General features: G+C 57.9%; 49 protein-coding genes, 3 tRNA genes and 1 riboswitch. Of the genes, 32 read left to right on the top strand and 20 right to left on the bottom strand.

Features of this window, described 5'->3' with window-relative positions; translation table 11 throughout:
• Window positions 1-58 precede the first annotated feature (58 nt).
• The 4 genes from HUV26_RS03180 to HUV26_RS03165 form a co-directional block, all read right to left on the bottom strand.
• Window positions 59-985 carry a tyrosine-type recombinase/integrase gene (locus HUV26_RS03180; protein WP_373869049.1) on the bottom strand — a complete coding sequence of 309 codons (927 nt, stop codon included), beginning with the start codon at window positions 983-985 and terminating at the stop codon, window positions 59-61.
• Window positions 986-1,047: 62 nt separating this feature from the next.
• On the bottom strand, window positions 1,048-1,236 hold the full coding sequence (locus HUV26_RS16985; RefSeq protein WP_373869050.1) for an Arm DNA-binding domain-containing protein: 189 nt from the start codon (window positions 1,234-1,236) through the stop codon (window positions 1,048-1,050).
• A gap of 226 nt (window positions 1,237-1,462) precedes the next feature.
• A tRNA-Ser gene (locus HUV26_RS03170) sits at window positions 1,463-1,554 on the bottom strand.
• Between the two features lie 142 nt (window positions 1,555-1,696).
• Window positions 1,697-3,394, bottom strand: coding sequence for an ATP-binding protein (locus tag HUV26_RS03165; protein WP_174408658.1), 1,698 nt, complete (start codon window positions 3,392-3,394; stop codon window positions 1,697-1,699).
• Between the two features lie 258 nt (window positions 3,395-3,652).
• Between HUV26_RS03165 and rfbC the strand changes: the two genes are divergently transcribed.
• From rfbC to HUV26_RS03125, 8 genes are all read left to right on the top strand, one after another.
• Window positions 3,653-4,213 (top strand): dTDP-4-dehydrorhamnose 3,5-epimerase, encoded by a 561-nt coding sequence (gene rfbC, locus HUV26_RS03160; RefSeq protein ID WP_174408657.1) that lies wholly within the window; start codon window positions 3,653-3,655, stop codon window positions 4,211-4,213.
• Window positions 4,214-4,400: 187 nt separating this feature from the next.
• Window positions 4,401-5,030: a menaquinone reductase multiheme cytochrome c subunit QrcA gene (gene qrcA, locus HUV26_RS03155; protein WP_174408656.1), complete on the top strand. Its 630-nt coding sequence runs from the start codon at window positions 4,401-4,403 to the stop codon at window positions 5,028-5,030.
• A 14-nt stretch (window positions 5,031-5,044) separates the two neighbouring features.
• Window positions 5,045-7,114: a menaquinone reductase molybdopterin-binding-like subunit QrcB gene (gene qrcB, locus HUV26_RS03150; RefSeq protein WP_174408655.1), complete on the top strand. Its 2,070-nt coding sequence runs from the start codon at window positions 5,045-5,047 to the stop codon at window positions 7,112-7,114.
• Between the two features lie 12 nt (window positions 7,115-7,126).
• Window positions 7,127-7,891 carry a menaquinone reductase iron-sulfur cluster-binding subunit QrcC gene (gene qrcC / locus HUV26_RS03145; protein ID WP_174408654.1) on the top strand — a complete coding sequence of 255 codons (765 nt, stop codon included), beginning with the start codon at window positions 7,127-7,129 and terminating at the stop codon, window positions 7,889-7,891.
• 6 nt (window positions 7,892-7,897) lie between these two features.
• Window positions 7,898-9,160 (top strand): menaquinone reductase integral membrane subunit QrcD, encoded by a 1,263-nt coding sequence (gene qrcD, locus HUV26_RS03140; RefSeq protein WP_174408653.1) that lies wholly within the window; start codon window positions 7,898-7,900, stop codon window positions 9,158-9,160.
• A 238-nt stretch (window positions 9,161-9,398) separates the two neighbouring features.
• Entirely contained in the window at window positions 9,399-10,358 is a 960-nt protein-coding gene (locus HUV26_RS03135) for a chromate resistance protein ChrB domain-containing protein (protein ID WP_174408652.1), read from the top strand.
• A 3-nt stretch (window positions 10,359-10,361) separates the two neighbouring features.
• The gene (locus HUV26_RS03130; protein ID WP_174408651.1) at window positions 10,362-11,585 is read left to right on the top strand and encodes an MFS transporter; all 1,224 of its coding nucleotides are present in this window, start codon (window positions 10,362-10,364) and stop codon (window positions 11,583-11,585) included.
• A 15-nt stretch (window positions 11,586-11,600) separates the two neighbouring features.
• Complete coding sequence (locus HUV26_RS03125) at window positions 11,601-11,879, top strand: hypothetical protein (RefSeq protein WP_174408650.1); 279 nt, start codon at window positions 11,601-11,603, stop codon at window positions 11,877-11,879.
• An 85-nt stretch (window positions 11,880-11,964) separates the two neighbouring features.
• Here HUV26_RS03125 and HUV26_RS03120 read toward each other — a convergent pair whose 3' ends face one another.
• The 7 genes from HUV26_RS03120 to HUV26_RS03090 form a co-directional block, all read right to left on the bottom strand.
• On the bottom strand, window positions 11,965-12,954 hold the full coding sequence (locus tag HUV26_RS03120; RefSeq protein WP_373869048.1) for a hypothetical protein: 990 nt from the start codon (window positions 12,952-12,954) through the stop codon (window positions 11,965-11,967).
• Window positions 12,955-13,000: 46 nt separating this feature from the next.
• On the bottom strand, window positions 13,001-13,669 hold the full coding sequence (locus HUV26_RS03115) for a flagellar brake protein (RefSeq protein WP_174408649.1): 669 nt from the start codon (window positions 13,667-13,669) through the stop codon (window positions 13,001-13,003).
• A 134-nt stretch (window positions 13,670-13,803) separates the two neighbouring features.
• A complete protein-coding gene (gene rnhA, locus HUV26_RS03110; protein WP_174408648.1) occupies window positions 13,804-14,283 on the bottom strand; it encodes a ribonuclease HI in 480 nt (159 codons plus the stop codon).
• A gap of 93 nt (window positions 14,284-14,376) precedes the next feature.
• A complete protein-coding gene (locus HUV26_RS03105; RefSeq protein ID WP_174408647.1) occupies window positions 14,377-14,871 on the bottom strand; it encodes a TPM domain-containing protein in 495 nt (164 codons plus the stop codon).
• 14 nt (window positions 14,872-14,885) lie between these two features.
• Window positions 14,886-16,643: an aldehyde ferredoxin oxidoreductase N-terminal domain-containing protein gene (locus HUV26_RS03100; RefSeq protein ID WP_174408646.1), complete on the bottom strand. Its 1,758-nt coding sequence runs from the start codon at window positions 16,641-16,643 to the stop codon at window positions 14,886-14,888.
• Window positions 16,633-17,097: a 4Fe-4S binding protein gene (locus HUV26_RS03095; RefSeq protein WP_174408645.1), complete on the bottom strand. Its 465-nt coding sequence runs from the start codon at window positions 17,095-17,097 to the stop codon at window positions 16,633-16,635. Before HUV26_RS03095 ends, HUV26_RS03100 begins: the two co-directional genes overlap by 11 nt.
• A gap of 193 nt (window positions 17,098-17,290) precedes the next feature.
• Entirely contained in the window at window positions 17,291-18,655 is a 1,365-nt protein-coding gene (locus HUV26_RS03090; RefSeq protein WP_174408644.1) for a phosphomannomutase/phosphoglucomutase, read from the bottom strand.
• A 106-nt stretch (window positions 18,656-18,761) separates the two neighbouring features.
• Here HUV26_RS03090 and hflK point away from each other — a divergent pair, with 106 nt between their 5' ends.
• The 4 genes from hflK (at window position 18,762) to metE (ending at window position 24,650) form a co-directional block, all read left to right on the top strand.
• On the top strand, window positions 18,762-19,850 hold the full coding sequence (gene hflK, locus HUV26_RS03085; protein WP_174408643.1) for an FtsH protease activity modulator HflK: 1,089 nt from the start codon (window positions 18,762-18,764) through the stop codon (window positions 19,848-19,850).
• 3 nt (window positions 19,851-19,853) lie between these two features.
• Window positions 19,854-20,702: a protease modulator HflC gene (hflC, locus tag HUV26_RS03080; protein ID WP_174408642.1), complete on the top strand. Its 849-nt coding sequence runs from the start codon at window positions 19,854-19,856 to the stop codon at window positions 20,700-20,702.
• Between the two features lie 538 nt (window positions 20,703-21,240).
• Complete coding sequence (locus HUV26_RS03075) at window positions 21,241-21,936, top strand: LexA family transcriptional regulator (RefSeq protein WP_174408641.1); 696 nt, start codon at window positions 21,241-21,243, stop codon at window positions 21,934-21,936.
• A 92-nt stretch (window positions 21,937-22,028) separates the two neighbouring features.
• Window positions 22,029-22,207: riboswitch (cobalamin riboswitch) on the top strand.
• A 127-nt stretch (window positions 22,208-22,334) separates the two neighbouring features.
• On the top strand, window positions 22,335-24,650 hold the full coding sequence (gene metE / locus HUV26_RS03070; protein ID WP_174408640.1) for a 5-methyltetrahydropteroyltriglutamate--homocysteine S-methyltransferase: 2,316 nt from the start codon (window positions 22,335-22,337) through the stop codon (window positions 24,648-24,650).
• A 76-nt stretch (window positions 24,651-24,726) separates the two neighbouring features.
• Here metE and HUV26_RS03065 read toward each other — a convergent pair whose 3' ends face one another.
• The 3 genes from HUV26_RS03065 to HUV26_RS03055 are packed head-to-tail and all read right to left on the bottom strand — an operon-like array spanning window position 24,727 to window position 29,878.
• Window positions 24,727-27,888 (bottom strand): efflux RND transporter permease subunit, encoded by a 3,162-nt coding sequence (locus HUV26_RS03065; protein ID WP_174408639.1) that lies wholly within the window; start codon window positions 27,886-27,888, stop codon window positions 24,727-24,729.
• The gene (locus HUV26_RS03060; RefSeq protein WP_243451244.1) at window positions 27,885-29,093 is read right to left on the bottom strand and encodes an efflux RND transporter periplasmic adaptor subunit; all 1,209 of its coding nucleotides are present in this window, start codon (window positions 29,091-29,093) and stop codon (window positions 27,885-27,887) included. Before HUV26_RS03060 ends, HUV26_RS03065 begins: the two co-directional genes overlap by 4 nt.
• Window positions 29,078-29,878, bottom strand: coding sequence for a TetR/AcrR family transcriptional regulator (locus HUV26_RS03055; RefSeq protein ID WP_174408638.1), 801 nt, complete (start codon window positions 29,876-29,878; stop codon window positions 29,078-29,080). Before HUV26_RS03055 ends, HUV26_RS03060 begins: the two co-directional genes overlap by 16 nt.
• Window positions 29,879-30,274: 396 nt before the next feature.
• Here HUV26_RS03055 and HUV26_RS03050 point away from each other — a divergent pair, with 396 nt between their 5' ends.
• Both HUV26_RS03050 and HUV26_RS03045 read left to right on the top strand, forming a co-directional pair.
• On the top strand, window positions 30,275-31,942 hold the full coding sequence (locus HUV26_RS03050) for a flagellar assembly protein A (RefSeq protein WP_174408637.1): 1,668 nt from the start codon (window positions 30,275-30,277) through the stop codon (window positions 31,940-31,942).
• A gap of 31 nt (window positions 31,943-31,973) precedes the next feature.
• Window positions 31,974-33,104, top strand: coding sequence for an HD domain-containing phosphohydrolase (locus tag HUV26_RS03045; RefSeq protein ID WP_174408636.1), 1,131 nt, complete (start codon window positions 31,974-31,976; stop codon window positions 33,102-33,104).
• Between the two features lie 36 nt (window positions 33,105-33,140).
• On the opposite strand, the gene HUV26_RS03040 is transcribed toward HUV26_RS03045, so the two are convergent.
• Window positions 33,141-34,121 carry a DUF362 domain-containing protein gene (locus tag HUV26_RS03040; protein ID WP_243451243.1) on the bottom strand — a complete coding sequence of 327 codons (981 nt, stop codon included), beginning with the start codon at window positions 34,119-34,121 and terminating at the stop codon, window positions 33,141-33,143.
• Window positions 34,118-34,996: a rhodanese-like domain-containing protein gene (locus tag HUV26_RS03035; protein ID WP_243451242.1), complete on the bottom strand. Its 879-nt coding sequence runs from the start codon at window positions 34,994-34,996 to the stop codon at window positions 34,118-34,120. Before HUV26_RS03035 ends, HUV26_RS03040 begins: the two co-directional genes overlap by 4 nt.
• A gap of 169 nt (window positions 34,997-35,165) precedes the next feature.
• Between HUV26_RS03035 and HUV26_RS03030 the strand changes: the two genes are divergently transcribed.
• The 3 genes from HUV26_RS03030 to HUV26_RS03020 all read left to right on the top strand — a co-directional run bounded on the left by HUV26_RS03030 (window position 35,166) and on the right by HUV26_RS03020 (window position 36,369).
• Window positions 35,166-35,242, top strand: a tRNA-Pro gene (locus HUV26_RS03030).
• 172 nt (window positions 35,243-35,414) lie between these two features.
• Window positions 35,415-35,490, top strand: a tRNA-Thr gene (locus HUV26_RS03025).
• Between the two features lie 171 nt (window positions 35,491-35,661).
• Window positions 35,662-36,369 carry a DUF8453 domain-containing protein gene (locus tag HUV26_RS03020; protein WP_174408635.1) on the top strand — a complete coding sequence of 236 codons (708 nt, stop codon included), beginning with the start codon at window positions 35,662-35,664 and terminating at the stop codon, window positions 36,367-36,369.
• A gap of 62 nt (window positions 36,370-36,431) precedes the next feature.
• On the opposite strand, the gene HUV26_RS03015 is transcribed toward HUV26_RS03020, so the two are convergent.
• A complete protein-coding gene (locus HUV26_RS03015; RefSeq protein WP_174408634.1) occupies window positions 36,432-37,532 on the bottom strand; it encodes a glycosyltransferase family 92 protein in 1,101 nt (366 codons plus the stop codon).
• A gap of 209 nt (window positions 37,533-37,741) precedes the next feature.
• Between HUV26_RS03015 and HUV26_RS03010 the strand changes: the two genes are divergently transcribed.
• The 10 genes from HUV26_RS03010 to HUV26_RS02965 all read left to right on the top strand — a co-directional run bounded on the left by HUV26_RS03010 (window position 37,742) and on the right by HUV26_RS02965 (window position 46,823).
• The gene (locus HUV26_RS03010; RefSeq protein ID WP_174408633.1) at window positions 37,742-38,257 is read left to right on the top strand and encodes a DUF6933 domain-containing protein; all 516 of its coding nucleotides are present in this window, start codon (window positions 37,742-37,744) and stop codon (window positions 38,255-38,257) included.
• Between the two features lie 85 nt (window positions 38,258-38,342).
• Window positions 38,343-38,765, top strand: a complete 423-nt coding sequence (locus HUV26_RS03005; protein ID WP_174408632.1) for a hypothetical protein — start codon at window positions 38,343-38,345, stop codon at window positions 38,763-38,765.
• 43 nt (window positions 38,766-38,808) lie between these two features.
• The gene (locus tag HUV26_RS03000; RefSeq protein WP_174408631.1) at window positions 38,809-39,240 is read left to right on the top strand and encodes a GNAT family N-acetyltransferase; all 432 of its coding nucleotides are present in this window, start codon (window positions 38,809-38,811) and stop codon (window positions 39,238-39,240) included.
• A gap of 16 nt (window positions 39,241-39,256) precedes the next feature.
• Window positions 39,257-39,676, top strand: coding sequence for a PaaI family thioesterase (locus HUV26_RS02995; protein ID WP_174408630.1), 420 nt, complete (start codon window positions 39,257-39,259; stop codon window positions 39,674-39,676).
• A 184-nt stretch (window positions 39,677-39,860) separates the two neighbouring features.
• Window positions 39,861-40,007 carry a hypothetical protein gene (locus tag HUV26_RS02990; RefSeq protein ID WP_174408629.1) on the top strand — a complete coding sequence of 49 codons (147 nt, stop codon included), beginning with the start codon at window positions 39,861-39,863 and terminating at the stop codon, window positions 40,005-40,007.
• Window positions 40,008-40,124: 117 nt separating this feature from the next.
• On the top strand, window positions 40,125-41,240 hold the full coding sequence (potA, locus tag HUV26_RS02985) for a spermidine/putrescine ABC transporter ATP-binding protein PotA (protein WP_174408628.1): 1,116 nt from the start codon (window positions 40,125-40,127) through the stop codon (window positions 41,238-41,240).
• Entirely contained in the window at window positions 41,224-42,120 is an 897-nt protein-coding gene (gene potB / locus HUV26_RS02980; protein WP_174408627.1) for a spermidine/putrescine ABC transporter permease PotB, read from the top strand. Before potA ends, potB begins: the two co-directional genes overlap by 17 nt.
• A 75-nt stretch (window positions 42,121-42,195) precedes the next feature.
• Complete coding sequence (gene potC / locus HUV26_RS02975; RefSeq protein WP_243451254.1) at window positions 42,196-42,939, top strand: spermidine/putrescine ABC transporter permease PotC; 744 nt, start codon at window positions 42,196-42,198, stop codon at window positions 42,937-42,939.
• Window positions 42,939-43,988 (top strand): polyamine ABC transporter substrate-binding protein, encoded by a 1,050-nt coding sequence (locus HUV26_RS02970; protein ID WP_174408625.1) that lies wholly within the window; start codon window positions 42,939-42,941, stop codon window positions 43,986-43,988. Before potC ends, HUV26_RS02970 begins: the two co-directional genes overlap by 1 nt.
• Before the next feature lie 318 nt (window positions 43,989-44,306).
• Window positions 44,307-46,823, top strand: coding sequence for a response regulator (locus HUV26_RS02965; RefSeq protein WP_174408624.1), 2,517 nt, complete (start codon window positions 44,307-44,309; stop codon window positions 46,821-46,823).
• Window positions 46,824-46,942: 119 nt separating this feature from the next.
• On the opposite strand, the gene HUV26_RS02960 is transcribed toward HUV26_RS02965, so the two are convergent.
• The gene (locus HUV26_RS02960; RefSeq protein ID WP_174408881.1) at window positions 46,943-48,502 is read right to left on the bottom strand and encodes a cobyric acid synthase; all 1,560 of its coding nucleotides are present in this window, start codon (window positions 48,500-48,502) and stop codon (window positions 46,943-46,945) included.
• A 248-nt stretch (window positions 48,503-48,750) separates the two neighbouring features.
• Here HUV26_RS02960 and HUV26_RS02955 point away from each other — a divergent pair, with 248 nt between their 5' ends.
• The 4 genes from HUV26_RS02955 (at window position 48,751) to HUV26_RS02940 (ending at window position 53,685) form a co-directional block, all read left to right on the top strand.
• Window positions 48,751-49,449: a PilZ domain-containing protein gene (locus tag HUV26_RS02955; protein WP_174408623.1), complete on the top strand. Its 699-nt coding sequence runs from the start codon at window positions 48,751-48,753 to the stop codon at window positions 49,447-49,449.
• Window positions 49,450-49,463: 14 nt separating this feature from the next.
• Entirely contained in the window at window positions 49,464-51,599 is a 2,136-nt protein-coding gene (locus tag HUV26_RS02950; RefSeq protein ID WP_174408622.1) for an AsmA family protein, read from the top strand.
• Window positions 51,600-51,833: 234 nt separating this feature from the next.
• Window positions 51,834-53,063, top strand: a complete 1,230-nt coding sequence (hrcA, locus tag HUV26_RS02945) for a heat-inducible transcriptional repressor HrcA (protein WP_243451241.1) — start codon at window positions 51,834-51,836, stop codon at window positions 53,061-53,063.
• 40 nt (window positions 53,064-53,103) lie between these two features.
• Window positions 53,104-53,685, top strand: coding sequence for a nucleotide exchange factor GrpE (locus tag HUV26_RS02940; RefSeq protein WP_174408621.1), 582 nt, complete (start codon window positions 53,104-53,106; stop codon window positions 53,683-53,685).
• A gap of 95 nt (window positions 53,686-53,780) precedes the next feature.
• On the opposite strand, the gene HUV26_RS02935 is transcribed toward HUV26_RS02940, so the two are convergent.
• Complete coding sequence (locus HUV26_RS02935) at window positions 53,781-55,550, bottom strand: HAMP domain-containing methyl-accepting chemotaxis protein (protein ID WP_174408620.1); 1,770 nt, start codon at window positions 55,548-55,550, stop codon at window positions 53,781-53,783.
• 572 nt (window positions 55,551-56,122) lie between these two features.
• On the opposite strand from HUV26_RS02935, the gene HUV26_RS02930 reads away from it, so the two are divergent.
• On the top strand, window positions 56,123-56,740 hold the full coding sequence (locus HUV26_RS02930) for a DVUA0089 family protein (RefSeq protein ID WP_174408619.1): 618 nt from the start codon (window positions 56,123-56,125) through the stop codon (window positions 56,738-56,740).
• A gap of 433 nt (window positions 56,741-57,173) precedes the next feature.
• On the opposite strand, the gene HUV26_RS02925 is transcribed toward HUV26_RS02930, so the two are convergent.
• The gene (locus tag HUV26_RS02925; RefSeq protein ID WP_174408618.1) at window positions 57,174-57,506 is read right to left on the bottom strand and encodes a type II toxin-antitoxin system HicB family antitoxin; all 333 of its coding nucleotides are present in this window, start codon (window positions 57,504-57,506) and stop codon (window positions 57,174-57,176) included.
• Window positions 57,507-57,671 lie beyond the last annotated feature (165 nt).

The following is a 57,671-nucleotide window of genomic DNA, read 5'->3' as shown; positions in this document are numbered from 1 at the left end:
TAAAAATTTCTGCAATCTACTACCTATTTCACATAAGTATCAAGCACACCAAGCCATATCAACTCCCATCGCTAGTAACCTTTACAGGGAAAGGAATCACCTTGCCCCCGTCTCTCAGGTGGTCGAGATAGTCAGCCCAAGCCTGCATCATGCGTATTCTATCCTGAAGGAAGTCCGCCCGGTTGTATGCCGCCCGAACCTTGTTTCTTTCGGTATGGGCAAGCTGCTTCTCTATCCAGTCCGAAGAATAGCCGCGCTCGTTCAACAGGCTTGAGGCCATTGCCCTGAATCCATGCAGGGTCATTTGCTCTTTGCTGAATCCCATGCCACGCAAGGCAACGTTCAGCGTATTTTCTGACAGGGGCTTGGAATCAGTGCGGACGCTTGGAAAGATGAAGTCCGCGTTTTGTGTGAGGGGGTGCAGTTCCCGCAAAACCGAAATTGCCTGATCGGAAAGCGGAACAAGGTGGGGGTTGTTTCGTTTCATCCGCTCGGCGGGGATTCGCCACAAGCGGCTTTCAAAGTCGATCTCAGACCAAGGGGCTTTGCGTATTTCAGACGACCTCAGAAAGGTATAGGCCGCAATCTGTAAGGCGCACTTAACGACAAATGTTCCCTGAAACTCTTCAATAGAACGCATCAGCCGCCCCACTTCTTTGGGGTCAGTCAACGCCGCATGATGTTTCAAGGTCTGACTTTGTGCTGGCAGTACCGCCTTCACATACGCCGCAGGATTCTTCTCGGTCTTGCCCGTCACGATACCGTACTTGTAAATCTGGTTCACAAGGTCACAGCATCGACGGGCGACATCAACCTTTCCCCGCCCTGCAATCCGCTGCACCATATCTCGTACATGCTGCGCGGTGACATCGTCATAGGCCATGCTGCCAAGCGCAGGCAGGATATGCCGTTGTATCCTACCCATTACCGTTTGCTTGTCCTTCTCACTCCGCTTGGAGTTATGGGCAAACCATTCAAGGGCCAACGCCTCAAAGGAATATTTACCCTCCGCAACGGCTTTTTGCTCCTTCCTCTCAGCGGAAGGGTCTATCCCCTTGGCAACCAGCTTACGAAGGTCGTTTCTTTTCTCTCTACCTCCTGCAAACTGATTTCAGGATACGTTCCAAGAGAAAGCATCCCACGCTTGCCAGCAAAAATGTATCGGAACCGCCACCGCTTCTTTCCCTTCGGAGGCACCTCCAGACATAGACCGTCACTGTCCGTTATCCGGTACATCTTGTCTTGTGACTTTGCCGTCTCAATACGCTTTGCAGTTAAGGCCATGGCTGCCCCCTGAATTGTGAGTAACTATTTTGTGAGTAACCTTGTTACTCAAATTGTTACTCACTTCAATGTGAGTATGTCAATGAACCTTATCGGACGACATGGAACAGGATAAAAAGAAAAGTCCCTGTAATTCAGGGACTTTTTGAACCACCTTGAATGGTGTTGGATGGTCATATGGCGGAAGGGGTGAGATTCGAACTCACGGACGCCGTAAAGCGTCGCTGGTTTTCAAGACCAGTGCAATAAACCGGGCTCTGCCACCCTTCCGCTTGAAAGAATCCCCCGCAGCAGTGCCGCAAGGGATTCGTGATATATAGATTTCCCGCCAAAAATGCAAGGAAGAACTCCCCGCACCCGCCGCATCACGGCGGCACGGCGCACAAAAGCCGCCTCCGCCTCGCGTCAGCCGCTACCCCTTGCCCTGCATATGCTTAAAAATCAGGCTGAGCAAATTATCCGAATTGATGGGCTTGCCAATGTAATCGTCCATGCCCGTCGCCAGAAACTGCTCCCTGTCTCCCTTCATCGCATGAGCCGTCATGGCGATGATAGGCACGGAAGAGGGCGTCTTCATCCCCGTTGCCGCCCGCACCGCCCGGGTTGCCGCCAGCCCGTCCATCTCCGGCATGGCTATGTCCATAAGAATAAGATCAAACTGCTCCTCGCGCAGCGCAGGCACAACCTCTGTGCCGTCACCCACCACACGCACGGTAAACCCATGCTTTGTAAGCAGCTTTTCAATAAACATCAGGTTCACGGGGTGATCTTCAGCCACAAGAATACGCCCGCGCGCCGTGCGTTCAGCCTTGGACACCTCGCCCCCCTTTGCCCGCTTGGGAGCCTTCTCTTCAAACTGCGCCAACTCGAACGGCACCTGAAAACTGAACTCCGCCCCCTTGCCGGGCGTACTGCGCAGCGCAATGGCGCCGCCCATCAGCTCCACCAGCCGCTTGCATATGGCAAGCCCAAGCCCCGTGCCCTGATGCCGCCGCGAAAACGAACCATCCGCCTGCGCAAAACTCTCGAATATCCGTTTCTGATGCGCCTCCATAATCCCCGGCCCGGTATCACGCACAGAAAATTCCAGCACCACGCCGCCCGCCGCCTCGCCTCCATGCCGGTCCACAACCTGCACGGCAAGCTCCACGCGCCCCGCATCGGTAAACTTGAGCGCGTTATCCAGCAGATTCACCAGTATCTGCCGCAGCCGCAAGGGGTCGCCCACCAGCCCGTCCGGCACGGAATCAGGCACAGAAAACCGGAAGTCCAGCCCCCGCTCCTCCGCCCGGTGCACAAACATGGTGTGCAGCGCAGAAAGACGCTTGCGCAGCCGGAACGCCTGACTGTCCAGCTCCACCACGCCCGCTTCAATCTTGGAAAAATCAAGAATATCGTTTATCAGCGCCAGCAGCGACTCTGCGGAATTCTGCACCGCTTCCAGATACTCGCGCTGCTCCTCATCCAGCTCGGTGTCCATGGCAAGATCAAGCATTCCCAGCACGCCGTTCATGGGCGTTCGTATCTCGTGGCTCATAGACGCCAGAAATTCGCTTTTGGCCTTGTTGGCAGCGTCCGCAGCCTCTTTTGCCACGCGCAGCTCACGCTCCATCTTACGTGTTGCCGTAATATCCCGCACATACTCCGCCACCATGGTCGAATCATCATCCGTGCGCATAACGGGAAACACCGTGATAGACCGAAACTCCCTCGTCTTGGGATTATACAGCTCAATAATCTTCTGCCTGCGCGTCTCAAACACCTCTTCCACCTGGCACTGGTCGCAGAACTTCTCCCCCCGGAAATAACAGCCGAAACAGGCGGTGCCGTCGCGCTCCCCTCCCTGATTCTCCCAGTAGGTGTCTTCCTCGCTCCAGTTGCTGAAAACCACGTGCTCCTGCCGGTCATGCACGGTCAGCTTGTCAGGAATGGCGTTCAGAATATCCTCCAGCAACTGCCTGTCACCCTGCAGGCGTTCAACCGTCTCCGTAAGAGCGCGGTTTTCCTCCTCCAGTTGCAACAACCGCAGCCGCAGCGCGCACGCATCATCTCCAAAGCCGGATGCAGCTTCCGTGCGCACGTTTTCCTCAGATGGTGAATGTCCGCTCATTTCGCCCCGAAACCCTGTTGAAAACCGTTTACAGCCGCCATCCCCCGCACCGGCAAAAACCCCGCCCGGCTCATTCCGGCTATCCTTATACCCATGCACCCACCACTTGGGAAGCGAAATGCGCATTTTTTTGGCCGCGTCTGCCTATACTGCCTCTTTCAAAGCGTGGCCGGATGGGATAATGTCCGCCAACTACCTGTCAGAGAAGGATTCCCGGCGCAGAAGAAGCAGCCGGATACACCAAGGGAGGAACACGGTTTGAAGATTGTGCAAACAGGCATTGCCGGCCTCGTGGTCCTGGAACCCGTGGTCCACGGCGACCACAGAGGCTTTTTTCTGGAAACCTTCCGCCGCGACACGCTGGAACAGGCGGGCCTGCCCTGCAACTTCGTGCAGGATAACCACGCCCGGTCAGCAGAGGCGGGCGTGCTGCGCGGCCTGCATTTCCAGCTCCCTCCGGCCACACAGGCAAAGCTGGTGTGGGTCACGCGCGGCTCGGTCTACGATGTGGCGGTAGACCTTCGTGCAGACTCCCCCACCTACGGCAAGTGGTTCGCAGAAACCCTTTCCGCCTCCAATTTCAAACGCCTGCTTGTCCCGCGCGGCTTTGCCCACGGCTACATGACCCTGGAACCGGATACAGAATTCCAGTACAAGGTAGACGCCTACTACGCCCCCCATCTGGACGCGGGCATCGCCTACAACGACCCCACCCTCGCCATCCCGTGGCCCACACCGGCAGGCACATCCCCCATCCTGTCCGAAAAAGACAGGCACCTCCCCCTCCTTGCAGATTTCCGCACCCCCTTCACCCTGTAACCCACCCTGCCCCTGCGTGCAGGAAAACCGTTCCGTCACCTTCAATATAATCTGATGGATACCGCCATTGGTGCCGAGTTCGTGAATTATTTCACCTTGACACCTTCGCAAGCTTCCTATTAGGTAATGGGCGTGGCAAATGTGGGCATTTTTTAAATTTTTCAAACCAGCTATGAGGCGAAGGGTTATGGCGGACAGGCATTTACATTCTGCCAACGGGAACAGCGCGCCCAGCCAATTCGGCGGCGCAGCCCCGTTCTTCGTAGGTCTGGTAGTGGCACTCATCTTAGGCTGGTGGGCCTTCCCGCAGGTGCTTTTCTCCAAAAAGCATCAGCCGGTCCATTTCAGCCATAAGGTGCACATGGAGGATGCGGGCATGGAATGTAGTTCCTGCCACTACCTCCGTGAAGACGGCACTTTCGCCGGGCTCCCCACCACGGAAAGCTGTGCAGACTGTCACAGCGCTCCTCTGGGTGACCATCCGGAGGAAATCCGTTTCATTGAAGAATACGTCAACACCGGTAAGCAGGTTGAATGGCTTGTCTATCAGAAGCAGCCGGACAACGTCTTCTTCAGCCATGCGGCTCACTCTATGGAATCATGCAATACATGTCATGATTTCACGGAGACCGAGCTTTGTTCTTCGTGCCACCCCAACGTGGCCGAAATGGACGAAGCCCCGGTTTACTATGAAAACAAGCTGACCAAGTACAGCAAGCAGACCATGAAGATGTGGGCCTGCGAGCGTTGCCATGCTCATCCCGATCATTACGGCAACACTCGCTCCAGCAACGCATGCTTCGTCTGCCATAAGTAAAGGGGTGAGTTCACATGGCAGTAGACAGAAGAGGTTTTCTTAAATTCGTCACAGGCGTCAGCGCGGGCATCATGGTCACACCGGTGCCGTGGGTTCTGCTGGACGATCTGAGTATCTGGACCCAGAACTGGCCTTGGATTCCCTCCAACGTGGACGGACCGAACACCTTTGTCTCCACCGTGAGCAAGCTGTGTCCCTCCTGCGTGGGTATGAAGGTCCGTCTGGTGGGCGATCGCCCCGTGCGCATCCTGCCCGATGACAACCACCCGCTCTCCAAGGGCGGCATTTCGGCCCTCGCCGTGGCAGAAGCGCAGATGCTGCACAGCCCGGCACGGGTACGCCGTCCCCTCAAGCGCTCCGGCGATGGCGCATACGTTGCCATAAGCTGGGAAGAGGCAGATGCCCTTCTCGCCGAAAAGCTGGGTTCCGCCAAGGGTTCCCTCGCCTGCGTATCGGGCGATGAAACAGGCACCATAAACGAAGTTCTTTCCGCCTTCACAGCGCGTGCAGGCTCCCAGAACTTCTACCTCATGCCTTCCGAAATCCAGCCCGCCGCCAAGGCTCTCGCAGCCATGGGCGGTGAAGGCCAGTTCGGCTACGACATCGAAAACAGCGATTACGTTCTCGCCATCGGCGCAAACATCCTCGAATCGTGGGGCACGGCCATCCGTAACCGCGCGGCCTTCAAGGATGCCCACCCCCATGGTCAAGAACCCACCGTACCGTATGTGTACGTGGGTGCCGTTCAGGGCAACACCGCCGCCGGCGCAGATAAGTGGATAGCCATCAAGCCCGGCACCGAAGGTGCCTTCGCCCTCGGCCTCGCTCATCTGCTCATCAAGTCCGGCGCAAGCTCCTATGCCTCCGACTTCAGCGCATTCGCATCGCTGGCCGCAGGCTACACCCCTGAAAAGGTGGCAGAGCTTACCGGTGCCAGCGCAGACGGCATCAAGGCCCTTGCTGCAGAATTGCAAAAGGCCCGCCGCCCGCTGGTCATCACCGGCTCCGAATTCGGTCAGGGCACCCCCGTGGGCACCGTGGCTGCGGGCATGGCCGTCAACCTGCTCCTCGGCGGCCTGAACCGTCCCGGCGGCGTCAAGCTGCTTCCCGTTGCCGCTCCTGTGGTCGATTCGGCCCTCAGCCGCGCGCAGATGATGGAAAAAGACTTCGTGGCCTACCTCTCGCGCATCAACGCGGGTAAGGAAAAGGCTCCTGAAGCCATGCTCTTCTACGAAGCCAACCCCGCCTACGGCCTGCCGCAGGCGGACAAGATGGCAGAAGTGCTGGCGCAGGTGCCCTTCAAGGCCACCTTCACCACCTTCCTTGACGAAACCGCCATGCTCTGCGACCTCGTGCTGCCCGTTCCCATGGGCCTTGAGCGTCTGGATGACGTGGCAACCCCCTACGGTTCCGGTTCGGCCCTATACTGCCTCGCCCGCCCCGTTGCTCCCATGCCTGCAAACGTCCGCCCCGCCGCAGATTACATCCTCGGCCTCGCGGGCAAGCTGGGCTACAGCCTCGGATTCGGCAAGTGGGAAGACGTGCTCAAGGCCAAGGCGCAGGCCATGGGTGCCAACTGGAAGAGCCTCATGGCAGGCGATGTGTTCGTCAGCACCGAAACGGTGGGCGCAAGCCTCTCCTTCGGCGCAGACCTCATTGCCAAGAGCCTCACCGCCAAGACGGCAGAAGGCGACTTCGCGCTTGCCCCCGTGCACAAGCTGAACATGGGCACGGCAAAAACCGCCATTCCGCCATACAACAACAAGACCATCCGCCGCTGGGAACTCCAGGGCAGTGAAATCTATGTGGCGATGAACGGTGCCACCGCCCGCAAGCTCAATGTCTCCAAACACGACAAGGTTGTGGTGAGCAACAAGAGCGGCAGCATCGTCGCCCGCGTGAACGTCTTCGAAGGCATCATGAGCGACACCGTCGCCGTTCTGATGGGCCTCGGCCACACGGCCTTTGATCAGTTCAGCAAGGGCAAGGGCGAAAACGTCATGCAACTGCTGACCGTCGGCTTCGAACCCGGTTCGGGCCAGTCCGTCTGGGCCATGGCCGGCGTCAACATCAGCAAGGCATAAGGGACGAGCGTCATGGAAGCAAAAGAATTCAAAGTAAGATGGGTAATGGCCATCGATATCGACAAGTGCACCGGTTGCGGAGCCTGCATGGTTGCATGTCAGGCAGAAAACAACCTCGCACCCGTTGAAGATGCCTCCTTCAAACTCAGGGTCATGAACTGGCTGGTGGTCTATGAACTCAGCAACAAGCAGCCGTTCCCGGATCACGATATAGCGTATCTGCCCCGCCCCTGCATGCAGTGTGGCAATCCGCCCTGCGTTTCGGTCTGCCCCGTCATCGCGACAGACAAGAACGAAGAAGGCGGCATCGTCAGTCAGGTCACCCCCCGCTGCATCGGTTGCCGGTACTGCATGGCGGCATGTCCCTACCATGCCCGCTACTTCAACTGGTTCGACCCCTCCTGGCCCGAAGGCATGGAAAAGGTCCTCACCCCGGATGTCTCCGTACGTCCGCGCGGTGTGGTCGAAAAGTGCACCTTCTGCCACCATCGCTTCATGCAGGCCAAGGACAAGGCCATCGTGGAAGGACGCGATCCCGAAGCACTCAATGACGGCGATTACGTCACCTCCTGCGCGGAAGCCTGTCCCAACGGTGCCATCGTGTTCGGCGATGTGAACAATCCCGACCACGCTGTGTACGAACTGGCCCGCTCGCAGTATGCCTGCAGGCTGCTCGAACGTCTGCACGCGGATCCGCAGGTGTACTACATCAGCCGCCGCGAATGGGTTCGCCGCCAGTTGGACAACTATCTGGAAAACGAACAGGTCAAGGGGTAGAATACCATGGAAAAGAACTACTCTCTTCCCGCAGACCATGACCTCTTCCCGGAAGGCGTTCAGCGCTGTTCCCTCATGAAGTTCATGGGCTGGTTGGGTTTTGTCGGCATATTCGCCCTGTGGGGCCTCTACGCCGCGTTCCGGGTGCTCAGCAACGGCCTTGGCGAAACCGCCATGGACGACTACTTCGGTTTCGGCCTCTGGATCACGTTCGACCTCGCCGTCATCGCACTGGGCGCAGGCGCGTTCTTCACAGGCCTCCTGCGCTACATCCTGAACATTGATCCGCTTAAAAACATCATCAACCTCACGGTCATCGTGGGCTTCATCTGCTACTCCGGTGCCATGCTCATTCTGGTGCTGGATATCGGTCAGCCCATCCGTGCATGGTTCGGTTACTGGCACGCCAACGTACACTCCATGCTCACAGAAGTTATCTTCTGCATCACGTGTTACTGCATCGTGCTGATCATCGAATACATCCCGCTGATCTTTGAACAGAAGCAGCTGAACCGCATTCCGCTGCTGCGTCACATCGCGCACAACCTGCACGTCATGATGCCCCTGTTCGCCGGTATCGGCGCCTTCCTGTCCACCTTCCACCAGGGCTCCCTCGGCGGCATGTACGGCGTGCTCTTCGCCCGTCCGTACGTCTACCGCGAAGGCTTCTTCGTGTGGCCGTGGACCTTCTTCCTGTTCGTCATCTCCGCCGTGGCGTCCGGGCCGGTCTTCACCGTGCTCATCGCCACCATCATGGAGAAGTTCGGCGGCAAAAAGCTGGTAAGCTGGGAAATCAAGTCCCTCATGGGCAAGATCGCCGGTGCCATGCTGTTCGTGTACCTGATCTTCAAGTTCGCAGACACCTACGCATGGATCAACAACGTGCTGCCCGCAGCGGGCCTCACCTTCGACCAGAACTTCTACAGCACCATCTACGGTCAGTGGCTGCTCTGGACGGAACTCGGCCTGTGCGGCGTCATTCCCTGCATCATCCTGCTCACGCCCAGCCTGCGCAACACGCCCTCGCTGTTCTACACTGCGGCGGTGCTGGACTGCATCGGTATAACCATCAACCGCTACGTGTTCACCGTGCAGGCGCTGGCCATGCCCGTCATGCCCTTCGACTCGTGGGAAACATACAACCCGAACTGGGCTGAATGGGGCGCATGCGCACTGATCCTCGCATACGGTGCCATCGTGCTCTCCCTCTCCTACCGTTACCTGCCGGTCTTCCCGCAGGAACGGAAACTGAATGCGACTAAGGCATAGGCCATAGTCTCAGATAACGGCATAAGCTCAAAGTAAGTTGGACCCCGGCACGGCCCCCACCCGTCCCGGGGTTCTTCTTTTGGCCCGCGCGCCGCTCCCGCCTCCCTCTTCCGTACCCTTTTCCTGTCCCTGCCAGACAGGAATCTGTTTCCACACGCCTTCCACTCCGCCCTCACCATCCGGCTTTTCTTGGCTGCCCCCCCTTGACTATGTAATAGCTATTACATATTAGTGTTACATGAACAGCAAATGGATCATCTTCTCCTACTCCATAGCGGCAACCAAAAGCTCGGAACGCGTGCGTTTCTGGCGCCGGGTGAGTGCGGTCGGGGCCGTGCAGCTCAAGACCTCCCTGTACGTCCTCCCCCGTCAGGATTCCCTCCTTGAGCATGTCACATGGCTCATGCGGGAGGTGGAAGACGCAGGGGGCGAGGCCGCCTTCTTCCTGTCGGAAAACGTGCACACCCTGTCGCAGGCCGAGGTGCAGCACCTCTTCACGCGACAGAGCGATGCCGCCTATGCAGCCCTGCGGGAAAAGGCACGCCTCACCGCAACCGCACTCTCAGCCCCGGAAGCAGACTCCCCCACCGCCCATGCCCGCACGGCGTTCCGCAAGTTCCGGCGCGAACTGGATGCCATACGGGGTACGGACTACTTCCCCTCAGGGGAGTTTGAGCGCACCCGGCGCGACTTGGATACGCTGGAAGAAGGCTTTCTGGAAACAGGTGCCGCACCGGCCCTTCCGCGTCTGGCAACCGCAGACTACAAGGGCAAAACGTGGGTAACGAGAGAGGCCCCGTATATCGACCGGCTGTCCACTTTCTGGGCCATCTCCCGGTATGTGGACAAGACGGCGCAACTGCGCTTTCTCAGCCCGGAAGAGGCTCCCCGTGCTGGCGAAATCCCCTTCGACATGTCCGAGGGAATCTTCTCCCACACCGGCCCGCTCATCACCTTCGAAGTCGTGCTGAAAAGCTTCGGTATAGGTGAAGGCACAGATGCCGTTGCACGCGGGCTGGCAAGACTCACCGATCTCGTGCGCTGCATAGACACGCGTGAGGATGAAATCCTTCCTCCCGATGCGGAACTCCTCCGCCGCCTGCTGGACGGATACATCGCCCTATCACAGAACGACCATGACCTCACACAGCGTATGCTGCCCCTTTTCGATGCCTTTATGGCCTCCTGTCAGGAGTAGACAATGAACGCACCCAACGGAGAAATACTGCGCCTTTTCCGCCTGCTCTGCGGTATCGGGCTGCTGGCCAGATTCTCATACGCCCTTGCCCGCAACCCCGTCCTGCCGCTTTTTGCGCTGGCTCTGGGCGCAGGGCCGGAAGGCATCGGCCTTGCCGTGGGCATTTCCACGGTCACCGGCATTTTCTTCAAGCTTCCGTCCGGCGCACTCTCCGATGTCATAGGCCGCAGGCGCACCATGCTGGCAGGGCTGGTGGTGTTCGGATGCATGCCCTTCGCGTACCTGCTTGTTTCCAGCTATCAGGGACTGGTTGTCGTACGCTTCCTGCACGGCCTCGCCACAGCCATTTACGGTCCGGTTGCCATGGCCGTGGTTGCGGATGTGGCAGGCCAGCGCAAGGGAGAAATGCTCTCATGGTTCTCCTCCCTCGCCATTCTGGGCACCCTTCTGGGGGCGCCTGTGGGCGGTTTTCTGCTCTTCATGCTTTCCGGCGGTAACAACCCTACCCTCTTCGACTTCCGCATCGTCTACCTTGCCAGCGGCATAGCGGGGGCCACCGCACTCGTTCTGGGACTGCGCACCCTGCGTAATGGCGAACGTCCGCCCCGCGCCGGCACGCTGAAGCAACGGTGGCACCTCTTCCGGCGCGGCATTGCCGAGGTGGTTTCCGACCGCAGAGTGCTTGTCACCTCCTCCATGGAAGGTGTCCAGAACATGAGTATGGGGGCGCTGGAAGCGTTTCTGCCCATCTACGCCGTCACCGTTGTGGGCCTTAACGAATTTCAGGCGGGCATGCTCTGGGGCGCGCAGGTGGTGGTCACGCTCATTGCAAAACCCCTCATGGGCCGTGTTTCCGACAGGTGGGGACGCCGCCCCCTCATCGTGGCGGGCCTGTTCCTCTGCGCGGTTCCCTTCATGCTCATCCCGCACCTCACCACCTTCTCCTCGCTGCTTCTGGCATGTGCCCTGTTCGGCTTCGGAGAAGCGTTCGTCACATCTTCCTCGGCGGCGTTGGTGGCGGATTACTGCCACGCCCGCAACTACGGTGCCGCCATGGGCACCTTCGGAACCATTTTCGATATCGGCCACGCTTCCGGCCCCATCGTTACCGGCCTGCTCATCGCCGCCCTCGGGTACGGAACAGCCTTTGCCATTGTCGGCACACTGCTCATCGCAGCCGTGCCCGTCTTCCTGACCTATGTCCGAGAAGAGCCATCCCCCTTCTAACCCAAGGAGTACACCATGCCTCCGTTAGCAGACCATCTGGCTTCCAGCCTCGCCCGTACCGGAAAGGAATACCGCGAGGTACACGAATGGATCGACCATGAAGAACTCAAGTATGAACGGCACGACTTCTCCAAAGTGCTGGAGACCGCCGCCATGTTCCGGGAACAATACGGAGACGAGGCGGCACAGGAATACGTAAACCACCTCGTGGAAGACCTGCGGGCACGCTTCTCCAAGTATGTTGCCCAGCATGAGCAGAACATGCAGGACTGCATCCGCTACTTCGCAGGCTGATGCGCATAAACAAAACTGGCCGGTTCCCCGCAAGGGAACCGGCCAGTCTTTGTGTGGTCTCGGAAGTACCGTGTTATGCTGCGGATTACACGCTGCGGGTCCACCAGAAATACAGAACTGCCATACACGCGATGGATGCCGCCCTCAACGCCTGGTTGATGCCGATGAGAAAAAGGGCCAGCCCCGGCTTGAATATCCCGGCATAAGAGGGAAACTGATGCCGGAACGCCCGCATGGGTGAAGAAAGGATGTTCCCCACCAGCAGCGTGAGCACCACATCGCGCGGGCTGAGTGCCCCCGACTGCAGCAGCATCCCCGCTGCGGACAGGGCGGCGGTAAACTCCGCCGCAAGATGCAGAATAACCACGCTCAGCCCCTCCGGATTCAGAAACGCCAGCACCGTCACATGCTCGGTCATGAAATCGCGCATTGCGTCAAAACCACCGGTGCGGGTCAGAACATACACCAGAACATACACCGGCACGGTAATGTACACTATGCGCGGCATACGGCGCAGAAACCGCTTCCAGCTCTTGCGCAGGGCGTCTCCCCAGCCCTTGGACCGCTCATTTTCCAGAATGCAGGTAATGCACCCTTCCGGCAAAGGCGGCAGCATCATGCGCCCCATGATCACGGTTCCCAGCGTCCGCAGCACGGCGGCGGCGAGCACAAGCCCCACATAGGTCACGGCTGCCTGCCCTATGAACGGCACGGCCATGAAAAACATGGTGGGCAGATGCAGAAAAAATGAAGGCGTACTGTTGAACAGGTTGGCAAAGACCAGCTCGCGCCGCGACATCTCGCCCTTTTCGTAGCTGCCCGCCAGCATGGTGTTGGCGGTAACGGTGGAAAAGAATGCCATGGAGAAGGACGCCCCCGCCACATCACGCAGATGCCCCATCCGCACCAGCGGAGCGGCAATGCGCGCCACGCCGTGCGTCCAGTTCAACGCCTCGATAAGGTTGCCGATCATAAGCCCCACGGCAATAAAAAACACGAGGCGCAGCAGGGGACTCAGCAGTCCTGCCCACAATACGTTCCAATCCGTGAGGCCCAGTTGATGCAGAATGTCCACGAGCGGGGTATCCGATGGTTGCAGGTTGGTCCGGTTCAGTACCCTTTTACAGGAAGGATGAAACCGTCTCGATATACTCCTGAAGCCGCTTCGTGTCCTGTGCCTCAAGATCAGCGAAGGAAGCCCCCACAATCATGGTCGCCCTGTCCATCTCCACATTCCGGCAGATGCACGACAGCGTGGAATCGCCGCCGGAAAACAGGTTGGCTCTCAGCACAAACATATCGCCTGCCCCGATGCGCCTGAACGGATCCGAACTCTTCACCTCAAAGCACATCTTGCATCCCCCGGCAGACAAATCCACCACGGCGCCACGCTGCACACCCAGCGGAGAGTGTGCTTCTGCGGGGATAAGACACTTCAGGCGTTTGTGGGTGCGCAGTTCAAACTGTTCCAGCACGTCAGGATACTCCACAAACACCAAAGCCCCCGGCTTGGTTATCTGCGATATCACATGCGTCCGGAACCCGATGATGGTGCCCTGTCGCATAAACCGCACGGTAAGCGGCTCGCCGGGCAGCATACGTGACCGTATTCCCGGTACCAGCGGCATTTTAAGGATAAGATATTCGTAGGGGTTAAGCCCCACAAGTTCGGTTCCGTGCCTGTTGTCAGAACCGTTTACACTCAGCAGCATGCGCGTGCCGGGCTGCACATCCAGCGTAATTCCCGCATGGCGTCTATGCGCCACCGCAACACCCTGATTAACTGCCATATCCCCCCCCGGAATACGCAACTCTTTACAATATATCGTGTCGTACCATCGTACCCAAGCCTTTCCCATGAACGGCTCGTGACAATCGCGTGCCGCAGCGGACGCCCCCTCCGGCACCTGCGGCACGGTCCCGGCTAGTCCGCGTGCCCCGTATCTTCCGGCTGTCCGGGGCGGGATGCCTGCGCACGGGCAAGGGCATCGCACCGTTCATTCTCCGGGTGCCCGCTGTGCCCCCGCACCCAGTGAAACGAAACGGCATGCTTCGCAAGCATCGGCAGCAGCCTCTCCCACAGGTCGCGGTTCTTCACGGGCTGCTTGCCCGCCGTTTTCCAGCCGTTGCGCTGCCAGCCTGCCAGCCACTTCTTTTCCACGGCGTTGCGCACGTACTGCGAATCCGTGTACAGGTCCACCTTGCACGGCTCCTTCAGTGCCTGTAGCGCCTCCAGCACCGCCAGAATCTCCATGCGGTTATTGGTGGTACGCCGAAAACCGCCGGAAAGCTCCTTCTCGGTGCCATTGCAACGCAGCACAGCACCCCATCCCCCCGGTCCGGGATTCCCCAGACAAGACCCGTCCGTATATATGGACACATTCTTTATAAAATCCAATTTCATTCCTTGCGTTTTTCCGCTTCTTTCCGTTCGCGCCGCGCCGGTCACCCTCTGCGCCAAGGCCGCACGACCACCTGACTTGTAAAACAGAAAAGCCTACCCGCCCATATCCAGCCATAGCTGTGCCAAGGCATCGGCAAGGCCGGTCTGCCATTCGCCACGCTCAAAATAGGGGGTAAAATGCTCATTCTGCAAACGGTACATATACTCATCTCCCAAGGCCCGGCGCAGCAACTGCGGAAACTCCACAAGCACCTGCCGTGTCTCAGGATTTATGCCGATAAACAACGTTCTCTCATCCAGCACCGGCAGCTCCACCGGCCCCTTGCGCACATGCAGCCTGAACCGCATACCGTGCCGTTCCCGCAGCGCTGCCGCATAGTCCCGCAGCGCTGCCCGCTGCTCCCTGGTCAAGGCGTCCGCCTCATCCCACACCGTACCACGGGAATAGACCTCCCGCAGATTCGACCCGGACTGATACCAGAACGCCACACCCACCAGCGAGAATACCGCCAGCAGCAGCATGGTACGAAGAAACACCTCACTCCCGGTTTCCCCGTGCACAACGGGGCCACGACCTCTGAACAGCATACGCCTCCGCCCGGTCAGCTATCTGCCTGCGATGCCATGCGCAGAATCTCCTGCGCGTACATTCCGCGCAGTTCTTCCATGTACGCCATATCAATGCCGCCCTTCCACGTCACCACTTCGGTAAACCGCTTGGGTATACGCACCGCGTGCACATCAAATCCCGTACGGCACTTCAGAGACCAGCGCAGATTCTGCATGTTCCGGCCCGCCGTGGAAAGGTTGGCCGCAACATCCCCAAGCCCCAGAGATTCCAGACATTCCGCAATGCGCTCCGGCCCGTACGAGGCCCGTGCGAACATGCACGACACCATACTGTTGATAAGTGTGCGCTTGTACTCGTCATCCACGAGAAAATCCACCGCTTTCCTCGCGTCATTGTCCTTGGCGCTCTGATCCCACGAGTAACCGCCTGTATCCAGATGCGAATGGCGGAACCCGTAAGCCTGCGCCACAAAGAACACCTCACCCGTAGCATATCCGGCCATTTCCTGCCCCAGCACGCAGGCATACTCCGCACCGCCGTAGGCGTCCGCAGCCTTAAGCGTGCCCGCACCGAGCGCGCGGTAAAACTCATTGCTGCCCATGGCAATGTGGCGCAGAGCCTCCAGAAAGCCCTGCGCCTCGCCAAAGCGTATGGGCACAATGGTCTCCGCCTCGGTAACGGCTCCCTTCTCCAGCGCTTCCGCCACCCATGCCAGCGCAACGCCCGCGCTCATGCAATCCAGTCCCAGCTTTTCCGTCTCGTCCAGCAGTGCAAGCACGTCCGCCGCAGAGGTAATGCCGATCATGGACCCCTGCGCGAAGATGGGTTCATAGTCGTAGGAAACCTGCTTGTAGAGAAACTCATGGTCGCTGGCGAACTGCTGCCGCAGCAGACCGATATGGATGCACCCCACAGGGCAGCCCGCACAGGCAGTCTGACGCAGCAAAAACCGCTCGGCAAAGGTCTCGCCCGAAATACCGTCAATACGTTCATCCGTGGTCTTCTGCAGATTGTTCCACGGCAAGGCCTTGAGTTCATTCAGGGCCAGCAGGTTGGCCGGAGTACCAAGATCATGGTACTTCTTCATTTTATCTGTCGCGGTGACATCCTTGAACAGATCCCGCATAAGCTTGGGATACGCCTTGGATTCCGGCAATTCATACACGCCGTCTCCCATCACCACTATTCCCTTAAGATTCTTGGCTCCCATAACGCTCCCCGCGCCCAGCCTGCCAAAATGGCGGAAGGAGTCCACATTTATGCAGGCGTAGCCCACGCCGTTCTCCCCGGCAGGCCCGATACGGATGCACGAGCGATGCCCGGAACTCGTCTTGCCGAACCGGCGCAGATGCTTGCCGGTGGAAAACACGTCCGCACCGCGCAGATAGGGCACATCGTGCACATCCACGCTGCGTGCGCCCACGGCAAGGGCAGAAAGGGTGCGTGCAGCCCCCGTGATCATCAGAGCATCATACCCCGCAAAACGCAGGGAAAGGGCAAGGCGACCTCCGGCATGGCTCTCCGCCCACTCTCCTGTGTAGGGGGAGCGGAACCCGCATACCACCTTGCTCATGAGCGGGAAGAAGCCCGTAAGCGGCCCCACGGCGAAGATGAGCGGCTGGCGCGGGTCCAGTGCGGGCGCATCAGGCAGTCCGTATTCCGCATACAGCGCTGCGGCAAGGCCGCTTCCTCCGAGATGCTCGGAACGCGCCCCGAAACGCAGAACACGCGACAGCCCGGTGTCAAGGTCCACATGCAGAACGCGGGAAAAGGGATTATCAATACGCATCCTGCACCTCCTCGTCATTTCCGGCCATATCGGCCTTTCCCGACGCCACGCCGGGTACATCCATCATTGCCAGACAGCCATGGGGGCAAAAAGCCACACAACGCCCACAGTGGATGCACAGATACGGATACTTCTGTTCAGGCTCCATATAAATGGCGTCCACAGGGCATGCAGCGGCACACTTTCCGCACCGGATGCACAAATCCCTGTCCATCTTCACGCCGCCGCCCGCCCGCTGGGTGAGCGACCCCGTGGGGCACGCTCTCGCGCAGGGAGCGGGATCACAGGCAACGCACAACCGCGCCTCAAATCCGGTGGAAAGGCCGCCCGCTGAAGAAACGCGTATACCTGCCGTATTCCAGGACAACTTCTTGTGTACCAGTCGCGCACACGCCAATGAGCAGGAATGGCACCCTATGCACCGTTCCATCCTGTCTGCCCGTAACACTTTCATATGCCTTCCGCCTTGTTCCGCTTCCCTTTATTCCGGGTCAAGCACCCGCACCATCCCACGCCCGATATTCCGCCATCACAACAATTTTACCAACCCTCCTGTCCACCGCCAGGGCAAGCAAGACGCACAGCCGCCTGCCCAATCAGACGATCAGGCAGTTCAACGCCCGTCAGAAAAGCCGCCAGGCAAGCTGTCAGGCACCTGCCTGCGCGATCCATTCGTGCAGCGGAGATTCCATAAGTGCGCAAATCTCGTCCAGACGCTCCGGTGTCTGCGCCTCAAACCGCAGCACCAGCACAGGCTGCGTGTTCGATGCCCGCACAAGCCCCCACCCATCTGCAAAGCGAACCCGCACACCGTCTATCTCGCACGTTTCGTACTGTTCCCGGAAGAACGCCTGCGCACGGCTCACAATATCAAATTTAAGCCTGTCAGGACAGGCTATGTGCACCTCCGGGGTGCTGAACGAAGGCGGCCATCCCGGCAGCTCCGTCAGCGGCGTTTCGCTGCGGGAAAGGATAGACGCAAGCCGCGCAGCCCCGAACAGGGCATCGTCAAATCCGAACCAATCTTCGTTGAAGAACAGATGCCCGGACAACTCGCCCGCCATGGGCGCATTCTCTTCCAGCATTTTCGCCTTCATGACCGAATGCCCCGTCACCCACATGAGGGGCTTCCCGCCATGGGCGGCAATGTCATCAAACAGCCTGTGCGAGCACTTCACGTCCGCCAGCAGCAGGCTGCCGGGCAGCCGCGAGAGCACATCGCGGGTGAACAGGCAATACAATTCATCACCTGCCAGCAGCCTGCCCGCCGCATCCACCACGCCCAGCCGGTCGGCATCGCCGTCCAGCCCCACGCCCATATCCGCACCAGTCGCCCGCACCCGCGCCACAAGGTCCGTCATGTTGCGCTCCACCGTAGGGTCCGGGTGATGGTTGGGAAAATCCCCGTCCGGCTCGCAATAAAGCTCCTCCACCTCACAGCCCATGCGGCGCAGCAGTTCCGCGCAGTGTTCTCCGCCCATTCCGTTGCCGCCATCCACCACCACCTTGAGAGGCCGCTTCAGCGCATTGCGTTCCAGAACCGCCTCCATGTAGGCGGGCACTATGTCGTGCTCCCCCCCCACGCCCTGCCCCACGGCAAAGTCCCCGGAGGCCATAATCTCATATATCTCGCGCATGGCTACAGTATGCACGGTCCCACGACCGGACCACACCTTAAACCCATTGTATTCCGGCGGGTTGTGGCTTGCTGTTATCATCACTCCAGCCTGTCGCCCCAGATGCACCACCCCGAAATACAGTTGCGGCGTGGCCACCATGCCCAGCGAAATAACGTCCACGCCGGTGGAAAGCAGCCCTTCCGTCAGAGCACGCAGATACGCGGGGGAGGAATGGCGGCAGTCGTGTCCGAGCACCGCAGCCTGCTGGTTACGGCGCAGGAAAAACGTACCGAGCGCCTTGCCCAGACATTCCACCCACTCTTCATCAAAATCACGGTCCACAACGCCACGTATATCATAGGCGCGGAATACGGTTTCGGAAACAAGTTTCATGGATGCTGCCCGGATGTTTGCGCGGCGCGTCTCAAGACCGTCACCGCATGGTTTTCAAGTGTTCCTGCTTGACCAAAAGCAACAACTGCCATACTTTTCATGCATTATGAACTGGGATTGGGAAAAACTGCAAGAAAAACGGCAAAGGCAATCCGGCGGCGGACAGGGCCCCGGTCCCGGCTGGACACCCAGCGGACCGGGTGGTGATCCTGTTGGCGAAAGCCTGAAAAAGCTGCGGAACCTCAAATTTCCCGCAGGCAAGGCCATAATCGGCGTGCTGCTTTTTCTTTGGCTGGCTTCCGGCATCTTCATCGTGGAACCTGCGGAAGTGGGCGTGGTGCTGCGTTTCGGCGAACATGTCCGAACCGTGGAATCCGGCCCCCACTATCACATGCCGTTCCCGATTGAATCCGTTTACAAACCTAACGTTATGGAAATCCGTCGTGTGGAGGTGGGCTTCCGGTCCGTGGACCGCAACACCGCCGCCCAACAGGGTGGAGTCCGTCCGGTCAAGGAAGAGTCGCACATGCTCACCGGTGACGAGAACATCGTAGATGTTCAGTTCATCGTGCAGTACCAGATAAGCGACCCTGTAGCCTATCTCTTCAACGTCACGCAGCAGTCGTGGACAGTGAAGAACGCGGCAGAAGCCGCCATGCGCGAAATCATCGGGTACAACCAGATTGATAACGCCCTCACCGAAGGCAAGACAGAAATCCAGAACAGATGCCGCGACCTGCTGCAAAACATTCTGGACCGCTACGGAATCGGCGTGCGTGTCATAGCCGTGCAGATGCAGAATGTGCATCCCCCCCGCGAGGTCATAGACGCTTTCAAGGACGTGGCAAGCGCCCGTGAGGACCGCAGCCGAATCGTTAACGAGGCGGAAGCCTACCGGAACGAACTGCTGCCCAAAGCACGCGGTCTCGCTGCCGAAGTCGTGAACCAGGCGCAGGCGTACCGCGAAACCGTTGTGCGCAACGCAGAGGGTGAAGCAGCCCGCTTCACTGCCGTCCTTGAAGAGTACAACAAGGCCAAGGACGTTACCAGAAAGCGTATGTATCTTGAAACCATGGAAGAAATACTTTCCAACCCGGAAATTGAAAAGATCATCATGCCGGACAAGGGCCTTTCCGGCATAGTTCCCTACCTGCCGCTGGACAAAACCGTGCGCACCAAGAAGGGAGGGGAATAAGCCATGAGCAATCGTTCCCTCCTTCTCATTGTAGGCGTATGTGTGGCAATCGTGGTGTTCTTCCAGTCCGCCTTCACCGTGCATCAGACACAGCGCGCCCTTGTGCTGCAACTGGGCAAGCCCGTGGGCGGCATTCTGGAACCGGGACTGCATTTCAAGCTGCCTTTCGTGCAGAATGTCATCTATCTCGATTCGCGCGTGCTGGACTACGACACCCAGCCTGCGGAAGCCATTACGCAGGACAAAAAAGCACTGGTCATGGACAACTATGTGCGTTGGCGCATTGTTGACCCGTTGCGGTTCTACCAGACCGTGCGGACCATTCCCAGCGCGCAGGCGCGTCTGGAAGATATCGTCTATTCGCAGCTGCGGGTATACATCGGCCAGTTCACGCTTACGCAGATCGTATCCGAAGAACGCATCGCCATCATGGACAAGGTGACCAAGCGCGCTTCGGAGATCATTTCCGAATATGGTATAGAGATCATAGACGTTCGCATTAAGCGCACCGACCTGCCTGCGGAAAACCAGCGTGCCATCTTCGGACGCATGCAGGCAGAGCGCGAACGGCAGGCAAAGCAGTACCGCTCCGAGGGCCAGCAGGAATCCACCACCATCCGGTCCACTGCGGACAAGGAACAGGCGGTTATCCTTGCGCAGGCCCGCAGAGAAGCCTCCATCATACGTGGTGAGGGCGAAGCCAGAGCTGCCCGCGTCTTTGCAGAAGCTCTTAGTAAGGCCCCGGACTTCTATGAGTTCCAGCGTTCGCTCGAAACCTACCGCAAGAGCTTTAAGACCAATACCAGAATACTCCTCTCCACGGATGACCCGTTCCTGAAACACATGGAGTGAGTACTCCCTCACACATAATGTTGTAGGCGCGGCAGGGTGTATATCACATCCCTGCCGCGCCTTTGCATTGCCGCACTGTTCGCATACGCCAACAAGACGCAGCTTTCCTGAAAGAAGTTGCTAACATACCCGACACATCATTTTGCCATTTGATTACATCGCAATTTTTGTATATGGTAAGACACGTCCATTTACATCGGCAATAGTACGGGGGCAAATGTGCCTGCTGACGTGCACCACAAACTATTCCGGGGACGCAAAGGAATGCGTAACGCAGGGTATGCAACCGGCATGTGCCGTAAACGCCATTTTTCATGTGCAGGGAGGGATGCACGGAAAGCGGCGCACCACAAAGGTGCAGCACCTCACCGTCATGGGGAGCCGCAAATGGCCGAATCGGCAGGCAGTCAAACTGCCAGCTGCGTACTCCAACAGACCCGGCAATATATGCATTCTGTTATACAAGATAAACAATACTGTCAACACTCAAGCATGTCCCCCTTCAACATGCGGCGGCTTGGCAGGCGGGAGAAATCACGTGACGAGTTTCGATGAAGTTTTTGAGCGCATTAAGCTCTCCACCCACACACGGACGCAGGTTGAGCTTGCGGACGTGCTGGACATCCGTCAGTCCAGCATATCCGATGCAAAACGCCGCAACTCCGTGCCATCCGACTGGTACATGAAGCTTTTCGAAAAGTTCGGCCTTAACCCGGACTGGCTGAAAAAGGGCATAGGCCCCATGTATCTGCGCACCGAACAGGGATATGAACCTCTTGAAGGACCCGTTGCGGGACGGGTGTTTGAAGACTCTGCCAAGTTTGGCGACCCGGACGCACGCAACGCCGTTGTCACCATCCACTCCATGCAATGTGAAAACGGAGAAAATGGCGAACGCCTGCTCAAGGGTGTTGGCAAGCTGAGCATACCGCAATCGTTTGCCGGCACGCATATTCAGGTGCTGCGCGTAGAAACCTCCGGCATGGAGCCGTTAATCCACAAGGGAGCGTACGTCGGTCTGGATTCAAGCCAGAAGAACATACTTTCCGGCGAGATATACGGCGTATTCGTACCTTACGAAGGCATTTCGCTGAAGCGCCTGTTTCTGGACGCGGCCAACAGCCGCTTTGTCATGCGCAGCGAAAATCAGTCGCACCCGGAGCAGTATCTGCCTGTGGACAAGCGCGCAGAGTCCATCATGGGCCGCGTAGCATGGGTGCTGCAGACGCTGTAGCCCTGCGAACGATTCTCCAACATAGCTAGAAAGGGCGACCGCACGGTCGCCCTTTTCCATTTCATGCCTCAGCCAATACCTGCTTGCCATTTCGAAAATATTTCTATATTCGAATATCCTGATACAGCACAGGGAAACGGAAGACGGTGTAAATCCGTCACGGTCGCGCCACTGTAACCGGCATGCCCCGGTGTGCTCCCTGCCTCGTGCGGGAAGCACACACACTACGGAGCCGGAAAGTCAGGAGACGTCCCTGTGCCGGAGCACGACTGTCTCGCGATTGGACAGGCATAGCTCGCTGCGCACGGGCATATCCGACTCTCTGCCCACGCACGCCTTGCCCGGATATCGAGTTGTCGCTGCTTCTTTTATTCCAACCAATAAAAGGAGTGACACGCATGAAAACCCACATTCTTGGCTTTCCCCGCATCGGGGCAGACCGCGAACTCAAAAAGGCGCTGGAGGCCTTCTGGCGCGGAGAAACCTCAGCACAAGACCTTCAGGCCGTTGCAAAGACCCTCAAAGAAAGGCACTGGGCCATTCAGCACAGGGCCGGTCTCGACTGGGTGACCACCGGCGATTTTTCCTACTACGATCATGTGCTGGATACCGCCTGCATGCTTGGCTGCATTCCGGAACGATTCGGTATTTCAACATGCGATGCAGGCACCCCTGTGCCATTTGAAGACTACTTCCGCATGGCCCGCGGAGATGCCGCCCGGAACATTCCGGCCATGGAAATGACCAAGTGGTTCAACACCAACTACCACTTCATCGTGCCGGAAATTTCGGCGCACCAGCAAATCAGGTTCTCCAGCCCGCAGTTGGTTGAAGACACGCGGCAGGCCAGTGCGCTGGGCTACACGCCCAAACCTGTCATCCTTGGCCCCATAACCTTTCTCTCGCTTGCCAAATCCACAGACGGGAGCGATTGCTGGCAGCATGCCGATGCCGTGGCAGATGCATATGCGGAACTGCTGGCGCAGCTTGATGGTGTATGCCCGTGGATTCAGATTGACGAGCCAATTCTCTGCGCAGACCTCTCCCCTGCCGGAAGAGCAGCATTCCCCCGCGTCTATGAGCGGCTTAACGGCGCACTCAAAAACACTGGTCTCCTCCTCGCCACGTATTTCGATGTGCTGGACGACAACATGGAGCTGGCGCTTTCTTCCGGGTGTTCAGGGCTGCATGTGGACCTCGTCCGGGGCGGAGCAACGCTCAATTCCCTGCTGGTGTGCCTTCCCGGCCACATGTCACTCTCCGCAGGGATTGTGGACGGGCGGAACATCTGGAAAACCGACCTCGCCAAAGCCCTTGCCACCCTCGGCAACATCCTTGACCGCTTTGATGCGCGCCGGCTCATAATAGGCTCCAGTTGTTCGCTAATGCATTGCCCCGTGGATCTTGAGCACGAAGACCGGCTGGACCCGGAACTGAAATCTTGGATGGCCTTTGCTGTCCAGAAATGCCGGGAGATAAGCGACCTTGCTTTTCTTTTGGGCGAGCCGGGGGGACAGGTGAGCACGGAAGGCATTTCGCTGCTGGAGGAAAACGCCGCTGAGCTGCGTTCACGCCGGACCAGCGGCAGGGTTCATAAACCCGCCGTGCGTGAACGTTGTAATGCGGTGGGACCCCACATGCTCTGCCGCCCCACCCCCCATGCGGACCGCAAAAAGGCTCAGGAGTGGTTGAATCTGCCCGTGCTGCCGACCACCACCATTGGCTCATTTCCCCAGACGACCGCCATCCGGCAGGCCAGAACCCTGATGAGCAACGGCACCATGCCCAGTCAGGACTATGAATCCTTCATGAAGAAGGAAATAGAGAGCGCCGTGCGCGTGCAGGAAGAGCTGGGACTTGATGTGCTGGTGCATGGCGAACCCGAGCGTAATGACATGGTGGAATACTTCGGGCAGCAGATGAATGGATTCTGCTTTACCCGCAACGGATGGGTGCAAAGCTACGGCAGCCGCTGCGTCAAGCCGCCGGTCATCTACGGCGATGTGTTCCGCCCGCTGCCCATGACTGTTTTCTGGATACGCTACGCGGCTTCACTGACAGATAAACCCATGAAGGGCATGCTTACCGGCCCCGTGACCATGCTCTGCTGGAGCTTCGTACGGGACGACATGCCCCGGTCCGAGGTCTGCCGCCAGCTTGCGCTGGCCATCCGTGACGAAATCCGGGATCTGGAAGAAGCGGGCGTGCGCATCATTCAGGTGGATGAGGCTGCCTTCAGCGAAGGATTGCCCGTTAAACAGCGGGACGGCGCAGAATACCTCCGGTGGGCGGCGCAGAACTTCCGGCTGGCTACATCCGGCGTGAGCGATGCAACGCAGATACATACGCACATGTGCTACAGCGAATTCAATGAGATCATACACGCCATCGCCGCCATGGATGCAGATGTCATAAGCATTGAATCCAGCAGGAGCCGCATGACCCTGCTGGATGCCTTCAGCGTTGCGGACTACCCCAACGATATAGGACCGGGCGTGTACGATATTCACAGCCCGCGCATTCCCACCGAAGGGGAAATGGAAGAACTGCTGCACCGGGCTCTTGCCTGCATCCCGGCGGAACGGCTGTGGGTGAATCCGGACTGCGGACTTAAAACCAGAGACTGGCCGGAAACAACCGCCTCCCTGCGCAACATGGTGGCTGCGGCCCGCAAGGTGCGGGCCTCGCTCACCAGAATCACCCGCCGCACCTGATCCTCCCTGAACACCCTGACAAGAAGGGCGACCTCGCGGCCGCCCTTCTCTTTTTCTTCTTCAGAATGCCTGATGGTTATGCCGCATCCGCCGCATCCGCCGCATCCGCCGCATCCGCCGCCTGCACCTTGCCCCGTGCTCTGAATCTGGCCACATGGTTTCGCATGCTGTCCTGCAACGAGCACAGCACAGGCACCACCACCAGTGTGAGCAGGGTAGACACGAACAGCCCGAAAATGACCGCAACGGCCATGGGGCCCCACCACTGGGCGGATTCCGATTCCGTTATCAGCTCCATGGCAAAGAAGTCGAAGCTTACCCCTATAGCCATGGGCAGCAGCCCCAGAATGGTGGTCACTGCCGTGAGGATAACGGGTCTGAATCGTGTAAGCCCGGCCTTGATCAGGGCATCGCGGGTCTCCATGCCCGAACGCTTCAGCTGTTCAAAATAGTCAATGAGCACGATGGCGTTATTCACCACCACGCCTGCAAGGGATATAACCCCCACCCCGGTCATGATGATGCCGAACGCCATGCCGGAAACCAGCAGTCCTGCAAACACCCCGATGAACGAAAGTACCACCGAGGTAAGGATGATGAACGGCGTGACCAGCGAGTTGAATTGCGCCACCAGCACCAGAAATATGATGAAAATGGCCCCCACAAAAGCCTCGGAAAGAAATTCCTCAGCCTTGCGCTGCTCCTCCTGTTCACCTGCGAATCCGTAGGAATAGCCCCTCGGCCACGACATGGTGCGCAGAACGCCGTCCAATTCGCGGATGATATCATTGGCAAGCCGCCCGTCCACGTTGGCCGAAACAGTCACAACGCGCTTCTGGTCCTTGTGGTTTATGGCTCCCAGCCCGCTGGCCAGATGCACATCGGCCACAGCGGTAAGCGGCACAGGCTCGCCGTTGGGCCCGGAAACCGTTATGCGGCGCAACGATTCAACCGATTGCCTGTCCTTCTGCGGCAGCTTGGCGATGATATCGTACTCGTCCTTGCCTTCGCGGTACACGCCCACCTTGGCTCCGTTTATGGCCGCCTTCACGGTGTAGGCCACGGAGTAGGTATCCAGCCCCAGCAGTGCGGCCTTTTCCTTATCCACACGTATCTGGATCTCCGGCTTGCCGTTCACAAAGTTGTCCTTCAGGTCCACAATGCCGGGAATATCACGCATGGCATCACGCACAGCGGCCACAATGCCGCCCAGCACCTGCATGTCATCGCCGTACAGCTCCAGACTGATGGGGTCGCCGGTGGGGGGGCCTTCCTTTTCCTTTTCCACCCGCAACTCCCCGCCCGTGATAAGAGCGGAAAGACGTTCCCGCAGTTCGGCCACAATGGCCGAGGAATCGCGCGTGCGTTCAGAAAGCGGCTTGAAGTCCAGCGTTACGGAACCAAGATGCGTTCCGCTGCCGCCGCCACCAAAGCTGCCGCCCGTGCCAGCCCCTGTGCCGCCAATGACAAAACGCACGTCCTCATATTCCGAGGCCACACGTTCTATGACCCGCACGTAGCGGTCCGTTGCATCCAGATTAGTCCCTACGGGCAGCTTTATGTTGGCATAGGCGCGCTTCGGTTCCGTTTCCGGGAAGAACTCAACCCCCTTGCCGAACATGCCGAAGGCAACGATGGAGCCTACCAGCATGGCAAAGGATAGGCCCACCACCAGAAGGCGGTGGGAAAGAGACCATTGCAGCAGCCAGCCGTACACCCTGCGGGAACGGGAAGATTGCAGATCGCCGTCCGTTCCGATACGCGGAGGCCGTGCCGTCTGGTACCGGGCTGAAAGAACGGGATTTATGACCAAGGCCACAAAGAGTGACCCCATGAGGCACAGTATGACTGTTTTAGGCAAAAACGACATGAAGCCGCCCATGATGCCGGGCCAGAAAATCATGGGAAAAAACGCGCCCACAGTGGTCAGCGTTGAGGTAATGACCGGCCACGCCACCTCGCTTGTGCCGTCCAGTGCGGCCTGAAAGCGCCCTTTGCCTTCCTGCATGTGCCGGTAGATATTCTCCACAATGACTATGCCGTTATCCACCAGCATGCCCAGCGCAAGAATGAGCGAAAAGAGCACCACCATGTTCAGGGTTATATCCAGCACCCGCAGCAGGGCAAAGGTGATGAGCATGGAAAGCGGAATGGCCACGGAGACAAACACGGCGGAACGCCCGCCTATAAAGAGCAGCACCACCACCAGCACCAGCAGCAGGCCGGAAAGGATGTTGTTCTCCAGGTCCGCCACCATGATGCGTATGTCTTCCGCCATGTCCGCCGTAAGGCTTATGGTAAGCGTGGGCGGCAGAAAGTCGCGCATCTCCTCAACCACGGCGGTCACCCGGTCGTTGATGTGGATAATGTTCTCGCCGCTGCGCTTCACCACCTGCAAGGTCACGGCATTTTCGCCGTTCAGGCGGCTCATGGATGTGGCGTCTTTGTGGTGGTCGCGTATGGCGGCCACGTCACGCAGATAAACGGGCCTGCCGTCGCGCACAAAGGCCACGATATTATTTATCTCCGCAGGGTTGCTGAAGTCTTCCGGCACGCGCACCTGATACCGGGCATCGCCAATATCCATGGAGCCGCCGGGCATGTTCACGTTGCCCCGCTCCACGGCCTGCAACATGCTGGTAAAGGGCACGTTGTACGAGGCCACGCGGTCCAGATCAAACTCCACATGGATTTCGCGCTCCAACCCGCCGATGATGCGGGCATCCAGCACGCCGGGAATGGATTCGAAACGGTCTTCCAGCTCCTCCGCAAACACCTTCAGCCGCTTGAGGCTGAACGGTCCGGAAAGCACCACCTGAATGATGGGCTGGTCCGAAAAGTTCATTTCGCTGATAACGGGATCGTCCTTGAGGTCCGATGGCAGATCGCCCTTGGCCTGATCCACCTTGTCACGCACCTTCTGCAACGCATCGTCAATATCCACGCTGGGCAGAAACTTGATGGCAATGGTGGAAAGCCCGTCGTCCGACTGCGAGGTAAGCTCCTCCACACCCTCCAGCCCCTTGAGCTTGCGCTCCAGCGGAATGGTGATGAGCTTTTCCATATCCTCCGGGGCCACGCCCTCGTAATCTGTAGTCACAAAGATGTAGGGAATCTGGATATCCGGAGCGGCCTCGCGGGGAAGCTTGGCGTAGCTGTACAGCCCGGCCACCAGTATAAGAATCAGGAGCACCAGAACGAACGGCTGGTTCCTGACTGCGCCTTCATTGAGAATCATCGCACATTCACCTTTGTTCCGTCTTCCACCTCGGTGTGGCCCACCACGATGAGCCTGTCACCCGCGTCAAGGCCCTTGCGCACCTCCACCCGATCGCCGTCTATGACGCCAAGCTCCACGGTACGTGCCTCTGCCACGCCGTTGCGCTCCACAAAGACCACCCGTTCGCCGCCCTTATCCAGCACGCTGAACAGGGGCGCGGTAAGCGCATCGGCCACAGACCGGCGCACAAAGGCGCCCCGGGCTATCATACCGGGCCGGATGGCTCCGTCACGGTTATTCACCACCAGCCGCACCCGGAAGGTGCGCGTGGCGGTATCTGCCTTCCAGGCCACAAAATCCACGGTGCCTTCCCACTCCCTGCCGGGGTAGGTGTCCAGACGCACAACCGCCTTGCTGCCTTCTGACAGGAACCGCACATCCGCTTCAGGCACGTTAAAATTCACCCGCAGGGTGTCCACGTTCACAATATCGGCCACCGTGGCCCCTTCCGCAATGTACTCGCCGGGGTCCACATACACCTTGTTGACCACGCCGTTGGTGGTGGACGTGGTAATGCCGTGGCTGTAGTTTACCTCTGCCTCGCGCAGAGTGGCCTGCGCCACGGTGCGCTCCGTCTCTGCCTGCTCCAGCTCCTCGCGCGAGAGCACCTTGCGTTCGTACAGGTCGCGCCTGCGGCGAAGCTGATCTTCCGCCAGCGTCAGGTTAGCCTTGGCCCTGTCGCGGACCGCTTCCAACGCGTTCAGATTAATACGAATAATCTGCTGCCCGGCTCGTACCGTCTGCCCTTCTGTCACACCAACCCATTCCACCACGCCGGCGCGTTCGGAGGCAAGGCTCACATCGCTCAGGGCTTCCGTCTCTCCGGGCAGCACCAGCACATCGCGCAGGGGCGCGGGGGTTACGGTCTCCACCTTCACGTTCACAATGTACTGGGAACGTTCAGAAGCAGCCGCAGCCGGCTTCGCGTTGGCCACCAGGGACTGTGCGTCCGTTGCGGCGGGAGGGGTTATGGCAGGCTGCCCCTCCGGCGTTTGCGTCTGAGCCGGAGATGTCTCTGCGTTCACGCGCTCCGCCATCTGCACCTGCGTTCCGCCAGACACTCCGGCGGAAGAGTCGCCGCAACCGGAAAGGAGGAAAACCGAAACCATGACCAGAATCAGCAAAAGCGGAATGATAAGGGTATGTTCTATGAATCTCTGCATGTCTGCTTCTCCGAAAGATAATGAATGCCGCCGAGGGAAAACGCGGTGATATGCCTTGCAATTTCCTCAATCTCGTCGGGTAAGAACCTTTTCCCGCCCCGCGCCTCAAGGAATCGGCTGCGCAAGGAATTATACAGAAGAATCTGGGCGATTATGGACCGGGCCAGGAGTTTGAACCGTCTGTCTTCAGCGTTCGTAGGCGAAAGCATGGACGACGGGTACGCCAGCGTCTCTCCTTCCGGGTCCGCAAGCGGTTCGCAGCCGGAAATTTCGCGCAGCAGGGGCACCAGCCAGCGCAGCACTTCTATCCTGTGCGCTTCCGCATACTGCTCAAACTGCGGCAGCGGGCGCATGAACGCTTCGGAAAGCATCTGGCCCAGCACCGCCTCGTCAGGCTTTTCCGTGCCGAGTATCCGGCACAGAAAGGCGAACACAAAGCCGTAGAGCCTCTCCCCGGGGGCGGCGTCACGCGGAACACCTCCGTCCATAGGGTAAAGGCGCAGCGTTTCATCCATGATTGACGAAAGCACCGCCGCCAGCAGCCCGTCCTTGCTGCCGAAATGATAGTTCACCGCCGCTATGTTGGCACGGGCTATGCGGCAGATATCGCGCACGGTGGCCGTAGTGCCTTTTTTTGCAAACTCCGACCGCGCAGCATCCAGAATGCGCTGCCGGGTATGCATGCCGCCCACCGCGTCCGCCTTTTCCGGCGGAGAGCAGTGACCGCAGCGGTCCACCATATCACGTGCCGCATTGAGCAGCTTTTCGCCAAACCTCGACTTCATCAAACAGCCCCCGGAACAGTCTTGTGTCAAACGCTGTTTGAAACAGAATTTACACTCTGTCAATACGTCGGATCGATTCTTAAACAGTTGGCGAACAACATGCACATCTTGCCGCACGCCCCATACCTCCCCATACCTCCCCATATCGTCCCATGTCGTCCTGTATCGTCCCATGTCGTCCTGTATCGTCCAAAATCGTCCGGTCTCGTCCGGTCTCCATAGCCGTCCCATATCCAGCGCTCCGTATCGCCCCCACCCTCCTCCGCGTATCCCACAAATAAGGACAAGAACCGGATGCCTGCCGGAAATGATAAGGAACGGGAAAGGAAATACATTGAAATACATGGCCCGCATGGGCTAAACTACCGCATGGCTACCTGACCACCCGGAGAGCACATGTCACAGACCAATGCCGCAAGCACGCCCGCAGATACAGCGCCCCAGTGCCATCCCGAACCGTTCTGCCGGTTCATGGAGCTCCATGGCGACCCGGAGCTTCCCGTCCTGCCCGGCATGCTGCTGGGCATTGCAACAGATCTGGCCCCTTTTACAGCGGGGGCAGATTCGGACAGCGGTACCCCTGCCCCGCCATTTTATTCCGTGGACCTTGCCACGCGTGAAATCCGCGCCACAACACTGGGCATGATGTCCATGAGCGGCAATAAGATGGAAGTGGTTCCGCTGGTGAGCGTAAGCAAAAATTCCCTGACCGTACGCACCACCGTGTACGCCACCGACTTCAGCGGCGCGGCTATTCCCCCCATTGTCTACGACAGGGCAACTCGCCAGCTCAAAGTTACGCTGCCGGTGGACCTGAAATCGCTTGCGCAGACCATTGCCACTGTGCGCGAAACAGGCACGCCGCAGGAAGCCGTGCTCTGCACGGGCAAGCCGCCCCGGCACGGTGCCAACGGCAGACTGGAACGCCTGCTCAAGGAACGCGATTCCGTGGGCGCGCAGAAGGATTCCGGCACCATAGATTACCGTGACCGGGGCGCGCATCCGCATGTGGAGGAAGGCACCCCCGTGGCGCGCTACCACCCCGCCACCAAAGGCGTGCGCGGCATGGACGTGTTCGGCAACGAGATTCCCGCCCGCGACGGTTCGGACCGCCCGGTCCGCACGGGGGACAACATCCGCGAGGTGCCGCAGGAAGACGGAACCACCCTGTACGAGGCAACGGCGCTGGGGCTGGTGGATGTGCGCGGCGGCAGCGTGGGCGTTTCCACAGTTCTGCACATCAAGGGCGATGTGGACATGACCACCGGGAACATTGTGGTGGAAACCGGCTCCGTGCATGTTACCGGCACCATCCGCAGCGGTTTTTCCGTAACCGTGGCAGATCATCTTATTGTCAACGGGCTCATAGAGAGCGCGCTTGTCACCTGCGGCGGCGACGTGAGCGTTCGCGGCGGCATAGCCATGGAGGGGCGCAACCTCATCCGCGCCCGTGGCAATATTATCGCCGCCTACGCGCAGGACGCCGTTCTGGAGGCGGAGGGCGATGTCATCATCAACGGCGGCATCATCAATTCCTTTATCACCTGCAAGGGCAGCGTGCTGGCGGAGCGCGGCAAGGGGCTGGTCATGGGCGGTTCCATTGTCGCCTCGCGCGGCATAGACGTGCTGGAATCCGGCTCGGAGCTGGGCACCCAGACAGCCCTGACCATTGCGCTGGACCTGCCGGAACTGGATGCCCTGCTGCGCGAGATGGATTCTTCACGCTCCAAACTGCAGCGGCTGGAACAGTGGCTCGGCAAGGGCACCCCCCGCACCATTCTGTTGCAGACACCGGAGCCGGACCGGCGCATCGTGGCGGAAATGATCCGCGTGCGTGCCCGGCTGGAGGAGCGCGTGGCAGAAATCCAGCGGGAGGTGACGCGCATAAAGAACCTGAACAACCACGCCCTTGCCCGCACGCCCGTCATCATCCGCAAAAAGGCACATCAGGGCACGCGCGTAAAGATAGGCGACAGAGCGATGAGCCTGCACCACCCCGAAACGGCGGTGCGCTACCAGTGGAGCCCGGAAGAACGGCAGATAACCACCCATTCCCTTATCTGAGAACAGGCACCCCGCCCGCGCAGGAAAACGCATGGACGCGACGGAAAAAATCCTCTTTGTGGACGACGAGCCGAATATTCTGGCCACCTTCAAGCGCAATCTCCACCGCAAGTATGTGGTGGAAACAGCCACAGGCGGAGAGGAGGGGCTTGCACTCATTCAAAGCCGCGGCCCGTTTGCCGTGGTGGTTTCCGACCTGAAGATGCCGGTCATGGACGGCATTACCTTTCTGGAAAAGGTGCGGGCCATCCATCCGGATTCCGTGCGGGTTATCCTGAGCGGACAGGGTGATTTTGATGCGGCCATAGACGCCGTGAACCGGGGGGCCGTGTTCCGCTTTCTCACCAAGCCCTGCCCGCCGGAGACCCTGCTCACGGTGCTGCGCGAGGCGTTTCGCCAGTACCGGCTCATAACGGCAGAAAAGGAGCTGCTCCGGGGCACCCTGCTGGGCAGCGTGAAGGTGCTGGTGGACGTGCTCTCGCTTGTCAGCCCGGAAGCCTTTGGCCGTAGCGAGCGCATACGCAGTGTGGTTGCGGCACTGGGCAAACGGCTGAACGAGACCAATCTGTGGCAGTTGGATGTGGCCGCCATGCTCTGCCAGCTTGGCTGCGTGGGACTGCCGGAAGATCTGCTGGGCAAGGTGATGCGCGATGAGCCGCTCTCTGCCGAAGAGCAGCAGGTATACAGCATGCATCCGGGCATAGGCGCGAGCCTGCTTTCCAATATCCCGCGCATGGCGGGCGTGGCTCAGATAATTGCCCGCCAGATGAACGACTATACGCCGGAGACGCCCATGGGGGCACGCGTGCTGCGGGTGGCGCTGGACTATGACCGGCTGGAACAGCAGGGCATGAACGCGCACGAGGCCGCCCAAACCCTTACTCAGCGCAATACGGCCAAACAGTACGACCCCGCCGTGCTCAACGCGCTGCTGAACATGATGATGGAACAGGAGGGGGGCGAGGTACGCGCCATCCGGCTGGAGCATCTGGAAGCGGGCATGGTGCTTGGCCGCGACCTTGTGAACGCGGAAGGCACGGTGCTCATGCTCAAGGGGCAGACCGTCTCGGAAAGCGGCCTTGTGCGTCTGCGCGCGCTCTCGGACCTTTTGCAGGTGAGCAGCCCCATTCACGTACTCTATCCACGCCAGCGGGCAGTATGAAGACGAGCGGCAACGCCTCCCCGGCTCGCCGCCGCACTACCCCTTCACGCGCCGCCACCCTCTGATCAGCGCACTGCGCAGCAGGCGGAGCGGGTGAAAGGTTTCCGGCGTGAGCGACTGCGGCAGGCGAAAGGCCGTGCCGTTCACGTCTTCCGGTCGAAGCAGGGGGAAGATGAGGTGCTCATCAAACGCTCCGGCCGTGTTGCGCTGCCTGAGTTCGCCCCACAGGGGAATGTCATCCGGCGTTGCCCCCAACATGCGGTAGATGGCCGTATCCATCGCCACGGGTGAAGATGCAGCCGCCACCATGCCCAGTGCAAAGGCATCTCCGCCGGAAGGCCCCGTACGGTCCATGGCGGTTATGCCGTCCGCCAGAGCCGCCACGGGCGGCAATGCCTGCGCCACCTCCACCAGCAATGCGCGGAAAGCGTTACCCCTGTCTCCGTGCACTGTGTGCGCCAACGCCTTGCGCACCCCAGCCACGCAGCCGAACAGATTCTTCACCGCACAGGTCAGGCGCATCTGGCAGTGCGCCTTCACACGCGGCACGCTGAGCACGGCATCTGTCTCCAGTGCCAGACGTGAGATGCCTATGTCCATGCCGGAAGGCAACCGCACCGCTCCGGCGGAATCCAGTGTGACAATGGGCACGCCCAGCGGAGCAAGCGCATCATCCAGCCCTATGGCCCGGGCCACGGACAGTGCGGACCCGAAGGCAGGAGAATCGCCCACGGTAACGATGCATCCGCAATCCAGAAGATAGGCGCAGGCTGCCCGCACCACCTGCGGATGCGTGCAGCACAGCCCGCCCGGCTCTGCCTTGAGCAGGTTCGGCTTTACCAGCACGCGGGTTCCGGCAGCGGGGGCGTATCCGGCAGCGTGCAACGCGGTGCCTGCCGCCGCATCCACGGTGCGGGGCGTGTAGTCCGCACAGCGGGTAATGGCTACGGCAATGCCTGCGGCAGCTCCTTGAACAGCGGAGCCGGTTGCGGCACAAGGCCCGTTATGCTGCGTCACGCGCCTGTTTCCTCAAACGCGCGTATGCGGCTCATGATAAGCCGGGTATGGTGCTTTTCCTGCGTGGCAAGGTCCAGAAACACGGGCTCCGCATCCTTGCCCAGCGCAAAACCGGGCACATCTCCCTGCGCCGCGTTACGCGCCAGCGTACGGTACAGGTCGTAGGCGTTCATTTCCACCTCCAGCGCAAGGTCTGCCAGCTCAAGGCAGTCGCCCTGCGCGGCACCGCGTATCCACGGCTGCAGTTCATCCACTGTCAGGCCGCCTTCCAGCACCTTGCCTTGCAGGGCATCGAACATGGTCTCAAAAGGGGGAATGGGCTGCGAGCCATCGTTCCAGTATTTTCCCAGATAGCTGTATACCACTCTGGCGTGCGCGATCTCCACGCCGATGAGGGTATCCATAAGGTCGCACATGACATCGCGCTTCACCACGGCACGCACCTGCCGGTACAGTTCGTGCGCGGCTTTTTCCAGTTCCAGCGCCTTGAGCAGCATGCCGCGTATGGAATCTATGCCGGAAAACACGTCCACGCGCGGGTAATCTGCAAGCGCACCGCCGCCCCATGCCAGTATGCCGCCTTGCAGCGAAAAGACCTGCCCGCGCAGCAGGCGGCTATCTTCCGCAAGCATGGCGGCAGCCATGGACCGTGCGCCGCTGCGGCAGTAGAATATGTGGTCCTGCTCCGGGTTAAGCGTGCCCAGCTTGCCTTCCAGTTCAGATACAGAAATGAGCACGGCTCCGGGCAGATGCTCCTGCTCGTATTCCTGCGGCTGGCGCACGTCTATCAGCACATAATCGCGCTCCGCGCGGTCTGCCATGTAGCGGCGCAACGCATCGGGGGCTATTTCCTGCACGCGGTGTTTCATGAACATGGCAGCCTTTCCTCCGTGTAGGGGCGGATATACGTTCAACCTGCCTATATCCTACACACTCCGGGCAGAAATGAAAGATGCGGGACCGACACGAGGAATAATTTTGCCCAAACTACACTTTTTTATTGACGTCTTGCACCTCAGGGGATATTCACCCTCTTCGCAACGTCGGGATGTAGCGCAGCCTGGTAGCGCACTTGAATGGGGTTCAAGGGGTCGAAGGTTCAAATCCTTTCATCCCGACCATTACCGCGAACCCCTAGCCCCCCAGATTTTCCCAAAAGAAAGTTCGGGGGGCTGGTTTTTATCCAACGCCGCAGCCCATGCAGACCGCACTTTGCGGAGCCGGGTTGGCAACCGAGGGATTCCACCGGATTTACCAAACAAACTGTCCGGGCAGGAAACCGATCATATATAGGCTCTTGTAGCTCAGTCGGCAGAGCGCGTCCTTGGTAAGGACGAGGTCAGCAGTTCAATCCTGCTCAAGAGCTCCATACAAATGAAACCGCCCTGATTTCGCAAGGAATCGGGGCGGTTTTTTGTTTGCCATATTCCAATTCCGCGAATAGAATCTCAAGTAACTCTACACAAGCATTGACAATTACAAACCATCATAACGATATAAGCAAATATTATATAACAATCTTATTCTATAAGAGGCAAAAATGGACACCACACTGGCATATGAAACGTTGTCAAAAATAGTATCCCCTCTCAACGACATCCAAGGGTTACTTACCTTACTTTTAACAACCATCCTTGTTATTCTCAATTACAAACTTGCAAAAGAAACTAAGCACATCAGAGAAATAGAATCTGAACCAAATATCGAAGTATATCTATCTCCTCATGAAAAATCATCATCCTTTATAAATATGGCAATAAAAAACAACGGAAGAGGAACAGCACGTAATATTAAGTGGGCAATTAATTACGATGAAGCAAACGCAAAGGACAAAGGAATTACAATAGGAAAGATGTCATTATTTAAAGTCCTCCACTACTTGCCTGCAAGCGAGCATTTTTTATTTTACTTTGGATCTTCAATAAAACTTTTGGAAGAACCAAAAATGAAGCCAATTGAAATAATTGTATTATATACAAACGATAAAAGCAGCAAATCATATAAAAAATCATTTATAATTGATATAGAACCATGGGTTGGGTTGACAACAATCGGAACGCCGCCTGAATATTCAATAGCTAAAAGCATATCTCAAATTGAAAAATCGATTCAACACGCATTTCCTATTGGCAAACCACCAATATTTAGAATCCAGCATGAAAATGAATACCGTGCTGAACGAATAAGAGAATATGATGAGTTCGAGCAAGAATTTAAAAGCATTAGAGAAGATAAAAAAGCACCATAACCCCTACAACAACTGATTTCGAAAGAAGTCAGGGCGGTTTTTTGCATGTGAAATCTCAAGACTCATGCATGGGCAAGCATCATTTCAATACTCTGAGCCTGCGCAGGCAACCCTAGCGCCCGATATGCAAATGCCAGCACACGATACACCTCTTCACACACGCCGACATCGCCGGAGAATCGTGCCAAGAGCCTACCAGCCTCTGCCAGCACCTCTTCGCGCCTCCCCTCTCCGGCCAATATCTGCACCATGGCAAGCCTAATCATAACACTGTCATGATATCGAGAGACATTAGCTAAATAGGCCAAAGCGGCCTCGCCCCCCTGCTCCATCAACACGTGCTGCGCCTTCTTCAGAATCTGGCTCTCCGTTGCTTCGACCTGCTCTCGCAATCTGTCACCGGCAAGCACATGGCCCAACCTTTCGTACCGCCTGAGCAAGGGATTAAACCGCGTTATAGAATTATCAACACTGCCAGTAACATTTGCCTGTCGATAGAAACAATTCAAATCGTACCCTACCGCCCCTGCAACCGGAGTTACAAACCCCCTGGCCATCTTGTCTTCATAGTCCTGCTGAGACTTGTAATAATAATGATTTATTTGAATGATATCTGAAGTGTGATATGATTTTGCACCAAAAACAGGAATCCCATGTTCATTAACGCAGAACTTCCCTTCACGGTATGCAAAATGATGTGGTGATGCAACATGATCTACACACTTCATTCTTGCTATTGTCTTTATATGAAAATCAAGACCAATGACACACTTATAAGCATCAACAACATTGCCATCCGGCCTTTTCATATGCCCACAAGAACCAAACATTTTCCAGCTGATCCCCAAACCACCGAAATTTTCATACCTATCCAGAACATCTTTTATGTCATTGTCTTGAATCGGAACAATAAACTCATCAACATCAATAAACGCACACCACCTCACCAACGCCCTGAACTCTTTAATGAATGACGCATATGCTGTCAGCTGCATTCCACTGCCTGACAAATCATGAACAACCACAACACCTGTCGAAACATAATCGCACAGGACGTCCCGCACAGGGTTCACACTCCCGTTATCAAATATGAATATCTTATCAAATCCTATCATTAAATGATAAGAAACCCACTCCCTCAGGTTTTTATCCTCATCTTTCACTATTGCACACACAACACAGTATAACATAATACACCCCCAGAAAAACGTCCTGAACGAATAATAATTCTCTCAATAAACTACCAAAAAACAAAATTCAACACCCTAATAGACAAAATACGATAAATCTACAGAGAAATTTTTCCTATTTCAATTTTGGGCCTGAAAAGCTAACCTGCAAGCAAACTTCACAATGAAGGCAGCTCAACCCAATGCCCAATATTGCCTGCACGCAAAAGCTCGCTGTCGAGTTCAAAGACAGATACGAGCCAGCCGCAATCCCGACTGACGGATTACGCGGATGGCACGCCAACCTTCTGACTTTGAAACGGCGTAAATGCGTTTTGCTCACAAATGAGCAAACGCGGTTCTCGATCTTCTTCTTTGGTTTCCGCAAACCTGACTTTGCGAACTTCCAAAACCTGTTTTCAGAACGCTTCGCCAACGAACTTAAATGGCTCGGAATTCCAAATCCACAAATTGCGCAAGCCAGACTTCAACTCGGCCCATTCACATTCGGAAAGACCTATTGCCGCAGCACTCTCGGAACCATGAAGGAAAGGCAACTGGAGCTTGAATATCTTATTGAACGCATGCCCGAAGGCATTTTAACCGATCAGGACTATAACTATCTCAGTCACCAGATGAACAACGCCCCCACCTATACGAAGTTCCACAACAAATATATATGGCCTGCTCAGGAAATGGCCAGCATGACTCGAATATAGCTTGCTATATTCATAATACTAATATTGTTACACAGTGTATTTATTTATCTACATCACACATATTTTAAGGGGGTGAGGATAGAAAATGTACAAAAAAATAGACATCACATTTTTAACATCATGCATAGCACTACTCGCTATATTCCCGTTTGAATGCCTTGGAGAAGATTGCTGGATAGCAAGTGAAATCAAAGGAAAATCGGCAACTGCATTTGACAACTATGTTTTTACAGACAATTCGTTCAAGGACGGTATGCTCATCTGCTTTACAGATGATGGCGGACTCGTGACCGGAAACGACATTCCGCTTGTTCGGTTTGGCAAATCCACTCTTGTAGGGGTCTCGATAACAGAGAAAGGCCTTGAAGTCGTGAACACTTACCAAATTGACAGAGCTAACAGAATACTCCTAATAACCCAGTCAAGACTTGGAACTCACACGATAACAACTATATTACCCGATAATGTATCAGCATTTGCCGGAAAGGTTGTCCCTGCCGGACAATAGTTCGAACACAGCTCCTCACGCACTCCAACCCACCCACCATATCATGCTCCCAATCCGCCCGTACCACTCTGCTGACAGCACCACCGTTCTGAACATCTGGCTTGCCGCTTCCCGCGAGGGACACCCCTTTTTCAACGAGGAAGAACTGAGCCGCCAACGGGAGCTGGTGCAGAACCACTACCTGCCCGTGGCGGAAATGTGGGTATACGACCACAACGGCATTCTGGGCTTTATCGGCATGCTGCAAACCACCATAGGCGGTCTGTTTGTTGCGCCGCAGCACTTTCGCAAAGGCGTGGGGTCTGCACTTATCCGGCACGTTGCGGCACTCAAAGGCTCCCTTTCCGTGGAAGTATTCAGCGCCAACCCGCAGGCTGTTGCCTTTTACCACCGCTGCGGGTTCCGGGAACACCAACGCGCTGTGAATACAGACGTGCTGCCGCATCAGGAACTTATCATCATGCGCCAGAGCTAACCAAGGACACAACACCATGACCTTTCCCTCCCTGCACAGCTTTATTGAAAACGAATTTCCCTTCCATACGCTGCTCGGGCTGAAGGTGGACCACATTGACGAAGAATGCGTGCGCCTGTTCATTCCCTACAAGGAAACACTCATCGGCCACGCCAAACGCTCCATGATACACGGCGGGGTTATCTCCAGCCTTGTGGATATATGCGGCGGCTTTGCCGTGTGGACCCGCTGCAAGCCGGAAGACCACATAGCCACCATTACCCTGAGCGTGGACTACCTGCGCCCCGCCAGAGCGCACGATCTGTATGCCGAAGCACGGGTGCGGCTTTTGGGCAACAAGGTGGGCAACGCCCATGTGGTGGTGTGGTCCGCAGGCACCCGCGAGGTGCACGTGGCGGAAGGGCGCGGGGTTTACAATATCAAGCGGGGCGCATGACCTGCGGGGCGTGTGCCGGGCACAGAAAACGCCTCCTGCGCACGCGCCGGAACGCTACGCATAACCACCTGAATTTGTGGAATAACAAAAGGCATCTTCTTCCGGCTGAACAAAACACTTGAATGCCGTCCGGCATCGTGGCAGAAGCCTTGTAACGTCAATATGATTGAGGGCTTTTTCATTGATGAACAGGCACACTCCCTGCCATACCGTTCTGCTCACCTTGTACCACCGCGCGCGCCCCGTGCGGCGGTTCCGTCTGTCGCTGGGCGAGCAGAAGTCCGGCGAGCCCTACAGTACACGCCAGTTCCCCGCGCTGCCCACGACCTGAGCCTTATCCTTTCAGGCTCCTCCAGTCCGTCCCCGTAGCGCAGCACCCCGGTTGCGGTACGCGCCTTGGCGCGTCATTCACTGCAAGCCCCGGCCCATGCCGGGTTATGGAACTTAAATGGCGAACACGGACCCCATTTTCGAATTGCGTGGCGTTTCCAAGGTCTTTGAAGACACCTGCGCCCTTTCCGACATTGACCTGAGCATCCGCAACGGCGAATTTCTTACCCTTCTCGGACCTTCCGGGTGCGGCAAGACCACCATTCTGCGCCTGCTTTCCGGCTTTGAGACATCTACCACCGGCGATGTGCTGCTGGGCGGCAGGGTGGTGAACGATGTGCCGCCGGAAAAACGGCAGGTGAACACCGTCTTTCAGAACTACGCCCTGTTCCCGCATATGTCTGTGCGGGACAACGTGGCCTTTGGCCTGAAAATGGCGGGCGTGGACAAGGCAGCCATTGCCCAGCGCGTGCGCGATGCCCTGCGCATGGTGCATATGGAGCTGCTTGCAGACCGCCGCCCCGGCCAGCTTTCTGGCGGGCAGCAGCAGCGTGTGGCCATTGCGCGGGCCGTGGTGAACAATCCCCTTGTGCTGCTTCTGGATGAGCCGTTCAGCGCGCTGGACTTTAAGCTGCGCAAGGCCATGCAGCTGGAAATCAAGCAGTTGCAACGCTCGCTGGGCATTACCTTTGTGTTTGTTACCCACGATCAGGAAGAGGCGTTTGCCATGTCTGACCGTGTGGTGGTGATGAACGAGGGCCGCATAGTGCAGGTGGGCACGCCCAAAGAAATTTATGAAGACCCCGCCAACCTTTATGTAGCGCGCTTTGTGGGCGACATTAACATTCTGGACGCCACCATCTTTTCCTCCTCCAACGGCGGCATGTATTCCGCCGAGGTGGAGGGGGTGCCCATGAACCTGCATAGCAAGCGCACCTTTGCGGACAACTGTCCGGTAAAGGTGCTGCTGCGCCCGGAAGACCTGCGCGTGCACCGCGTGGCGGAAGGCATGCTGGACGAACCCCACCTGCTCGGGCGTATTGCCCAGACCGTCTACAAAGGGGCCACCGTGGACCTGCACATCCGGCTGGATGACGCCCACGGCGGCAAAACCCTTATGGGATCGGAATTCTTCAACGAAGACGACGAGGAAATCATCTACGACGCAGGCGAGCGTGTGGCCGTGACATGGGTGGACGGCTGGGAGGTGGTGCTGGATGCAGAAGATCACTAGCCGGTTCGCCAAGACCAGCATCGTTATCGTGGCCCTGTGGCTGAGCCTGTTCGCACTTATTCCGCAGGCCCTGCTGTTCATTGCCACCTTTCTGGAGCGCGGGCAGCAGGAATTTGTCGCTCCCGTGTTCACGCTGGGCAACTACGCCCGCCTGCTGGACCCGGTATTCCTGTTCATCTTCTGGGAATCCTTCCGCCTTGCGGGCATAACCACGCTGGTCTGCCTGCTGGTGGGCTACCCCTTTGCCTACATACTCGCCACCTCGCGCACATCCGTGCGCCCGTGGCTTCTGCTGCTGGTGGTTATTCCCTTCTGGACCAACTCGCTCATACGCACGTATGCCATGGTCATTATCCTCAAGTCCGGCGGCGTGCTGAGCAATCTGCTGCTCTGGCTGGGGCTGATCAGCGAACCGCTTTCGCTCATGTACACGGATGTTGCCATCTTCATAGGCTTTTCCTACACCCTGCTGCCGTTCATGATTCTGCCGCTCTATGCCGCCATTGAAAAGCTGGACATGCGGCTGCTGGATGCCGCCAAAGACCTTGGTGCCTCCGGCATGCAAACCTTCAGACACATTACCCTGCCGCTGACCATGCCGGGCATAGTGGCGGGCTGCATGCTGGTGTTTCTGCCCGCGCTGGGCATGTTCTATGTGCCGGAAATTCTGGGCGGTTCGCGCTTCATGCTGCTGGGCAACTACATCACCAACCAGTTTCTCGTGGCGCATGACTGGCCTCTGGGCGCGGCGGCAAGCACGCTGCTCACGCTCACCCTTATTGTCATGATCCTGCTGTATCTGCGCAGTGTGCGGGCATCGTCCCGCAACGGCAAAAACAGCAGCGGCGAAGACGACCTGCTGGCAATGGAGGGCGCCTAAATGTCCGATCAGCACAGCAGGGAACATGCCCGCGCAGGCTGGCGGCGGACGGTGAAGGGGCTTTCCGCAGCCTATATGTGGGCAGTGTACTTCTTCCTGTACGCGCCCATTCTGGTGGTTATGGTCTATTCGTTCAACAGCGCCCGGTTTGCCACAGACTGGCGCGGGTTTACCTGGGACTGGTACGCCAAGCTCTTTGCCAACCAGCAGCTTATGAACGCTGCCGTGAACTCGCTTATGGTGGCTACGCTGGCGGCAACCCTTGCCACGGCACTGGGCACCCTTGCGGCACTGGTGCTGCACCGCTACCGTTTCAGGGGGCGCAAGGTGCTGCACGGCTCCATCTTTGTGCTCACGGTATCACCGGATATTGTGATGGGCATTTCCATGCTCATCTTCTTCATCGCACTGCGCATACAGCTGGGCTTTGCCACGCTGCTCATCGCGCATGTCACGCTGTGCCTGCCCTTTGTGGCGGTGACCGTTCTGGCGCGCCTTGCGGAATTCAACGAGCACATTGTGGAGGCGGCAAAAGACCTTGGCGCAACAGAATCCAAAGCGTTCCGCTACGTCATTCTGCCGCTGCTCACGCCTGCCGTGGCAGCGGGGTGGCTGCTCAGCTTCACCCTTTCCATGGACGATGTGCTCATCAGCTTTTTCGTAACGGGGCCGACCTTTGAGATTCTGCCCCTCAAAATTTATTCCATGGTCCGGCTGGGGGTAAAACCCGATATCAACGCCCTGAGTGCCGTCATGTTCACCCTGACCGTGGTGCTGGTTCTTGCCGCCCACGCCCTGACCAAAGCGAGGAAAAAATGATGAAAAGACTGCTTCTCGCCCTTGCGCTGCTGCTTTCTGTCTTCGCCACCACGGCGGATGCCGCGCAGGAACCCGAAGAGGACAAGGTGCTCTATGTGTACAACTGGAGCGAATACATGCCGCAGGAGGTGCTGGACAAGTTTACGGCGGAAACCGGCATAAAGGTTGTCTACACCACCTACGAATCCAACGAGGCCATGTTTGCCAAGCTCAAACTGCTGCAGGGCAAGGGCTATGACATTGTGGTGCCTTCCACCTACTTTGTGTCCCTTATGCGGGAGCAGGGTCTGCTCAGCGAGATAGACAAGACCAAGCTGACCAACTTCCGCAATCTGGACCCCACAGTACTGGGCGGACCCTTTGACCCGGAAAACGACTACTCCGTACCCTACATGTGGGGTTCCACCGGCATGATGGTCAACACCAAGCATGTTGACCCCGCCACCGTGAAAAGCTGGAAGGACCTTGCCCGGCCTGAATTCAAGGGCAAGGTGCTGCTCTCCAGCGACATGCGCGATACCATGGGCATTGCCCTGAAGGCGCTGGGCTATTCCGTGAACACCACCAATGAAGAAGAGATCAAGGCCGCCTATGAGTTTCTGGTTGCCCTCAAGCCCTCCGTGCTGGTCTTCAATGTGGAATCCACCAAGCAGGCGTTCATAGGCGAGGAAGTTTCCATAGGCATGAGCTGGAACGGCGATGCCGTGATCGCCATGGAAGAAAACCCGGACCTTGCCTTCATCTACCCGCAGGAAGGCCTGCCCCTGTGGCTGGATTCGCTGTGCATCCCCTCCGGTGCCGCGCACAAGAACAACGCCCACAAATTCATAGACTTTACCCTGCGCCCGGAAATAGCCAAGCTCATCGTGGAGGAGTATCTCTATTCCACCCCCAATACGGCAGGGTGGGAACTGCTTTCTGACGACCTGAAGCAGAACGCCGCGGTGTCTCCCACCAAGGAAGACCTTGGCGCATCGGAATTCACCTCGTCCGTGGGCGAAGCCAAGGCTGTGTACGAACGCTACTGGGAACTGCTCAAAACCCGATAACCGACCGCAAACTTACCGGAGCAAAGCCGGAGACAGGCGCAGGCGGAAAAAGGCTCTGCCCGCTCAGGACGGCGGAACCAGCGAAAACCTGCTCCCGGAAATTCCGGCTTCTGCGGTACGAAACGACCTTGGGCAACACGGGGCGGCACAATCTTGTGCCGCCTTTTTTAATGCAGCATCCGTATAGAATGCTCTATGAAAAAATGCGGAGTGTATAATGGCGTGTACGGCTGTTTGTGTTATCCTCTTTTCAGGGCGGGAGATTTGATCACGCGGCGCAGGGGCGGATGAAACACAGATTCGTTGCCGGGGGGCAGCATGAAGTCGGAAATTGAACAGGCCCGGGAGCGCATTGCGCAACTGGAAGCGCAACTGAAAGCGCAGACGCTTGATGCAGAAGCCGACATGAGGGCCGTGCTGGACGCCACCGGGCAGTCCATACTGCTCATACGGGCAGACGGCATCGTACTGCACGCCAATAAAACCGCCGCCCGCAACTATGACAGATCCCCCTCTGACCTGATAGGCAGGAATATCCTCGAGGTACTGCCCGCCCCCGTTGCACGCCACAGACGGGCCATTCTGGACCGCTGCATAACGCAGAAGGCCCCTCTTGCCTTCACGGACACCCGCAACGGAAGAACCTTTGCGCACAACGTCTACCCCATTCTGGACGGCGACCACGTCCGGCGCTTTGCCGTGTATTCGGAAGACATTACGGACATTCTGCACAAAGACCGGGAAGTGGCCGCCTCACGCCACCAGCAGTCGGTGCTTCTGGAAATCCTGAGTCTTTCCCACACCACCGAGAGTCTGGACGCCCTGCTTGCCTCCATCCATGGCATTCTGCGCCGCGAAGTGCAGGCCGAGAATCTGTATGTGGTGCTCATGAATCCCCATGACGGCAGCCCCGACTACCGATACTGCGTGGATAGTGCATGGCAGGGCAATGCGGCCGCACGCCCCCCCTGCGGGTGGAAAGACAACCTGTTATGTCTGGAACCGCTGCGGCGCAACGGCGCGGTGCAGTTCTCCGGCACCGAACTGTGCGCGCTGAACGAATCCGGCGCACTGAGCACCCCCGCCCCCGTGCCGCTGGCGTGGCTGGGCATTCCCCTGCGTGTGCAGGGCAAGGCCATAGGGGTGCTGGCAACGCAGGAATACACGGAATCACGCGTCTATACCGAAGACGAAGTCTGCCTGCTCACCGCCTGCTCAGACCAGATAGCCATTGCCATAGAACGCAAGCGCGCAGAGGAGCTTATGCAGGAAAGCGCGGAACACTACCGCGCCTTTTTCGAGGACAACCACTCCGTCATGCTGCTGCTGGACAGCGCAAGCGGGGATATTCTGGACCTGAACAAGGCTGCGGAAGCGTATTACGGCTATCCGCGCCAGCGGCTTGCCGGAAAGAGCATCGCCTTTCTGAACCTCTTCCCGGAGGCAAAACTGCGGGAAGTGCTGTCCAAGCTTTCGGAACAACGCATCACCAACATCATTACCCGGCACCGCCTTGCCAACGGCGAAATGCGCGATGTGGAAGTCTATTCCGGCCCGTTCACAGTGAACGGGCGGCGCAGGCTCATCTCCATTGTCCACGACATAACCCGGCGGCTCAAGGACGAAGCAGCCCTTTCAGCCGCCAAGGAAGCTGCGGAACTCGCCAGTCGGGTCAAGGGGGAGTTCGTGGCGAATATCAGCCACGAGGTGCGCACCCCCCTGAACGGCCTTATGGGCATGCTGCAACTGTTGCTGGAAACGCCGCTTTCCGAGGAACAGTTCAGCTACATCCATACTGCGCTGCAATCTTCCAAAAACCTGCTGCGGGTGCTCAACGATGTGCTGGACTTCACCAAGATGGAAGCAGGCAAGCTCTCGCTGCTGGAATCAACCTTCCGTGTCAGCGACATACTGGACCACACCGCCAGCCTGTTCGCCCAGCAGGCGCGGGCCAAGGGCCTTACTCTGCAAGTCCGGAGTGACGGACTGCCCGGAGACCTGTACGCGGGCGATGACGGGCGCATCCGTCAGGTGTTGTTCAATCTGGTGGGCAACGCCATCAAGTTCACAGATTCCGGGCAGATCACGGTGGAAACCTGGGCCATGCCCGACCGCCAGCCGGAGTGCAGGCGGCTGTTCTTCTCTGTTGCCGACACGGGCATAGGCATTTCCCCCGCCCGTATCCACCACATTTTTGAACCGTTCACACAGGTGGACGGATCGCTCAGCAGGCGCTATCAGGGGTCCGGGCTGGGGCTGACCATTGTGAAACGGCTGGTGGAACTCATGGGGGGCGGCCTGCTGGTGGACAGCGAACCCGGTCAGGGCACCAGCATTACCTTTCACGTTCTTGTCAGGGAGCCCGCCAAGTCAATCTGCCTTCTTACGGCAACGGAAGACAGCGCTTCCGGCCTGCTGCAGCCTCTGCGCATCCTTCTGGTGGAGGATGAACAGGTGAACATGATCATGGCTCAGAGAATACTGGAGAAAATGGGCCACATGGTCACATGCGCCCGTAACGGCAAGGCCGGGCTGGAAAAGCTGCATGAACAACGGTTTGACGTGGTACTCATGGACATACAGATGCCGGTCATGGACGGTCTGGAAGCCACCCGGCGTATCCGCAACGCCGCAAGCCCGATGAATCCGCAGGACATTCCCGTCATCGCCGTCACGGCCCACGCCACATCGCGCGACAGGGACGATGCGCTGGAGGCGGGCATGGACGGCTACGTCATAAAGCCTTTCGAGCGGGATATCCTTGCATCGGCCATTCACTCCGCCCTTCTCAAACGGGCCTGCATACCGGGCGGCGAGTCCGGTGGCTACTGCTGACCTGCACGGCAGATGGCAAAGCGTCAGCCCGGTACCATTTCCAGACCAGGCGCACCCTTACCGGGCCAGAACAAACCTACCATGCCGAGCACTCTTACCGTGCCGGAACAGGTGCTCCCTCAGCGCGGCGCAATCCCCAGCAGCCGGTACACGGCCTCCATGTCCAGCGCTGCGCGAACGGCATCTGCCAGCCTGTCCAGAGCAGGTTCCAGCCCGTAGGGTGCCACCACCCTGCCCACGGGCGGCAGCCCGCGACGCACCCGCAACCTGTCAATGAACGCGCGGCGGAATGCATCCGCATCGAACAGCCCGTGCAGATAGGTTCCCCACACCCCGCGGTCGTTGGTGTAGCCTATGGGCGGGCCGTCATCCGCCACAACGCATGCCCGCGTTTCTGAAGAATCCGTCACACGTGTCTGCCCGTGATGAATCTCATACCCGCGCAACGGCAGGCCAAATTCCGTATGCGTGGCCGTAACCCGCGCCAGCACCTTGTCCGCGCCCATCACGGTGTGCACGGCCAGCAGGCCCAACCCTGCGCCGGAAGAACAGACCAGCCCGGCAGCCCGGTCAGACTCCACGCTGTGCGGGTCTTCCACCCGCTGCCCCAGCATCTGCAACCCGCCGCATATGCCCACAATTTCAGGGCCGCCCAGTTTGTCGCTGCTGCCGGTCCGTGCGTCTGCGCATGCCAGCAGGGCATCGGCCAGTCCGCTGGTGCGCAGCCATGCCAGATCGCCCAGAGTGTTCTTGGAACCGGGCAGGATAACACAGTCCGGCTGCCCCAGTTCGCCGGGATGCCGCACCACTCGCAGGGAAACATCCGGCTCCCCCGCCAGCGCATCCACATCGGTGAAGTTGGCTATGTGCGGCAGGTCTACAAGGGCGATATCCACAACTCCGGCAATGCCTGCGGTGCCCGCTTCAATACGCAGGGCATCCCGTCGCAGCGTGCGCCCGCCCAGCCCTTCGCGGAATGAGACGGAATCCTCTTCCGGCAGCCCCAGAGCGGTAATTTCCGGCACCACGCCCAGAAACGGTTTGCCCGTTCTGCGCGTGGTGTATGCAAGAGCGGGGTCGAGCAGCGAGGCGTCCCCCCGGAAGCGGTTCAGCACAAATCCGGCCACAAGGTCGCGCTCCCACCCGTCCAGCAATTCCATGGTGCCCACCAGCGAGGCGAATACGCCCCCGCGGTCGATATCGGCCACCAGCAGCACCTTGGCCCGCGCATACTGCGCCATGCGCATGTTCACAATGTCATGGGCCTTCAGGTTTATCTCTGCCGGACTGCCCGCCCCTTCCAGCACCAGTATGTCATGCTCTGCGGCAAGGGAGTCGTAGGCGGTGCACACGGTGCTGAAGGCCTGCGCTTTATAGGCAGTGTATTCCTTCACCCGCATGTTGCCCACGGGGTGCCCCATGACAATAACCTGCGAGCCCGTGTCGGAGTTGGGTTTAAGCAGCACCGGGTTCATGCGTGCGTCCGGTTCCAGCCTGCACGCAGCCGCCTGCACCGCCTGCGCACGGCCTATCTCACGCCCGTCCGGGGTGACAAAGGAGTTCAGGGCCATGTTCTGAGCCTTGAACGGCGCGACGGAAAATCCGTCCTGCAGCAGAATGCGGCACAGGGCGGCGGTAAGCACACTTTTTCCGGCATTGGAACTTGTGCCCTGCAACATAAGGGCGGGCGTTGTGTGCTGGCGGCCTGTCCGTTCTTCACTGTTCAGAGTATTACCAACCGAACTGTTGCGGATGATTCCATGATTTGGCATGCTGTACCCTGTATCCGTTTTCCCTTGCCAGAACCAGCGGTTTTCGCGACCCGGCAGAGAGACGGAGCACGCGGGGGGCGTGCCGGAAACCTGTTCGTGCCGCATGCACGCAAACAATAATGGACGGAACCAAGCTCCTGCGGGATAGACACTCTATGATTCAGATACTTGTCATCGCACGCGATAACAACGCCGGCAACGCCTACCTGACCATTCTGGAAAGGAACGGCATGACCGGCGTGCTGGCTTCGGAAACGCCGGCAGTGCTTCATGCGCTGCGCACCCTGCCGCTTCAGGGACTGGTCGTGAACATGCCTACCTACCTGCGCCTGCAGGGGCGAGGCAAGCATGTGATCAGCGAAGCCCTTTCCTGCTATCCGGTGCTCCGCTGCCGGGCAGACAACGAGACAGGCGTCATCACCGTCTTCGACCAGGGACACGAATCGCCGGAAACAGCCTTTGCCGGTTTTGCCCCCACATGCGCCAAGACAACGCCGCGCAGCATACGCCGCTCGGAACGCATATGGGCCACATGCAGCATTCTTCTGGCCCGCGAATCCAGCTTTGCGCCTGCCGTTACGGAACGCACCATCACCATGAACGCCTCGGAACAGGGAGCATTCTGTTTTTCCGTGGCTCACTGGCAAAACGACGATACCGCGTGGATTCAATTTCTGGACCTTGCGGACAAGACCCCCATCGTGGGCAAAGTCATCCACGCGCAGCGGTGGGGCAAAGGCTGCCGCATGCCGGGGTGCGGCGTGGAATTCACCTCCATGACGGATGCCCAACGCGAACAGCTGGCTGCCGTCCTTGCCGGGGCGCACAGTTTCATCGGTAAATCATATGTGTGACATGGGAGCATGACATGGGAAGAATTTTCAAGATCATCGGCATTACCGTGGCTGCGGGGCTGTTACTGCTTGTGGCAGGTATCGTGGCGTTGGTCACCCTTGTCGATCCTAACAACTACAAGTCCCGCATTGCCGAGGTAGTGCAGCAGCACACGGGCAGAACAGTGGAGTTCACGGGAGATATCAGCCTTTCCTTCTTCCCGTGGCTGGGGCTGGAAGTGGAAGGCATGCGCATCGGCAATCCCGAATCTTTTGGCGGAGGTGATTTTGTCAGCCTGAAAGGAGCCGGGGTGCACCTTAAGCTTATGCCTCTGCTCAAACGGGAGGTGGAAGTTTCCACCATCACCGTGAACGGCCTTGCGCTTAATCTGGTTCGCAACGCGGACGGGAGCGCGAACTGGAATTTTGCCCCCGCCACCGTCCAAGCCCCCCCTGCGGAAGGCACCCCACCCTCTGCCCCGATGGACGGCGACGGATTTGCGGACTCCAGCAAAGCGGCTCCCCTTGCCGCCCTGCTGGTGGAGTCGGTTTCCGTAACCGATGCATCCGTCCGCTACACAGACCACACGGCAAAAACAGAATACTCGGCGCGCAACCTCTCGTTTACCACGTCCGCCATCTCTCCCGGCAAGCCCGTGGACATTGCGCTGAAAACAGACTTTTCCTCCACTGCCCCCGCGCTGGAGGCCAACCTTGATCTGGGGCTGACCCTGCACATTGCCCACGACTTCACCCGTGCGGGCGTGCAGAATATGCGCCTTGCGCTGGATGCCAAAGGTGATACGCTTCCGGGCGGCGCGCTCTCCCTGCGCCAGCAAGGCAACGTAGATTGCGACCTGATGACGCAGATATGCGCCATTTCGGATTTTTCACTCTCTGCCTATGAAACGTCTGTAAACACCTCCGGCAGCCTGAACCTGGCGGAAGGCCCCGCCTACACCGGGCAGATGTCCATTGCCGGAGCGTTGCGCAAAACCATGGCCGCCCTCGGCACGCAGGTGGAGACAGCGGACCCCAAGGCGCTGGAGAACCTTTCCGTGGCCTTCGGCCTGGCAACGTCTCCGGCGAGCATAGAGCTTTCCGGCATCAAGGGCAGGCTGGATGATACGGACTTCTCCGGCGACCTGCGCATCCGCCAGTTTGCGCGTCCGGATATTAAGGCAGCCCTGAATGTTTCCGCACTGAATCTCAACCGCTACCTGCCGCCGGAACCCGCCGCAGGCAAGACGCCTCCCCCGGCACCCGCCCCCGCTCCCAAGGAATCGCAGCCTGCCCAGCAGGGTATTCCGCCGGAAACACGGCAGGCCCTGCGCAGCCTGTTGCTGGACGCCTCCCTTGCCGTTGGCTCGCTGACGGTGCAAAAGGTCACGCTTACGGATATTACCGTCAAAGCCACAGCAAAGGACGGGCTTATCCGTGTGAATCCCCTTTCCGCCAGTCTGTTTGATGGCCGGGTTGATGCGGACATGACAGCCGACCTGCGCAGCGCCACCACCCGTTCCGCACTGTCCTATGCCGTAAAGAATGTGCAACTGGACCCGCTCACCACCACCCTTGCGGGAGAACGCCGCGCATCGGGCACCGCTGCGGCTGCGTCCAGCCTGACGGCGGAAGGGGAAACATGGCCTGCCATCCGCTCCACCCTGAACGGCAACGGCTCATTCGCCGTGACGGACGGGGCTATCTACGGCTTCCAGATCATCCCGGAGGGAGCCAGGTCGCACCTTGCGGGCACAAATGCAGACAGGGTGGACGAAGCCACACGAAGACAGACCTTTGAACGGCTTTCGGCCAGCTATGTCGCACGCGCAGGGCGCATCACCAACAACGACCTTGCACTGGTTTCGCCCAATCTGAATGGAGAAGGTGCAGGCATTGTGGACCTGCCGCGAGACAAGATTGACTACAAAGCCACCATCCGCGTCACAGGTCTGCCGCCTCTGCCCGTAACCGTTACCGGCACGCTGGCCAACCCGCGTTATGGCTTCGATGCAAGCGCGTTTTTGCAAAACACGTTGAAGGGCGTACAGAACCTGCTGCCCATTCCCGGTCTCTCCGGCGGAGGAAACGGCTCGCAGGACTCCGGAACACAGCAGGCGAACCCGCTGGAACAGCTGGGCAAGGGATTGCAGCAGATGTTCAAAAAGTAGCAGGCGCGGCTGCATGATTGCAAACCATGCCGGGTAGATAGAAAACACCACCACTCTTTTTACAACGCCGTTCCCTTGACAGTAGGGAACGGCGTTGTTACCCGTGAAGTCTTACCGAAGAATATTGCGCACAGCGATAGTGCGCCATATTGCAACCCCGGTGCGGCGCAGCAGACCGCAACGGTTCGTCCGTTCACGGAAATTACGGCTATTCAGGCAACCCAAGGTGCTTCCATGACTCTCGCCAAGCGCGAAGCCGATGTGCTTTCCACAATCATCGAATCCTACATCGAAACGGCCCTGCCCGTGGGGTCCCGCACTGTTGCCGGTGCCTCGCGGCTGCGCCTTTCTGCCGCGAGCATGCGAAACACCATGGCAGACCTGACGGACAAGGGCTATCTGGAACAGCCCCACACCTCTGCGGGGCGCATTCCCACGGCCAAGGCGTTCCGGGTGTATGTAGATTCGCTGCTACGGCTGCGCCCCATATCACGCGAGGAAAAGGGAGAGATACTTTCGCGCCTCACGCAGCAGGGGCTGGAAATAAGCCAGATGCTGCAGCAGGCATCTGCCATGGTTTCCTCGCTGTCGCATCAGGTGGCATTGGTGCTTGCCCCCGGCGGCAACGATGTGCGCTGGCGGCGCGTAGATTTCGCCCTTCTGGCGGACAAGCTTGTTCTGGCCGTGCTGGTTCTGGATGGCGGCATTGTGCGTAACCGGGTGGTTCCGGTGGAGGGACATGTCACCGCCGATGAACTGACAAGTTTTGCCAACTATCTGAACTGTCATTACACGGGCCTTACCCTTTCCGAAGCCCGCCTGCGCATTCTGAACGAAATGCACAACGCGGAGGCGCATCTGGAGCAGCTGTGCAGCCGCGCCCTGCTTCTGGCGCGGCTGGCCTTCAGCGACCAGCAGGAAGAAGAACGGCAAATTTTTGTAGACGGCACCCTGACCCTGCTGGACAAGGCAGAATTCACCGATTCCGGCCGCATGCGCGAGCTGCTTGCCCTGCTTGAAGAACGTTCCCGCCTGCTCAGGCTGCTGGACAGCACCATGCGGGGTACGGATGTGTCTGTCTCCATTGCCCCTTCCCTTGCAGAGAATCCCGGCGAGGTTGACCCCGACCAGACTCTCTTTGATGAAACGGGAGCCAGCTACGGCAAAGGCAGAACCGGAATCAGCTCCCGGCATCTCATGGCCGGGACAGCACGAGAAGGTGAACGCCACGCGCTGCCGGGAAGGCTGACAGCATACCACGCTGCCGTAAGACCTAAAGAATCAGGCGCAGACCGGGAACTGGTGGGGCTGAGCGTGATAAGCGCGCCCTATGGCGGCGACACACCTCTTGGCGTGGTGAGCGTTATAGGCCCCCTGCGCATGGATTATGGCACGGTTGTGCCTGTTGTGGACTGTATTTCAAAATCCCTTTCCACCCTGCTTAAAGACCGGTTTTCCGCTTAGCGGGACCGGACCTTTCATCTCTCAAGGAGCATAGATCCCCATGGTAAAAGATACGGTTGAACTGAGCGAGGAAGCCGCAGAGCAGTTGCACAAGACCAGAGAAGATGCCCCCGCGCAGGAAACCACCATTGAACTGACCGACGAGGAGCTCATTGCCCTGTGCAAGGCGCGGGTCTGTCCTGCCTGCAACGAAAAGGTCAGCGCGGATGAACAGCGCCTGCGGGCACTGGCGGAGATGGACAACTTCAAAAAACGACTGCAGCGCGAAAAGGAAGAACACGCCAAATACGCGGCGGAAGGTGTTCTTGCAGGGCTGCTGCCCACGCTGGACAATCTGGGCCTTGCCATTGACTACGGGCGCAAGCTGGAAGGCTGCAAAGATATGCTCATCGGTGTGGACATGACCCAAAAACTGCTGCTGGATGCCGTAGCCCAGCACGGGCTTGTTCCCGTGGGCACGCCGGGTGAGCCATTCAATCCGGAAATTCATGAAGCCATCGGTCAGGAACCCTGCGACTGCACACCGGAAGGACATGTAAAGCAGGTCATGCAAAAGGGGTATCGGCTGAAGGAGCGCCTGCTGCGCCCTGCCAAGGTGCTCATCGCCTCCGGCAAGGCATAAACCACCCTTTCCCCCCTTTATAAAAAACAGAGCCTCCCCCGGAGCACTGCGCGTCGGGGGAGGCTTTTATTCTCTGCGTAAGGGAGCGGGAAAAACTATCCCTTCTTCATTTCCTCAATAAGTCTGCGCAGATTTTGCGCCTGTTCCGCCAGTTCACCTATGGCTTGCGCGGACTGGTTCATGGCGCTGGCCGTTTCCTGCGATATCTGGTCAATCTCTTCCACGCTGCGGTTTATCTGCTCACTGGCGGAGGACTGCTCCTCGCTTGCGGTGGCTATGCCCCGCACCTGATCAGCTGCCCGTTCCACCAACCGGACAATCTCCTGCAACGCCTGACCGGACTTTTCGGCAAGTTCCGTGGCCTGCCCTATGGCAGAGACGGAATGCTCCACGTTCTCCAAGTTCTTGCGGGTGCCCTGTTGTATGTCTGCAACGGCCTGCCCCACTTCCTTGGTGGCGGTCATGGTCTTTTCCGCCAGCTTGCGCACCTCGTCGGCCACAACGGCAAATCCACGCCCGGCGTCTCCCGCGCGGGCAGCCTCTATGGCCGCGTTCAGGGCCAGCAGGTTGGTCTGATCCGCAATGTCGGAAATAACATTCATGATCTGGCCTATACCTTCCGCCTGCTTGCCAAGGGTGCCCATATCGTTCTTCATCACCGCAGAGGCCTGCTGCACTTCCGTTATACTCTTCACAGCCTGCGAGACAACATTCGCACCTTCTGCGGCCTTGGCTCGGGCAACGCCTGTTGCTTCAGATGCCTCGGATGCATTACGGGCCACTTCCAGCACGGTGGCATTCATCTGTTCCATGGCGGTGGCGGTTTCACCCACTCGCTGGGACTGCACTTCCGTTCCCCTGCTGGACTGCTCCACCTGTGCGGAAAGCTCCTCGCTGGCAGTGCTGATAATCTCCACCACGCCCTCAAGCTGGGTTGCCGCCTGCATCATCCCTTCAGCCTTGGCACGCTCTGCACGGGCTTTGGCCTCGTTGGCTTCTTCCATGGCAACTTGGGCACGGCGGGCTTCTTCTGCAGCTTCAGCAGTTTTTTGCTCAGCTTCGGCAATCTTGGCCTTCATGGTTTTCACCATGCCCTGCATCACGGCGTACACTCCGCCTTCCTTCTTTTGGGGGCGGAAAGCCACATTCAGGTTCCCGCCGGCAATGGCGGACGCCACGCCGTACAGGTAGCCCGGGTCTTCACCCAGTTGCGAAGACACATTGGCGGTTATGAACAGGGCCGTACCTGCCGAAAGCGCCACAATACACCCCAGAATAATGTACATGACCATGGTCGCGTACTCGGCTTCTGCGGTGTTGCTGTCTGAAATTTCCTTGGCCCGATTCTCCTTCAGCAGTTGAACCTCATCAATAATCGTCTGATATCTGCGCGCTGTTTCGCGCATGGCACCGTCCACCAACGCGCGGGCTTCACTCCTGTTCCCCGCTTCGGCCAGCTTCAGCACCTGCTCGGTCATGGCGAGATATTCCTCACGGGCACTTCGCAGGCTTTCCAGCAGCTTGCGGTCTTCCGGGGTATGCTGCATGGCCGGTGCAAACCGTTCGAGCCGATCCGAGATAACCTTCTGAAAACCGCGAATCCGCTCAGTGCTTTGCTGGACATGAGTTAAATCTTCCGCCGTTGCGGCTTCACGCACATTCAGCCGGATACGCTGAAAGGCGACAGCTATCTGCCCAATATCTGCCAGAGGGACAGTTGCAGTTTCATAGAGCATGGTATCGTTTTCATCAATTGTCTTCATCTCATACACGCCAAAAACACCTATAAATATTGATAAAATCGTTACCACCGCAAAGCCGGAAAGCAGCTTGCTGCGGAGAGTCAAAGAATCGAGCATTGCCATACGCATCTCCATCGCTGCTAACATATCAAAAATGAAATTGCCCTCAAACGTCATATCGCCGTGCAACCTCAGCCATATCGAACCGCCTGCGTAACAGGGAGATTCTGAAGAACACAGGGATTACGAAGGTAAACCATACCACCGGTGGTAATAATTGCAAAGTCAAATCGAAAGTCAGCCACCCTCTTTCTTTGTGCCGAAGCTCTTTAGTGCGCAGGGCGTGTAATCATCTCAATAATTTCTCCGCCAATCACACCGAAAATCCGCGCAACTGCCCTTTGCCGCCAAGGGTGGTGTACTCACACGCAACAAGGCAGCAGCCGAGTGCAAAGGGCGCAAGCAGCGGGCTGGAACGGGCTCGCTGATAAGCGTGATGCGTGAACACCAAAAGCCGTTCACGTATTCAAAAAACGGGAGGCACAACATGAGATAACAGTATCGATTTGTTGTAAAATATGCCCACACTTTTGTCGGAAAAGTTAACACTTCCATCGGGTTCCAGAAAGAATAGTGTACAAAACCGAATAGTTCCTGGAGGAACACTTCTTGCTTAGGCAGATCAGGGGGAAATTATGAGACGCACACTATACTTCATTGTGGTGGGATTGCTGGCAATCACAGCCTCCACCGCAAAGGCAGCGGACTACGACTACTTTGGAACCATACGCTACCACAACGAGATTCTTCAGTTTAACTTTTCAGTCCTCACATCTGACACCAGAACATTTTTCTCATCGTCATGGGATGATGGTGGCTTTGACCCCACGCTTGCGCTCTGGGATGAGTTTGGTAATATAATAGCATTGCAAGATGATGGACTATACACAGGATCAACTACTTCAAACGGAGTTTCATATACTCACGGAGTGTGGGACACGTTCTTATCAGTGTTTCTTGACCCGGGAAACTACATCCTCACCATGACAGTGTATAATAATTTTAACAACGGAACAAATTTATCTGACGGATTCTTTTTGCAAGACGAATACCCTATACTCCTCACCGCATTAGAGCCATCTGCTTATGGAGTTAATCAGGACTTCTATGCCTTCCACATACTGAATGTAGAAACGGCAACAGGACCTGGGGGCCCCATTCCCACACCGGAACCCTCCGCCTTCCTCCTTTTTGGTTCCGGCATCATAGGCCTTATTGTCTTTACGCGCCGCAACCGCGTGGCAACAAAATAGCCATCCATATATCTTCATTAATTCATATTCAAAAACAAGCCCCCGGACGCATTGGCTCCGGGGGTTTTGCTTTGGAAAAATTTCATCAGTGCGGTTAACACTGCCAATCCAGATACTGTGCAAGCCTGCTAAACAGTCGCAGTTCACCAACACGCCCTTGCCAATCCAAACTCCGCGCCGCAGCACTTTGCCTCCAAGGGTGCAACCTTTCACGGGACCAGAGGGTGCCTCAGGCAGGGCTTGCAGCACCTTGTAACGTGCATGTGTACGGCTCGATTCCATCTCGCCTACATCTGCTGCTCGCTAGATTGGAATCTGTAACGCTTCTGCGTCGCTGACAGATTCTGGCACATCAAGCCAACAGAATAAGACCTCAAATACACTCGACATTCAACCCTTTGCATTTCACCGCGGGGCGCCTGCCTGAAGTTCGTCATGCGTGTGTCGCGTTCTTAAGGGTGTCCACAACCCATTTATTGACACTTGTATTGGTGGTCTCCGCTGCGGCAACTACGGCGGCATGCACTTCGGGAGAGAGTCGCAGTGTCAGGCGACCAGAATAAGGGCGGTCAGGCTGTTGCCCAATTGAAGCACACGCTGAAAGGTAGTTATCCACGGCTTCGTGGAAGGATTGCTCCAACTCGGAGACGGATTCGCCATGGAAACCGACGATATCCTTGATACCAATGATGTGCCCGACGAATATTCTGTCTTCAGAAACAAACTCAACCTTGGCGTAATAACCCTTATACTTCATGGCGTTCATGGTTTGCTGACTCCTATGCGTTGGAGGAACGTGCGGGCGTCTTCAATTCTGTATCGCAATGCCTCTTTGCCCGGATGAGGCCTGATCCTGCTACAAAGTTGTGGATACCCAGTTAAGCTACTATCCTGACTCAAACAGGAGCAGTGGATGAGTAACACACGACGA

The organism is Desulfovibrio psychrotolerans, assembly GCF_013340305.1.
GTDB classification, from domain to species: Bacteria; Desulfobacterota; Desulfovibrionia; order Desulfovibrionales; family Desulfovibrionaceae; genus Halodesulfovibrio; species Halodesulfovibrio psychrotolerans.
Note: the sequence above shows the minus strand (reverse complement) of the source record. Positions and strands in the feature narration are given on the sequence as shown.

Coding starts and splice junctions, on each gene's coding strand:
- HUV26_RS02990 (WP_174408629.1), top strand. CDS start 39,861: ATGAACAGGCACACTCCCTGCCATACCGTTCTGCTCACCTTGTACCAC.
- HUV26_RS02935 (WP_174408620.1), bottom strand. CDS start 55,550: ATGGCAATGCTCGATTCTTTGACTCTCCGCAGCAAGCTGCTTTCCGGC.
- HUV26_RS02995 (WP_174408630.1), top strand. CDS start 39,257: ATGACCTTTCCCTCCCTGCACAGCTTTATTGAAAACGAATTTCCCTTC.
- rnhA (WP_174408648.1), bottom strand. CDS start 14,283: ATGAAATTGGATTTTATAAAGAATGTGTCCATATATACGGACGGGTCT.
- HUV26_RS03165 (WP_174408658.1), bottom strand. CDS start 3,394: ATGAGCGGACATTCACCATCTGAGGAAAACGTGCGCACGGAAGCTGCA.
- potA (WP_174408628.1), top strand. CDS start 40,125: ATGGCGAACACGGACCCCATTTTCGAATTGCGTGGCGTTTCCAAGGTC.
- HUV26_RS03115 (WP_174408649.1), bottom strand. CDS start 13,669: ATGGCAGTTAATCAGGGTGTTGCGGTGGCGCATAGACGCCATGCGGGA.
- HUV26_RS02960 (WP_174408881.1), bottom strand. CDS start 48,502: ATGTTGCAGGGCACAAGTTCCAATGCCGGAAAAAGTGTGCTTACCGCC.
- HUV26_RS03105 (WP_174408647.1), bottom strand. CDS start 14,871: ATGCTGTTCAGAGGTCGTGGCCCCGTTGTGCACGGGGAAACCGGGAGT.
- HUV26_RS16985 (WP_373869050.1), bottom strand. CDS start 1,236: ATGTACCGGATAACGGACAGTGACGGTCTATGTCTGGAGGTGCCTCCG.
- HUV26_RS02955 (WP_174408623.1), top strand. CDS start 48,751: ATGATTCAGATACTTGTCATCGCACGCGATAACAACGCCGGCAACGCC.
- HUV26_RS03135 (WP_174408652.1), top strand. CDS start 9,399: ATGAACAGCAAATGGATCATCTTCTCCTACTCCATAGCGGCAACCAAA.
- HUV26_RS03130 (WP_174408651.1), top strand. CDS start 10,362: ATGAACGCACCCAACGGAGAAATACTGCGCCTTTTCCGCCTGCTCTGC.
- potC (WP_243451254.1), top strand. CDS start 42,196: ATGTGGGCAGTGTACTTCTTCCTGTACGCGCCCATTCTGGTGGTTATG.
- HUV26_RS02925 (WP_174408618.1), bottom strand. CDS start 57,506: ATGAACGCCATGAAGTATAAGGGTTATTACGCCAAGGTTGAGTTTGTT.
- hrcA (WP_243451241.1), top strand. CDS start 51,834: ATGACTCTCGCCAAGCGCGAAGCCGATGTGCTTTCCACAATCATCGAA.
- HUV26_RS02950 (WP_174408622.1), top strand. CDS start 49,464: ATGGGAAGAATTTTCAAGATCATCGGCATTACCGTGGCTGCGGGGCTG.
- HUV26_RS03125 (WP_174408650.1), top strand. CDS start 11,601: ATGCCTCCGTTAGCAGACCATCTGGCTTCCAGCCTCGCCCGTACCGGA.
- HUV26_RS03060 (WP_243451244.1), bottom strand. CDS start 29,093: ATGCAGAGATTCATAGAACATACCCTTATCATTCCGCTTTTGCTGATT.
- qrcA (WP_174408656.1), top strand. CDS start 4,401: ATGGCGGACAGGCATTTACATTCTGCCAACGGGAACAGCGCGCCCAGC.
- HUV26_RS02970 (WP_174408625.1), top strand. CDS start 42,939: ATGAAAAGACTGCTTCTCGCCCTTGCGCTGCTGCTTTCTGTCTTCGCC.
- HUV26_RS03010 (WP_174408633.1), top strand. CDS start 37,742: ATGCCCAATATTGCCTGCACGCAAAAGCTCGCTGTCGAGTTCAAAGAC.
- HUV26_RS03100 (WP_174408646.1), bottom strand. CDS start 16,643: ATGCGTATTGATAATCCCTTTTCCCGCGTTCTGCATGTGGACCTTGAC.
- metE (WP_174408640.1), top strand. CDS start 22,335: ATGAAAACCCACATTCTTGGCTTTCCCCGCATCGGGGCAGACCGCGAA.
- HUV26_RS03000 (WP_174408631.1), top strand. CDS start 38,809: ATGCTCCCAATCCGCCCGTACCACTCTGCTGACAGCACCACCGTTCTG.
- HUV26_RS03065 (WP_174408639.1), bottom strand. CDS start 27,888: ATGATTCTCAATGAAGGCGCAGTCAGGAACCAGCCGTTCGTTCTGGTG.
- qrcD (WP_174408653.1), top strand. CDS start 7,898: ATGGAAAAGAACTACTCTCTTCCCGCAGACCATGACCTCTTCCCGGAA.
- HUV26_RS02965 (WP_174408624.1), top strand. CDS start 44,307: ATGAAGTCGGAAATTGAACAGGCCCGGGAGCGCATTGCGCAACTGGAA.
- HUV26_RS03090 (WP_174408644.1), bottom strand. CDS start 18,655: ATGAAACTTGTTTCCGAAACCGTATTCCGCGCCTATGATATACGTGGC.
- HUV26_RS03035 (WP_243451242.1), bottom strand. CDS start 34,996: ATGTTCATGAAACACCGCGTGCAGGAAATAGCCCCCGATGCGTTGCGC.
- HUV26_RS03055 (WP_174408638.1), bottom strand. CDS start 29,878: ATGAAGTCGAGGTTTGGCGAAAAGCTGCTCAATGCGGCACGTGATATG.
- potB (WP_174408627.1), top strand. CDS start 41,224: ATGCAGAAGATCACTAGCCGGTTCGCCAAGACCAGCATCGTTATCGTG.
- qrcB (WP_174408655.1), top strand. CDS start 5,045: ATGGCAGTAGACAGAAGAGGTTTTCTTAAATTCGTCACAGGCGTCAGC.
- HUV26_RS02930 (WP_174408619.1), top strand. CDS start 56,123: ATGAGACGCACACTATACTTCATTGTGGTGGGATTGCTGGCAATCACA.
- HUV26_RS02940 (WP_174408621.1), top strand. CDS start 53,104: ATGGTAAAAGATACGGTTGAACTGAGCGAGGAAGCCGCAGAGCAGTTG.
- qrcC (WP_174408654.1), top strand. CDS start 7,127: ATGGAAGCAAAAGAATTCAAAGTAAGATGGGTAATGGCCATCGATATC.
- hflK (WP_174408643.1), top strand. CDS start 18,762: ATGAACTGGGATTGGGAAAAACTGCAAGAAAAACGGCAAAGGCAATCC.
- HUV26_RS03005 (WP_174408632.1), top strand. CDS start 38,343: ATGTACAAAAAAATAGACATCACATTTTTAACATCATGCATAGCACTA.
- HUV26_RS03045 (WP_174408636.1), top strand. CDS start 31,974: ATGGACGCGACGGAAAAAATCCTCTTTGTGGACGACGAGCCGAATATT.
- HUV26_RS03095 (WP_174408645.1), bottom strand. CDS start 17,097: ATGAAAGTGTTACGGGCAGACAGGATGGAACGGTGCATAGGGTGCCAT.
- hflC (WP_174408642.1), top strand. CDS start 19,854: ATGAGCAATCGTTCCCTCCTTCTCATTGTAGGCGTATGTGTGGCAATC.
- HUV26_RS03050 (WP_174408637.1), top strand. CDS start 30,275: ATGTCACAGACCAATGCCGCAAGCACGCCCGCAGATACAGCGCCCCAG.
- HUV26_RS03020 (WP_174408635.1), top strand. CDS start 35,662: ATGGACACCACACTGGCATATGAAACGTTGTCAAAAATAGTATCCCCT.